Here is a 57671-nt window from a genome sequence, read left to right as displayed (position 1 = left end):
GTAGTCATCGGATGTATTATCATCATTGGCCTGACAGGGTTGTATCTGAGCCGTAACAAGATTATAAGACACTTGGTTGAGCAACGCCTCCAACAGGTAGAACAGGCATATGAATTGCAAATTCAATATGAAGATATACACCTGAACGGTTTTAATGAAATAGTGTTAAATGATTTTTCTATTGTTCCCAAAGGTCAGGATACCCTTCTCCATTTACAATCAGCAAATATTCGGCTCCGGTTTCAGACCATGATTACTAAAAAGATCGAGATAAATGATATAAAGGTAGATGGTCTATATATCCATTTCATCAAAAAGGACTCCACAGCAAATTATGATTGGCTTTTTATGCAAAGACACCCGAAAGTACAACAGTTGAAGCATGCCAAAAAGGAAGATTACGCACAAAAAGCCAACAGGCTTCTAAATCTGATTTTCGGCTTTCTGCCGGCCAATGGTGAATTAAACCGAGTTTGTGTTACAGAGCAAAAGGATAACAATTTCGTCACAATCACTTTCCCCTCACTTCAAATCAATAATAACCATTTCCATTCTGTGATAAAAGTACGTGAAGATACTCTTATCCAGTATTGGATTACTCATGGGGAACTCAACCACCATACACGTACACTACAAATTGAAATGTATCCAAAAGAAGGACAAGCAATTTCACTTCCATCTATTTCCCGACGATTTGATGCAAAGGCTGGCTTTGACACTTTATCTTGCAGCTTAACACAAAGCAATGATAATCGGGTGCTCTCACTCAGTGGCCGGGCAAAAGTCAGCGGGCTGACTATTTATCATAAAGCGCTCTCGCCGGAAATCATCAACTTAAACCAGGGACAGTTATCTTATCAAATCAACATTTCCGGACAAGCCATAGAGTTGGATAGTATGACTACCGTCACATTCAACAAATTAGATTTCCACCCATACGTACGGATAGAAAAACAAGAAGAAAATTGGCATTTCACATCTTCAGTAAACAAAACCTGGTTTCCTGCTGATGATTTATTCAGCTCACTTCCCAAAGGATTATTCAGTAACCTCAAGGGCATCAAAACAAGTGGTAACCTTGCCTATCGCTTTCTCTTGGATATAAATTTCGCTTCATCGGATAGTCTGAAATTTGAGTCAGAACTGAAAGAGAAAGATTTTCGTATATTGGAATATGGAGCTACCAATTTAAGAAAGATGTCCGATGAATTCGAGTATACAGCTTACGAAAATGGTCTGCCGGTACGTACATTTCCTGTCGGCCCCTCTTGGGAACATTTCACCCCATTAAACGAAATATCGCCTCTATTGCAGATGTCAGTTTTACAAAGTGAGGACGGGGCTTTTTACTATCATCGCGGTTTTTTGCCTGATGCGATGCGCGAAGCACTGATACACGATTTAAAAGTAAAACGTTTTGCACGGGGAGGTAGTACAATAAGTATGCAATTGGTCAAGAACGTATTTCTTACCAGAAATAAAAACTTTGCTCGAAAATTGGAAGAAGCCCTTATCGTGTGGTTAATAGAAACACAAAGGCTGACATCCAAAGAACGGATGTATGAGGTTTATTTAAACATAGTTGAATGGGGGCCAATGGTATATGGTATACATGAAGCTGCCGCTTTTTACTTTAGTAAACGTCCGTCACAACTGACGACAGAGGAAAGTATTTTTCTGGCTTCCATTATTCCGAAGCCAAAACATTTTCGCAACTCTTTCACTACAGATATGAAACTAAAAGAGAATCTGGAGGAGTATTACCGACTTATCGCCGGACGATTAGCAAAGAAAGGTTTAATAAGTGAATCTGAAGCTGCGGGAATCCAACCGGACATTCAATTGACGGGTCCCGCCAAAGATATAATAAAAGCCTACTCTTCAGAAAAAGAAGAAGAGGAAAATGAGACGGACGACAGCTATGAATAAACAGCTAAAAACAGTTATGCACTTCCCAAACAAATCATAAAACTCCTCTTTCCCTTATTTATATAGAAAAAGAGGAGTTTTTTAATTATCTATTTCCGGAATTACCAATCGTCCCTTTATAATCCCTGATTGATAAGAACTTCCCAATAATTTATCTTCTTGAACTACTTCCCCGTTCAGAAGAGCTGGAAGAAGAACTTCTGCTACTTGAAGATGAACTGGAGGAAGAAGAACTACGTCCGGACTGTCCACTGGAAACCGAACTACGACGACTATTACTTGGGGAAGTCGTTTCCCGGTTAGCTGAAGAGCTACTTCTGCGGCTACTGTTTCCGGAGTTTGTACTACTGTGGCTTGTACTGCTATTTACCCTGCTACTGCTGCCTGAAGTATTATTATCTCTTCTACTACCTGATGTACTTTCACGATTTGAAGATGAAGAACTACTACTGGGCCGCGTAGTAGGCCGAGAGGTAGAACTTGGCTTCGTTTCAGAATTTCCCGGACGGGTTGACGTCCCCGGAGTAGTACTTGGACGAGTTGTACCGGTACTCGGACGGGTAGTTGTACCGGTGCTCGGACGGGTAGTTGTACCAGTACTTGGACGGGTAGTTGTACCAGTGCTTGGACGGGTAGTTGTACCAGTGCTCGGACGGGTAGTTGTACCGGTGCTCGGACGGGTAGTCGTGCCAGTGCTTGGACGAGCTCCTGGTCTGGAAGAAGGCCTTATACTTGTATTCGGACGAATATTCACCGATCCGAAGTCCGAACGACGATTAGTATGGTACACCCGATCATTTCTCACACTATAGTTTCCTCGATAATAACTATGGTTATAGCGCCCACGATAATAACTTACATTATGAAAATGTGTCCGGTAATGTCCTCCGGAATAACTACGATAATGAGGTGGTTTCGGGAAGTAGAAGTGGTTATGGTTCGTATATGTGATATACACACGGAAGTTCCACCCACCTGTATTAGCATATATCGGACGATAAAAATAATCGAGTCCCAGGAACCTACGATACTGTGAGTCACTCAACACCCAACGCAAATCGTCATTACGCACATCCAGATAATTGTAATAATCATCCAGTGCCCATTCGTATCCGCGTATTACATCGTCCATCAAATAGCGAATGGAATAGATAAAATCAAAATTGATTTCATAGACATCATTATACTGTTGCGTATTCAGGTTTAGTTCATACGCCATCTTATCAGTCAGGAAGCGCGTCTCTTTGCGTACCCTGCTATTACTCATAGCCGCCATACTCATACTGCTCATGGCAGTTATCCCGATGGCAAATAATAGTATAATCAATCGTTTCATAATCGGTATATTATTTTATATTATTACTTTGGTGATATCTTTTTATAAAGTCATTTACTTCTTTCTTATCCGAACTAAATGTCAGTTTGTCCAGTGCCCGGAAGAAGTTTGCTTTATCAGCAATTCTCGGATATATCTTTATAAGGAATGGTTTTCTTTCGCTATCAAACCTGCAAAATTCCAACAAGCGGATACACTGATCGGTAGTAAAATAAGAACTCATTAAAGCATTGTCGAATAAAGCATTGCGGTCGGATTCAAAAGGTTGATTTCTCAATGAATTTATAAACTGTTCAAAGGAATCATCGCTCATTACCGGCTCCCATGGATTAAAATCGTCCGGTCTATGTCCAGGTCGGTCAGGCCTGTGCCCCGGATAATTTTCACCTGCAATAACAATCTCTTTCACGCTCATACTTGAACAATAAACACGTTCATCCAGCAATAAGTTTTCTCTGTTAAACTGTTCTCCGCGACGGGCAGCATACACCTGTACACGGTAACTGCCTCCGTCCAGGTTGGCAACAAAGCAACTAAATGTAGGTTTACATACCTGCTGTCCATCAATAAACACAACCACTTGTTCCCGAGGACTTTCAATAGAAATGCCATTCAGAGAAAAAGCTTTTACTGAAACCACTGCCAGCAGAAAACAAAAACCAAGTATCAATTTACGTATCATATCTTTTCTATTTTATTTTTATCTGTCCGGGTATGGCAATCACTCTCTTTCTCCAAGTAAGATTTCATTTCCGTCACCCTCCCGTCTACAAAATATACCTTAACTACAGACCAACCGGAAAACACGAACACCCGAAACTCCCACTCCTCCCCTTTGTCATTAAAAGTCCTGTAAGAAGGTGAGCCAAGTACATCTGTTACCTGTTCCAGCGTCATCCCTTTACGAATACTCAGTAACTGTTCGTTTGTAAAGCCTGCTTGAGAAGAGATGCAGCTGCCAAGCAATATCATCATCAACAAGATGCCAAAAGTATGTATCTTTTTCATAATCTGTATTGTTTAAGTGAAACTTTTCTCTTGAAAACATATATTTTAATGTATATGTGGTACCGGCACCGGATGTGTGTACACTTCCCGGACAAATGTATTCATGCCTGATACCCTTCCTTCATCAAACGTAATCACGGTTATTTTAGTTTCTCCCCCAATAACAGACAGACTGTGATACTCCCATTCTTCCATTCCTCTGTCAAAACGACGGTAATCCGGTGTGCCGAAAATCTTTGAGATCTCCTGCCTGCTCATTCCTTCCTGTACTTTCATGATCTTGTTCATAGAACCGCAACCAGCACTTATCACCAGAAGCAACAACATCAATAAAACATGTATCTTTTTCATACCCTATACATTTAAGTAATTCAACTTTTGTGTTTTCTTATACCACAAAAATAGGGTGAGAAAACTCCCCACCCTAATGATTATCTATATTCGTGTATAGGGATTCCCCTATCATAGTTAGGATTATACCAACCGGATTCCATCTTCCTCCAAAACGATCAGGCGTTTCTTGTATAAGTCGCCAACAGCTTTTTTGAAAGTCTTCTTACTCACTTCAAAGGTTTCGTAGATATCTTCTGCAGGGCTTTTATCCGTCAACAAAATCCTACCTCCTTTATCCTTTATATATTGGAACAATGCTTGTGAGAAATCATCTACTTTCCCGAACCCCGGTTTCTGAAGTATCAGATCTATTTTCCCATCCTCGCGAACCTGTTTCACATAAGCCTTCAGTTCCATTCCTGTTTTCAAAGGCTGAAATATTTCGCTGTCATAAAGTAAACCACCAAACTTATTCTCAATAATAGCTTTAAACCCAAGATCTGTTTTTTGCCAGATAAGAATATTAACTTCTTCTCCCGGCTGATACTCTGCTTTCTCTTTGGAAAGATAACGATCTACTTTTGCGGAAGCTACAATGCGATAACTTTCATCATCGAGATGAGCATGGATAATATATTTATTACCGACCTGCATTTTCATCTTCTGTTCACTGAAAGGCACAAACAAGTCTTTCATCAATCCCCAATTGAGAAATGCGCCAAACTGATTAATCCATGCCACTTCCAGACAAGCAAACTCCCCCACCTGCACCAATGGAGTCAATGTGGTAGCAATCAGTCTTTCTTCATTATCGAGATAGAGAAATACATTCAATACATCTCCTATTTGACAATTTTCGGGTACATAACGAGTAGGCAGCAAAATTTCACCTTCCTCGCCTCCGTCAAGATACATTCCGAAATCGACCTCTTTTACAACCTCAAGCTGGTTGAATTTTCCTAATTCAATGCGCATAATATTCCAGTAGTTAAAATTTATTGGTTAATAGTTAGAATCTATACAACATATTTTCGTAGTCAGAGTCAGATTAAAGGATTTCAAGCTGTCAGTAACTAAATTCCAACTATTATTTTTCGCAAAGATAGTTTATTTAAACGATATCCCTTTCTTCGATATAACTTTTCATTATCAGCCAGAACTTTTTTCAATGAACATTCTGGCGATTAAGTCGTTATATTTGTAGCGTGAACATAAAAACCGCCTATTCATTTATAAAAAATATAAGATTATGGAATTCTTAACCAACGAGAAATTAACGATTGTAGGAGCTGCCGGAATGATTGGCTCAAATATGGCCCAAACTGCCATGATGATGAAACTTACCCCTAACATCTGCCTGTATGACCCGTATGCACCCGCACTGGAAGGTGTAGCCGAAGAGTTATATCACTGTGGATTTGAAAATGTCAACCTCACCTATACTTCTGACATCAAGGAAGCACTGACGGGAGCAGCTTACGTCGTTTCATCCGGTGGTGCTGCCCGTAAAGCTGGTATGACACGTGAAGATCTTTTAAAGGGAAATGCAGAGATTGCCGCCCAATTTGGTAAAGATATCCGCCAATACTGCCCTAACGTGAAACATGTGGTAGTAGTGTTCAATCCGGCAGATATTACAGGATTGATCACGTTGCTTTATTCCGGTCTGAAACCCTCACAGGTATCTACACTTGCAGCATTGGATAGCACCCGTCTGCAAAACGAATTGGTAAAGTTCTTCAAAATACCTGCTTCCAAGATACAAAATTGTCGTACCTACGGTGGGCATGGCGAACAAATGGCAGTATTTGCATCCACTACTACCGTAGATGGTGATACATTGACCAACTGGATTGGTACTACCCACCTGCCCCAAACAGAATGGGAGGCTATCAAACAACGTGTTATTCAGGGTGGTAAGCACATCATCGACCTGCGAGGACGTTCTTCTTTCCAAAGCCCGGCCTATCTTTCTATTGAAATGATCGCTGCAGCTATGGGAGGACAACCTTTCCGCTGGCCAGCCGGCACGTATGTATCCGACGGAAAATTCAACCATATCATGATGGCAATGGAAACGTCTATCACGAAAGATGGTGTCAGCTATAAAGAAGTACAGGGTACTCCTACCGAACAGCAAGAACTGGAAAACAGTTATAAACATCTGTGCAAACTGCGTGATGAGGTCATTGAAATGGGGATTATCCCGGCAATAAAAGATTGGCACAGCCTGAACCCTAATATCAAGTAGGCTTATTTTCTCAAAAGGATTGAATGTCTCTTTTTTACAATCAGAAGAAAAAGCAAAGAAGTATTTTTGCACGTTCTGCATTTATAAAATATCTTTGCTCACAGTATGGAAACATTCAGCCTCATTAAGCCTTGTGCCGCACTAACTCCGTTTATCAAGTATTACTGGATATTACGGATTGATATCTCCGCACCCGTCACGGAACGAACCATTCCTGTCGGGTGCGTTCATTTAACTTTCCATCGGGGTAAACAACTGTTTTCGTCTACCACCCGGCAACTACAGCCACAGGCTTTCATCTGCGGACAATCTAATACTTACGTCGATGTGGCCTCTACCGGAAATATTGATATGATCACTGTTGTATTTCAGCCTTATACACCGAAACTCTTTTTCCGGTTACCTGTCAGAGAAACATATGGAATGAATGTTTCAATAGAAGATATCGGAGACATCGCATTGGCAGACCTGGCTAAACGAGTCGCAGAGACACCGGATGATACACAATGTATAGAACTAATAGAGTACTTTCTGCTCCAACGCTTCTATTCTTCCGCTGAATATAACATAAAGAGAATAGGGGCTACCATACAAGAAATAAACCAGTGTCCCCAACCTGCCATTCACAGTCTGGCCCAGACAGCCTGCCTCAGCGATAAGCAGTTTAACAGGGTCTTCCATGAATATGTAGGCACTACACCCAAAGAGTTTATCCGTATTGTCCGTTTACAACGGGCTTTGTACACATTGCAAACACAGCCGGACATCAATTTTGCCCAACTGGCCTATGAATGCGGATATTATGACCAATCCCATCTTATTAAAGAATTTAAAGCTTTTTCCGGTTATACGCCGGGAGAGTATCTGGCACTTTGTGCACCTTACTCCGATTACTTCTCTACACTCTAAAAGATAGAATGTCCTTTTTTTCCTATCATACGCCGACTGCCGTTCCTACTTTTGCAGTGTCTTTGCAAAGCAAATTAATTAATCATTAAAAAACAGAAGACTATGAGTAAGTTGATTTCATTTTTTGAGATTCCGGCAAGCGACTTCAACCGGCGGTAAAGTTCTACGAGACAATCTTTGGCATCAAGATGCCGGTAGCAGAGTGTGAAACAGAAAAGATGGCATTCTTTGTTGAAGAAGGTGAAGAACAGAGTGTGGGAGCGATCTCTTATGCAGAAGGATTCAATCCCTCGGAACACGGGGTTCTGATTCACTTCAATTGTGAAAATATAGAGCTTATGACAACAGCAATCACACGTAACGGTGGGAAAATAATCATCCCAAAGACAAAAATCGAAGCCGAAGGACGAGGCTGGTTCGCCGTTTTTGCCGATTGTGAAGGAAATCGCATCGGATTGTATGCCGGAAAATAAGTTTTTTACTATCTTTGCCATATCATCAATTTAAGAAATATCAGTTTGTCTAACTCATGAAATGGCAAATTTGCAGATAGCTACGCTTCGGATGAAATAATAGAGAGTTATTTATTCATTCCGTGGGGATGACTTTTCAGTCATCCTCCTAACGTGTTATTTGCAATTAAATCATGAATTTTACTTATAAACAAATTTGGCTCATCAACTTTCCTGTGATGATGAGCTTACTGATGGAACAACTCATCAATCTTACCGACACTATTTTCCTGGGGCATGTGGGCGAAGTCGAATTGGGTGCCTCGGCACTGGCAGGAATGTATTACATCGCAATCTATATGCTCGGCTTCGGCTTCAGCCTGGGACTGCAAGTGATGATTGCACGAAGGAACGGAGAAGGGAATCTCCAGAAAACAGGGGAAACATTCTGGCAAGGAATGTTCTTTCTGATTACACTGTCGATACTGACATTCACATTCTCCAAACTCTTTTCCCCGGTACTGCTACGGACAGTGATTTCGTCAGACCAGATTTATCTGGCCGTTATCCAATACATAAGTTGGCGGGATTATAGTTTTTTATCCGTATTTCCCATACTGGCATACAGGGCATTTTATGTAGGGATTACAAAAACAAGAGTGTTGACGGTTAACTCCATTCTGTTAGTGACAACGAATACACTGCTCAACTATCTGCTCATCTTCGGCGTAGGTGGATTCCCGCGTCTTGGAATAGCAGGAGCTGCTATAGCCTCATCGGTAGCCGAAGCGGTAGCACTGATCTATCTGGTGACATATACACACTTTAAGGTAGATAAAAAGAAATATGGCTGGAGATGTTCGTTCAATTTCCCGTTACTCAGACAGTTGTTTCAGATTTCAAGCTGGACAATGATCCGGTCATTCTTCTGTATTGCTCCGTGGTTTCTGTTTTTCATAGCCATCGAGCATTTAGGAGAAAGGCAACTCGCAGCAGGAAATGTAGTAAGGAGTGTCTCAGTAATCCTGTTCGTTATTGTCAACTCATTCGCCACAACCGGGATCTCACTGGTCAGCAATCTGATCGGAGCAGGACAAACGGAAAGTGTAATGCCGGTATGCTGGAAAACGGTAAAGCTGAGTTATGCGGTAGGAACTCCGTTTATACTCGTAGCAATACTGATGTCCAATCAGATTTTAGGGATTTATACAAACAGTAAAGAGGTAGTTGAAACAGCCATCCCACCATTCCTGCTGATGTTATCTACCTATTTTCTTGCCACGCCAGCCTATACATATTGCAATGCAATCATTGGAACCGGAAAGACAAAAACAGCCTTTGTTTTCCAAATGATAACAATTACCATTTATCTCGGATATCTGTATGGATTAGCTTCCAGTGAGTTACCATTAGTGATCTACTGGACGGCGGAACAATTGTATGTACTATTACTATTAGGATTGGCCTTGAATTATTTGAAAAAAGGAAGCTGGAAACGATAAGTGTTTCAAAGCAAGTATCCAAGAACATTGCCTCTACATGGCAGAGGCAATGTCTCTATATAATAAAGACATTATCCCATACAATAAAGGCATAGTCTGCGTGCAGGTTATATATCTACTGCATGCAGGTTACGCCTATCCTGAATATACTCTATTACTACTTATTTACCGGCGTAGCCATAGGTGTACTTTTATCTTTACTTTCAGCCACCTCTACCAGATAAACTCCAACACAGATAAAGAGAATTGCAAAAGTCTGAGTCCAGCTAAAACGATCTTGTCCCAGAATCAAAGAAGCAATAGTAGCCACAATCAATATCAAATAACCATAAATGGCAACCACCGTTGTTTTCAGATATTTCAAACCGATAGGCAACAGCATGTAACTGATTGTGGTAGGGAATATTAGTACAAACATCAATACGGCAAACGGTAACCAATGGAAAGGTAACGAAAATACAGGAGCATCGAACCCTGTAATCATTGATACAATAAGACCGGATACTGCCGAACCGCTAAAAGTATACTTCAACATTGTAATAGGACCTACAGCAGAAAGAATGCGCTTACTCATCACCAGATAAATGGCATAAACCACAGAACTGAACAGACACAACATATTACCGACAAAAGCATCCGAAGCAAGATCATCACTCCGTTGTGTAAGGATACAAACCAATGCACCGACAAGAGCAATGGATATGCCCACTATTTTCGAACCGGTTGCCTTCTCGTGATAAAAGAAAATCATAATGAGAAATACCCAGATAGGCTGAAGACTCGTGAAAATGGAACTCGACACAGGAGTCGTTTTACTAAGACCAATCAGATAAAGAAACATAAAGCCATAGAGCCCTAATGCTCCCAATAAGAATAATAACCATTTATCCTTACGGGAGGTCTTTTCTTCGGGTGGAGCAAACCAGCCAATAATCCAGAAAGCGACTGCAGCAAAGGTACAGCGGATCGTAGCTCCGGTAAGCGGACTCATCCACAAAGGAAGTAGATATTTAAGGGCATTCATATTTAACCCACTGAATACTTTTGATATAGCCATGTACAGATTGGCTTCCAGTTTCTTATTCTTCATACTTATTGTTTTAGGTGCTTGTGCTTCCCGCACGGGGAGGCTCGGCAAGCGATGTTAGTTATTATATCGTTTTACGCTAAATGTTGTCTGGCATTACTATCTATCTCTTTCTCCGGTATCGATAAAGCTATATCTCGTAGAGTAACGTAGGAAGCCTCGGTATGTAACGTTGTTTTAGATGTACATGTAAAGCAGTACGACATGTGCATGTGGGACAGTACGACATGTACATCTCATGCAGCTTTACATGTACATGTAAAACAAAACTGTGCACCGGGAAAAGGAACGCTCCTTTCTGAGAAAAACAAAGTACAACACCGGGCAAAGGGGTCGATGCCGTTTAGGGGTACTTCCGCTACCGAAAAGATATGCCCATAATCTTCGTTACGAATCAGTTCACCACAGAGGACACAGAGGGCACAGAGATATTATTTTCTCTGATGAGACGCGGATGAACGCAGATTAAAAAACTGTAGTTCTTTATTTTATCGTTATTTTCCTTTGCGAGAATCTGCGTTCACCTGCGTTTCAATGAAGATTTAAAACTCTGCGTCCTCTGTGTACTCTGTGGTAAAATACCATACGGTTTTAAGCTATTTCAAACCATCATCAAACAGGAATGTATTCCGCTTACGATAGGCCCATATTAGTGCTACAATCGTTATAACAAGATTAAATACAAACGCAAACTGCTGAGATTTAATATGGAATACTGTTGACTGAAAGAAATCTATAATAAACGGACAAAGCAAAATTGCCAGATAATTCATCATCATCACAAAAGCCAGTGCCAGCGTTGCTTTCTTCGGAACAGCAGTATGAGTGGTTTTATCATATATAACAGGTTGTATCACCCCATATCCTAACCCTACAAGAATACATCCCGGAGCTATCACCCACTCTTTGGGCGACAACCAGATAAGTGCCAATCCAACGGCGATGCACAATAAACTGTAAAACTTCGTCTTCTCACGAAAAAGTCCCACTATCTGATTCAAAAAGAAACCCGGAGCCATAATAGCCAGAAAGAACAGCGAAATCATAATACCGGAATTACCACTTGAAAAATGATATTCCTCCATCAGGAAAGGAAGATTAAAAGTAACAATAAGCGCCAGATAAGTAGCAAGCCCATAGAACAGCATCACCTGCAAAAGATATTTCACATTTATACCCCGCTTATATTTTGCTACTTCAGGATCAACCGCCGTATCGGCCTCCTTCTCTTCCGTATTAGTTATTGAAGCAGCCCCTTCCTCACTAATCATACTACGCTTGAGATAAACGGACAGCACCAACGAAGCCAATGGGAGCAGGTATACCACAAATGGCAAATGCCAGTTCACCTCTGCCAGATAACCGGTGACAGCTGTAGCTATCACTAACGTAAAATTCGTAATAGCAGAACTAAATCCGAACTGCTTCACCCGATAAGGACCTGTGAAATATTTAGAAATAAGCCCCGTGCTAAGGGGGATAATCATTCCCGAGCCTACCCCAAGCATGGCACTGATAGCAATAAGTTGCCACATTTCACTGGCAAGCAGATAAAGAATACCACTCAGGGCAAAAATAGCAAGCCCCACTTGCAGCAAACGAATAAAATTAACTCGCTCCGTCAGTTTTCCCGCCAGAATAATAAAAGGAATGATCAGCAGAGAAGGCAAAGATGAAAGCATCTGAACATCAAGCTCCGTGGAATGAGGAAAGATGACAGACAATTTTCCAAGGATAGGGCTAACGGCCAAGCCAGGTAGAGCATTCAGAGCAGATATAGACCAAATGCCGATAAGGGTGATAAGGGGAATGGTGCCCCGTCCTGTTTGTATTCTCATATTCTCTTTAATATTTGGGGTTTAGATTTGACAACAACAACGCATCCCCCCAGAAAGTTCAGTGCTTCCCGTACGGGGAAGTTCGCCAGGCGATGATAGCCTTGAAACGCAGATTGCTACAAAGGAAAACAAAAATAAGAGAAAGAATAACCGGATTTTAATCTGCGATAATTGGCGTTAATCTGTGTTTCATCAGAGATTTAAAACTCCGTGTTCTCAGTGTCCTCTGTGGTGAATTTACCTCATTATTCATTCTTTATACAGTTAGAGCACCGCCTGCCGAAACCTCCCCGTGCGGGAAGCACGAAGCACAATAAACGCAAAATAATGTAAAATGGCTAAACTTTAAAAATCCCATACTGTTGTTGTGGAAAATTCGACGGGGAAACTCCCCATCGCCTAAACCTAACTAAAAACAATCGTAAAATGGAAGATTTAAATTTCAGAAAAGGTGATGCCAAGACAGATGTATTTGGTTCAAACAGAATGTTGCAACCCTCTCCGGTAGAGAAAATCCCCGACGGCCCCACAACTCCTGAGATTGCCTATCAGATGGTGAAAGATGAGACATTTGCACAGACTCAACCCCGGTTGAACCTGGCTACTTTCGTCACCACTTATATGGATGAGTATGCCACTAAGCTGATGAACGAAGCAATCAACATCAACTATATTGATGAAACAGAATATCCGCGTATCGCTGTCATGAACGGAAAATGTATCAACATCATGGCCAACTTGTGGAATACTCCTGAAAAAGAGGACTGGAAAACAGGTGCGTTAGCTATCGGTTCTTCCGAAGCTTGTATGCTTGGTGGTGTTGCCGCATGGTTGCGTTGGCGCAAAAAACGTCAGGCACAAGGTAAACCGGTAGACAAACCAAACTTCGTTATCTCAACCGGATTCCAGGTAGTATGGGAAAAATTCGCCCAACTGTGGCAGATTGAAATGCGTGAAGTACCTTTGACACTGGAAAAAACAACCCTCGATCCGGAAGAAGCACTGAAGATGTGCGACGAGAACACCATTTGTATCGTTCCTATCCAAGGCGTTACATGGACAGGACTGAATGACGACGTAGAAGCTCTTGACAAAGCACTCGATGCTTACAATGCCAAGACCGGATATGACATTCCTATCCACGTAGATGCCGCCAGTGGTGGTTTTATCCTTCCATTCCTGTATCCCGAAGTAAAATGGGACTTCCGTTTGAAATGGGTACTTTCTATCAGTACTTCCGGTCATAAATTCGGTCTGGTTTATCCGGGTCTTGGTTGGGTTTGCTGGAAAGGCAAAGAATATCTCCCCGAAGAAATGTCTTTCAGTGTAAACTACTTAGGTGCAAACATCACACAGGTAGGTTTGAACTTCTCCCGTCCTGCTGCTCAGATTTTAGGACAGTACTATCAATTTATCCGTCTGGGATTCCAGGGATACAAAGAAGTGCAATACAACTCACTGACCATTGCTAAATACCTCCATAGTGAAATAGCCAAGATGATGCCATTCGTGAACTACTCAGAAGATGTAGTGAACCCACTGTTTATCTGGTACATGAAACCGGAATATGCAAAGGATGCTAAGTGGACACTATATGATTTGCAGGACAAGCTGGCTCAGAGTGGCTGGATGGTTCCGGCATACACATTGCCTACTAAGTTAGAGAATTACGTCGTTATGCGTATCGTTGTCCGTCAGGGATTCAGCCGAGACATGGCCGATATGTTATTGGGCGATATCAAAAATGCAATTACCGAACTGGAGAAACTGGAATATCCTACTACTACCCGCATTGCTCAAGACAAGAACCTGCCCGTAGCAACAAAGGTATTCAACCATACCGGTAAACCACAAAGTAAATAAAGACATTTACGATTAGACGATGTAATAATTGACGATTAGACGATTGACAATGTACGATTGAAGAATCTCCGGAAATCACAATGAGAGTAATTTCAATTGTAAATCGTAAATTGTCTAATCGTAAATTATTCAAATCGTCTAATCGTAAATTCTTCAATTGTCTAATCGTAAATCATAAAGCTTTTTATTTTATGAATAAGATTTCTATATCCCAAATAAAAGAAGTGGTACAGCAAGCCTACGAACAGGTGAAAGGAAATACAGACGGGAAGAATGCCGATTATATACCTTATCTGGCTAATATCGACAAAAACCTGTTTGGTATTAGCATCTGCCTGCTGAATGGCCAAAAGATTACCGTCGGTGATTACAATTACCGTTTCGGTATCGAATCAGTATCCAAAGTTCACACTGCCATTCTGATTCTTCGTCAATATGGAGCTCAGAAAGTGTTGGACATGATTGGTGCTGATGCAACCGGACTACCATTCAACTCTATCATCGCCATCCTTCTGGAAAACGATCATCCTTCTACTCCATTGGTAAACGCCGGAGCAATCTCCGCCTGCTCCATGGTGCAACCGGTAGGTGATGCTACTCAGAAGTGGAATGCAATTGTGGAGAATATAACAGACCTTTGTGGTTCGGCTCCTCAATTAATTGACGAGTTATACAAGTCCGAATCTGCAACGAACTTCAACAACCGCTCTATTGCATGGTTATTGAAGAATTACAATCGCATCTATGATGATCCCGAAATGTCACTCGACCTGTATACACGCCAGTGTTCACTGGGAGTTACAGCAGAAATGCTGTCTGTTGCTGCCGGTACGGTGGCCAACAGCGGTGTGAATCCTGTGACTAAAAAACAAGTACTCGATGCCAGTCTGGCTCCGAAAATTACCTCTATGATTGCTTCCGTAGGTTTCTACGAACATACGGGCGACTGGATGTATACTTCCGGTATTCCAGCAAAGACCGGTGTAGGCGGTGGCGTCATGGGTGTATTCCCAGGCGTAATGGGTATTTCCGCATTTGCTCCTCCTCTTGATGGTTCGGGCAACTCCGTAAAGGCACAATTAGCTATCAAATATATAATGAATAAGCTGGGGTTGAATGTGTTCAACGGCGAGCAAGTTACTGTAGTTGAATAAAAGTTCTGTCCTTTTTTTGTAGGGGTTACTGCCTGTATAGGTAGTAGCCCCTTTTCTTTGAAGGAAATAATCTTCAAGATTCAGCTGTATTATCAGATCCAACGGATTGTGGTGCGGTTACTACTTTTCCATTATCTTCCATCTGCTGATAATACTCTTCTTTCTCCTTATTCTTTTTCTGGATGAGACTTGTGACGTATACAGTGAATATAGGAAACATCATCATACCCAATGCCGCCAGTAATACGGAGAGTACCCGTCCGGTAGCCGTTACCGCTATAATGTTGGACCCAACTGTAGTTACATCCATAAATGCCCACCAGAGCGCATCACCATAACCCGTTACCAGTGGGTTTACTTTATGCTCCATCACAAAAAAAGCCAGGCTGGCAAAATAAACCGTAGCCAGCAACATCGTCAGATAGGAGACAAAAAGGCTGGATGCTTTATTGTAAGTCAGCCATCCCACAACAATCGCCATTGCATATCCGCCACGTACCAAAGGAATAAAACGAAGCATATAAGTAATTTCAGGTGAGAAGGTCCACCCCATATAAGCTATAATATTCTGATAAGGAATAGCTACCAGCAAGAAGAGGAAATGGGTACTAAAATAGCGCAATTTATCTTTGGCAAGAAAGAGTTCGAGAATGAAATCGAACAGAAACAAGATACATATCCACAACTGCACCTTCATATACAGTGATTGGGTATAAAAAGGGATACCTTTGAACGTATCCACAGAGATACTGATGACTAGAAAAAGAGATAATAATAGTATAATGACATGCAAAATGCCATATATTCCCCTTCTTCGCAACGCAAAATCGGAAAGTGCTGTCTTCATATAAATGCTATTTTTTTAGGTGATTATACATCTTTATTATACAAGTATAGGAAACAACACAAGTACAAGCTTTGTTTACTGGCCCGTGTATGTTAATTAACCAAGTTTGACAGTCTCCTCCGAAAACATCTCTCCCTGAATGTTGTTATAAAACAGACTTAAAAATATTTTTCACTTATAAAACCTTAACTTATGGCAAATATTAAACAAGTAGCAAAACTGGGGGTATTCACCCTGGCTATTATGAATGTAACGGCAGTCGTCTCCCTGCGTGGACTTCCTGCTGAGGCCGTATATGGTATGAGCTCGGCCTTTTACTATCTTTTCGCAGCCATCGTTTTTTTAATCCCGACTTCACTCGTTGCAGCCGAACTGGCTGCCATGTTTCAGGATAAACAAGGTGGTGTATTCCGCTGGGTAGGCGAGGCCTACGGCAAAAAATTCGGTTTCCTGGCCATTTGGGTACAATGGATTGAAAGTACAATCTGGTATCCTACCGTTTTGACATTCGGTGCCGTTTCCATCGCTTTCATCGGAATGAACGATACCCACGACATGTCACTGGCAAGCAACAAATACTACACACTGGCCGTTGTGCTTATCATCTACTGGCTTGCTACCTTCATCTCCCTCAAAGGTATGGGATGGGTAGGTAAAGTTGCCAAAGTCGGCGGTATGGTTGGAACCATCATCCCGGCAGCCCTATTGATTATTCTGGGCATTGTTTATCTGGCAACCGGAGGAGTATCCAACCTCGATTTCCATAGTAGTTTCTTCCCCGACTTTACTAAATTTGATAACGTAGTGCTCGCAGCAAGTATCTTCCTCTTTTATGCCGGTATGGAAATGGGCGGTATCCACGTAAAAGATGTAGAAAACCCCTCTAAGAATTATCCGAAAGCCGTATTTATCGGTGCATTGATTACAGTACTGATTTTCGTGTTAGGAACTTTTGCACTGGGTGTTATCATACCGGCCAAAGATATCAGCCTGACACAAAGCTTACTGGTAGGTTTCGATAATTACTTCAGATATATCCATGCTTCCTGGTTGTCACCGATCATCGCTATTGCATTGGCATTCGGTGTACTTGCAGGTGTACTGACCTGGGTTGCAGGTCCGTCAAAAGGTATCTTTGCCGTAGGTAAGGCCGGCTATATGCCTCCTTTCTTCCAGAAAACCAATAAGATGGGTGTACAGAAAAACATCCTGTTCGTACAAGGTATCGCTGTTACAGTACTGAGCCTTCTCTTCGTTGTTATGCCTTCTGTACAAAGTTTCTATCAGATTCTGTCTCAGTTGACAGTTATACTTTATCTGGTCATGTATCTGCTTATGTTCTCTGGCGCTATCTATCTGCGTTACAATATGAAGAAAGCCAACCGTCCGTTCCGTATCGGTAAAAAAGGAAATGGCCTGATGTGGTTTGTGGGTGGCCTCGGTTTCTGTGGTTCATTGCTCGCATTTATATTGAGCTTTATCCCACCCAGCCAGATTTCTACAGGTAGCAATACCGTATGGTTCACCGTTCTTATTGTAGGTGCAATCGTCGTAGTTATAGCTCCGTTCATTATCTACGCTTCAAAGAAACCGTCATGGGTTGACCCGAATACCAGCTTCGAACCTTTCCACTGGGAAGAACAGGCTAAACCGGAAGTAGCAACAGCTACGGCAACAACAACCGCCGCCACTGCAACTACCGCAACAGCTAAACCTGCTCCGGCATCCGGTACAGCAACACCGACTTCCGGCACTGCTGCAAATGACGAAAGTACTCCTAAAACTTAAAAGGATATTTGTATAATGAATGAGGGATATACCGGGAATTATTTCCGGTATATCCCTCATTCATTTATCTATAAACAGGAAAGCTGTCTTCTGTTACCGGGATACGATACGAAGAACTTAGCCTACCTAGTGCCTGTATCCTCTGAAAGTAGGAAAAGAAGCAAATGTTATCAGATTCAAGATTCTGAAGTCAATGGCAAAACAAACCAGAAAGTAGATCCTTCACCCTGCTGTGACCGGACTCCTATTTTACCACCTAATTTCTCTACTACAGTTTGTGAAAGCGTCAATCCCAATCCGGTTCCCGGGACCTCCCGATCCAGCTTGGTAAAACGGCTGAATATCTTACTCTGTTCTTCAGAAGAAATTCCAATTCCGGAATCCCGTACGTAGCAATACAGTTCTTTTCCATCTCTCACCCGACAACCAAAACAAATCTCTCCCTTTTGGGTAAACTTCATTGCATTCGTCAACAGATTCATAAATACCTGCATAATACGCTGCCGCTCTGAATATATGGTCAGTTCTGCCAGATCAGCCTCACACACCAACATAACTTCGGGCTTCTCTACCAGCCGGATATTAAATAAAGCATATAATTCTCTTAACAGATCATTAGCATTAAATTCCGAATAATGAAAATCAAAACTCCCGGCTTCAATCTGCGAAAGATCAAGAATATCGGAAATCAACTGCAACAAACGGTCACTATTCTGATTAATGATATCAGTATACATATTCTTTTCTTCCTCACTTGATGCTGTAGCCAGTAAACTGGAAAAGCCTACAATAGCATTCATCGGCGTACGGATCTCATGGCTCATATTGGCAATAAATGCGTTCTTTAACTTATCACATGAGCGCGAATTTTCCTGTTCGAGCTGCAACAACCGTTGTGTATTCCTGAGTTCACTGATATCATAAACAGTCAATAACATCAGTTCTTCATCATTTGTATTCAAATAATTTCCTGATACATGTACGTCACATGGAGTAATCTGCTTATTATTCTGACTCACTATCTGCATAGATGCCTCAAAGCGATCAAAATTCTCCCTTTTATAAAAAGCTCTGCCAATAGCAACCCGCACTCCACAAACCTTACAACATGCATGGATACCACATTCCCCCGATTCTACTGCATTCTTACAGTGAAGCAAATCTCCCACCCGCTTTATACTTTTATCTTCTTCGATACCATTCAGCGAGTAATAGTTTGTCTTCTGTACAACAAAATCCTTACCTATCAGTAAAAGATAAGCGTTCACATTCCGGAAAATCAAATCTTCTTTCTGCCGTTCTCTACTGTTTTCTCTCTCTCTCCGACAGGCTTTTTTCTGTCCTTGCTGATATTTGACTGTAATAAAGATACCATAAACTAAAAAAAATCCGGCAGTAATATAAGGTATTAGCATGTTATGTTTGCAATGTCTGTTTATTATAATCTTGTCTTATTTGAGCGTAAAAATATAAAATATCTCAATCCTTTTTTATTTTGCAGGATATTTATTTGCAGTACCCTAAAACAAAATAGTCAGAAATGTAAAAAACCTGCATTTTTTTCTTGAAGTTATTGCAGTATTAAAAAATATACCTATCTTTGCACCCGCAAACAAGAAAGGTGCCATAGCTCAGTTGGTAGAGCAAAGGACTGAAAATCCTTGTGTCCCCGGTTCGATTCCTGGTGGCACCACTTTTAGTAAGCAGCGGAATGTAGCGCAGTTGGTAGCGCACTACGTTCGGGACGTAGGGGTCGGGCGTTCGAGTCGCCTCATTCCGACTAATTAGTAGATAAGCCACTCTTTATGAGTGGCTTATCTGTTTTTAGGAAAAATTATCAGAAGTACATTGGGATGGTTATCAAAAGCAGTTAGCTTCGCTTCACAAAACAAAACATCCGAACATGCATATGTGCATATCCGGATGTCCGTACTAAACTAACAATCAACTTTAAAATGCTTTGCGATAGAGTGCTTCAATATCTTCTACAGAAGTAGGACGTGGATTCCCCCCCGTACATACATCATTAAAAGCCGCTACGGCTAAAGCCGGGATATCTTCTTCTTTCACATTGATTTCATGCAATTTCTGAGGAATATTAATACTAAGAGAAAGGGCTTTTACAGCTTCAATAGCAGCTTTTACGCCCTCCGCTTCGGTCATACCTTCCGTATCTACCCCCATCGCTTCTGCAATCCGGATATATTTTGATGCTGCCGGAGATTCTGCGTTATATTCCATTACATAAGGTAAAAGCAAAGCGTTGGCTACACCATGCGGAGTGTCATAAAAAGCACCTAACGGATGAGCCATAGAATGAACAATGCCCAGACCTACATTAGAAAATCCCATACCGGCAATATATTGTGCCTGCGACATAGCCTCACGGGCGGCAGTATCTTTTCCGTTATCTACGGCAGCTTTCAGATTCTGAGCAATCATTTCAATAGCTTTCAGCTCAAACATATCACTCATTGCCCAAGCCCCCGGAGTAATATAACTTTCAATAGCATGAGTCAATGCATCCATTCCGGTAGCAGCTGTCAACCCCTTCGGCATAGAGTACATCAATTCCGGGTCAACAATGGCAACAGCGGGAATGTCATTAGGATCAACACATACCATCTTCTTTTTGGCTTCTTCATCGATAATCACATAATTAATGGTTACCTCAGCAGCCGTTCCGGCAGTGGTAGGCAATGCAAAGGTAGGCACAGCCTTGTGTTTTGTGTCGGCAACACCTTCCAGAGATTTTACATCGGCAAACTCCGGATTATTCACCACAATACCAATACCTTTAGCAGTATCAATAGAAGAGCCACCACCCAGAGCTACAATAAAGTCGGCTCCGGAAGCTTTATAAGCCTTCACACCATTCTGCACATTAGCAATAGTCGGGTTTGCTTTAACGTCACTGTAGAGTTCATAAGGAATGTTGTTAGCTTCAAACACTTTGATAACCTCAGCAGCCACACCAAATTTAATAAGATCTTTGTCTGTGACAAAGAAAGCTTTTCTGAATCCACGACGGGCAGCCTCTACAGCGATCACACTGCGGCAGCCGGCTCCGAAATAGGATGTTTCATTTAATACAATACGGTTCATAATTTCATTTTATTTTTGTAAGGTGATTCCCATTATTCCGATGACAACATCGTTTGACAACGTCTCCAGCGTCAGGCTCTTTAACTCTTTATGCGGATCGAGCAACATATCAAGTAGTACTCCGGCACCTCCGTCGATAGGCCGGCCGTAAACCCCTGTAATATTCAAGTCCTTTTCAAGATTATTACTAACCAGTCCCGATTTGAAATGCAAACGATACGGACGAGGCGTTTGAAGACAAAAAGCAATCCCGTCTACATAGAAGTCCTGTTCGATAGGACACCAGTTGTCCGGATTTATAAGCTCCAACACTTCTGAAGTGCCATCTGCATAATGTACACGAATAACACCATTGGCAATGTGGCACTGCATATGATTGGTACTTCCTGCCAACAGCAGATAAGCATGGGATGCTTTTCCGGTGAGCGGTATAGTCAGACTATCAGGATAATTGTCCCATAAAGAGGTAAAAGCGATATTCTTTCCTTCGGCAGGAGTACGAAAAGGAACCCCCAAACTGGTAGATAACAATCCGTCACGAACCTGCGCCCGCATACCTGAGTCATCAATATCAGCAGTCAGTGTAGGGTGGCACCACTCACCTATCCCCTGTTTGGGGAGCTGTAAGGTAGTATAAGGAGAACGCGGAGAAAGATATTCATTCCGATATATATCTGTAACCGATGCATTGAATACCATCTCCATGTTAACCGGTTCACAAACCCCAGTCTTCACCCGGGTAAATGAAGGTACAACCGATACATCCTCTTGCTTTATATTCACATCAACAGGTTGCCACCATTGCATTTGCCCTTGTTGTACATGTACAAAGAATGTATGATGTCCTGACCGGCCAGATACTTTTCCTTTCAATACACTCTTATCAATAGAAGACGTTGTAAATACTCCCTGCGGATCATACAGTTTATCAAAAACAACTCCTTTCAAAGCAGGTAAAGCCAAGTCCTGGTCGGGAAGCAGTTCTGACCTACCTTCGAAAATAGAACAAAGGGTATCTCCTCCCCAAACAATCTCAATGACTGCATTCCGAACAGTTGCAGGAGTCGTCACAGCTATCACCGGATGTCCGGAAGCTGCTTCTATAAATTCCCATTTAACAGATAGTCCGTTTACCTTTACGGATTCTATATTCTCCCAAGGGGCATTCACCTGTAAAGTTACCGCCAACGGAGTTGCAAAATGTTGCTCAATCTTATAAATATCCTTCGTCCCCTTACGCCGGAAGCTGTAAGCAATATCCGGAGTAGAGAGAGCTGCCTTCTCCCAATCCATAGGAAAACCGGGACGGATCAAAATCCGCCCATTCATTGCATCAGGCAAGATGCCAAACAAGCCTTGAATCAGCAAGCGGGAAGCAACTCCAATCGGATCACCGAAATCGCGGTAACACTCTCCACGTGCAGCATCATAAAAGCTGATCTGTCCGAAATTGCCGGGACTATCTCCCAAATACATACCATCAAGTACGGAACTCTTCATCAGTTTATATCCCGCTTCGGCACGGCCCGCCTGAAAATAAGCCAATGCAGTATGCATTACCTCAGCAAAAGCCACATTGTTAATGCTCCATGAATAAGGCAACCAATTTGTGGTCGAAACCGTTGCATACCCTTCGTCGTTCAATCCTTCGCCACAAACCGGTATATGAGGGATTTCCGTATCTACATAACGTGTCGCCTGGTAAGCCTGAAAAGGATCTGCCACCTCACTGTCGAGTGCATGATAGATGGTCCATACCCCCGCAGACTGATGCAAACGGCGATGTCCCATGAAATCCTGATATTCGGCCCAATGACCTTTATCAGATAACCAGAGGCGATCATTGAGGGCTTTCAGTATTTTCTCTGCTTCGGCACGGTAAGGTGCAGGATTCTCTCCTATCTTCTCTGCGATAAGGGCAGCCAGTTTATTAGCCCTGTAATTGTAGGCTGATGAATGAGTGACAGCACCACTATTATAGTACAGCGCATCGCTGGCCCAAATACAGGCATATGCATCATAAAGCCCGTCATTATCGGGATCGTAATTCAGTTTTTCCCACGCCAGATGACGAACAAGTACCGGCCACATCTGGCGGGCGTATGCAACATCTCCTGTCCAGTTAAAGTGCCAGAGGAGTTCATCAATATAGCAAAGATTCATGTCATAGTGATGCATCTGATCGTTCTTGCGGGGATTGCGACAAATATATCCATTACTATATTGAGGAGTTCCCCAACGCTTTTCAGACCGTGCCAGATTCAGTACAGAATCCTGAGCCGGATGAGGGATCGTATTCGGGACTTCAGTTACCTGACTGGCAGCATACGCATCGAAGTGCGTCCGGGCACGATCATGCCAGCCAAGCACGTCTCCGGTATAAGCAGCACGCCAGCCACTAAGTGGCATACGCCATCCCACGGCACCGTGCAGCCATACTTCACCATCCCAGATACCATCGGCAGCTACGGCAAGCGCTCCTCCCAATGTATTAAGATAGGCATCTGGTGTTTCCACATGAATACGGGAAGCCAGTGTAGCACGTGCCTGTTCGGCGGCATCATACAAGCGATGGCCCTCTTTCTTATCCAGTAGTTGCAGAGAAAAGTCTTCAAATAATAAATAACTCGTACCATTCTTCAAACGGATATCATGACATTGCATCTGTTGAGGATCGGCAGGTGCCTCAAAGCTATCCGCCGGATCGGCTCCCATGTCCCCATTACGGTTCAACCGCCGTGCTTTTATCTCAGAAATAATGGCAGTAAGCACAGCACCGGAAGAAAACCCGGAAGGTTCTATCTTCCAGATAGCTCCATCAGCCTCCGGCAGAGCCAGTGCAGAAATGCGAAGTTCTCCTTTCCCCCACTTCGGGTCTGTAAGATGATACGTCCGGCGTCCAGGAGTGTAACGTGCCTCACAATAAGCCACAGAATCCAGCATCACCGAGTAATCAGCAGGTATAGAAAGTCTGAAACGGATGTTTTTACTATTTCGCTTATCATAGGTAGCAAACACAGGACGGTCACTTGTTTCCAAGCGAAAAGCAGAAGAGCTACCATAAAGTGCGCGGGTATAACGATTCTTACCGTTCACACAAACAAAATCGTCCCCTTCGGGACGATACTGCAGGCTACGGGCAGCCCCACGCTTATGATCATTATAAGAAGTTGATTCAATAAAGTCGCCTATTCGTTTCACCGCCCCCTGTGCCATAACACAACCAGACGACAAACCGAAAAAGGCTAACAGTATAAAAGATAAGTATCGAAGCATGAAAGTAGTGATTAGTGAGTAGTGATGAGTGATAAGTGAGTAGCGATTGGTGAGTAGTGATAAGTGGTTAGTAGGCTGCGCTGTCATCCCGCACGGCACTAATCACTTATCACTACTCACTAATCACTATTTCTACGGCATTGGCTTCAGCCCTTCCCAACGTACATTCCACGTTCCGTCCTTCGGGAAGCCCGGATTCTCTGTCTGGCAACCATCCCAACCAGCACACATCATGGCCACTGCGGTTAACAAACCACCATTTCCCGGCAGGTAAACCCGCAAACGGCCATCCTGATAATTGTGTCCATTCACCAAGTACGTATTGGTACGTTTATCCATCAGTAAAGCACCCACTGCTTTTTCCGGTTCACCCAGGCGAGCAGCATTCATAGCCGTCATAGGATAGTCCCATCCCCAGGTCTTGCCCCAGTTCCAGTTGTCCCATATCCAGTGCAGAGTATTTTTCATATAGTCGTCGCGAATCAGCTTATTCATCGGCAAAATACCCACAGCACCCAGTACCGCCATGTGGTCGGAAGTAAAACGAATATCTTTGTAAGTATCAGTTGCTGTTTCGGCAGCCAAATACAACTTATCTTCATTATAGGCTAATGGAGAAAGTTTATCAATCATTTCATCCCACTCCAGATTACGTTTTTCGCCGGCACGTTCACGCCATTTCTGCGCTGTCTCCATAGCAAAATGCCAATATGATAACTCAAAAGGAGGATTTACTGTTTCGGCAGCCCGAAGTGTTTCTTGTGCCGGAATGGCTCCTTTCAATACAAAACGGCCTTCCAATTCATCATATGTAGCAAAGGAATACATAAACTGGGCAGTCTCCTGTACGAGTCGGTTGTATTTCTTTATCACTTCATCCGACGGATTATTACGATACAATAATTCGGCCAGATAAATAAAGTGCGGTTGTTGCCAAATCAGGAAACTACCCACTTTAGACGGTGCTTCTGTCCCACTCGGATCGGTCATCTTCATCCAGCGTACTCCATCGAAACCTTGTCTGCGAGCTATTTCACGGGCAACAGGTTCTACTGTTTCATACCAACCCAATGTACGATCAAGCAATTCTGCACGGTTCCACAATGCAAACTGAGCCTGATGCCACCAGATCATTTCGAGATGAAACTTACCAAACCAGGAGTTGTAAGTCAGTCCGGTCTCTTGTGGAGGAGTTGTTCCGGCACATTGGATAGCAAGAAGATATTGACTCAATACCACACGGCGTTCCAATTCCTTGGCACGGGTATCCGTACAAGCAGAAAAGTCAACTGCCGCACCATTTTTCCAGAAAGCAGTCCAATATTCAGCAGCCTTCTGTTCGGTTTGTACTGCAGTTGCAGTCTCTGTAGAGGCTCCTTCCGGTGTGAAGGCACAAGTAAAAGCCAATGTATCTTCTTCGGGAGTAAGCACAAAGTAATTTTTATCCTTTTCGCCAAAGAGAGCTTTACCTTCCCAGCGAATCGTAACATAATAAGTGGTAGCATCCAACGTGCGCTTCAGTACAACCTGTTGCCCGTCCTGGCTAACAATAATGGTAGAATGTCTCTCATTGGCATCCCACTTACAGGCATCATCACAATGTCCGCCTGTCGGATACGGAAAACGGAAGTTCACAGCCGGATGTGCAGCAGAACGAACAATGGCTGCCAGCATATCTGCTTCGGGATGACAAGCCGTTTGTACTTCAACGGGAGTCCCATTTAACTTAAAGTTACTATTGATAGTTCCTTTCCAAAGATCAAGTGTCTGTTTCACATCTGTAATCTGCGAAAGTGAGGAAGAGTCGCGTCCAAAATCAAAACCTACCATCCCTAAATGAAGACGATGTGGATTCACACGAAACCAGTTGGCTGCTTCTTTCTGACGTCCTGCTTCATTGAACTGTACGGAATAAGGTTCCATGCGGCCACGGTCAAAATCATAATCTTTCAGTGTTTCTTCATGTTTATAACCTTCCGGGTTGGTAAACTCATGCCAACCCCATTGGCTTTGTGTACCTAAAGGCACGCCTTTTGTATAGAGTTCCGGATATGTTTGCAAGCCGGTAGCATCTACAGTATATGCAAATTCACCGTTTCCAACTGATAGGGAAGCAAGAGAATCAAAAGCTGTTACCTGGGGAGAATTGCGATTAACAAGTGCCTCACGGTCAATGGGCGTTTGCTTCTTCGAACCGCAGCTTACCAATGTCAATGCAAGCAAAGAATAAAACAGTTTTTTCATGGTATTTAATATAGTTGATAAAAATTCAGGATGTTGATGAGTACAAAGATAGAGGTTTCTATAGGATTTTTCTCTGCACAGATTGGCAGAAAGACTAAGAGATTTGCTTTACTGATCATCCAAAGACACCTATAAAGAATCTATCGGAGAAAAAAATCCTCTGCCACCGAAATAGTTTGGCGACAGAGGATCTGATTTATTGTGAATTTAAATCACAAAAGAAAGAATTGATTATTTATATCCGGGATGTTGTGTCAGATTCGGATTGTCAACCAGTGGGTGACCGGCAGACTTAGCTGCAAAAGGCAACAATTCTGAACAGTTTTCCTTATAGCCATAGTAAAGACCGTCACTACCATCAGCAGCTTCAATCCAGTCGGGATATTTACCACCGTTTTCTGCGGAGCCTGTCGGATTCATATAAATGATCTTACCGATTTGCAGTGCATTGAAACCTTTGCCAAAGCCTACAGCTTTACGGGCATTACCATTGAATGTACTGGTATAGGCTTCGAACATATTAACCGGGTACCATTTATCGCCTGCATTAACAGCAATACCGTGTGCACGAACTATTTCAGCCAGTTTAGTCTGGAAAGCATCATATTCAGCTTTATTTGTAGGTACAGCTTTTGCTACTGCAATTTCGTTGTCATCGGTCAAGTCAATATAATCAATTGCCAGGAAAGTATCACCATAAGTCTGTGCATCTTTATGGAACTTATACAAACGATATACCGATACATCAGCATATTTGTTCTTACGATCTGAAAGGTCTTTCATCGCTTGCTTTGTTGCTGCCAATTCTTTGGCGATGCGCCCCATACGGATCAAATCTGTACGAAGTGAAAGTTCTCCGCCAAATTCCCATTTACGTTCCTGAGCCAAAGCATCCTCGAATTCCTGCGGATCAGTAGGTATCGGTAACGACCCTACACCAGCACGATCGCGAATCTCTTTTAAAGCATCTTTGGCAGGCTGAGTCGGAGCACCATTCAGATAGTTCTGAGTTTCAGCATACATCAGCAATACATCAGAGTAACGTATGATAGGAATATTTACATTACGCTTGTTTGCATCAGATTCCGGTGCCACACACCAGGGGATACGGAATTTACCCGACATGATGCAAGAGTAAGTAGTACCTACATCCACCCAGGTATCATTGCTGGCACCGCCTTCCAGAAAATAAATACTGTAAGAAGTACAGGTCACATCCCGGCGGGCATCGCCTTCTTCAAAAGACAAATAGTAAGTAGGCAAAATGAATTGCATCGCTTTACGCGAACCATACGTACCACCTCTGGTACCCGGATGTGCATACAAACCAAACTTTGAATTTGTCGTTGCTCCATACTGTGCCAGACTAAAAAGAATTTCCTTATTCAAACTGGTAAATTTACGCTGACAGTAATTATACCATAAATTCTGAAAACCACTCATTCCGCCTTCTGCCTGAACCAGTGAGTTCTGTCCATGCTCTATGATATCGCTACAAGCTTTGTCGGCTATCTGATAAAGTTCACGTACACGAGCTTCATCACTGCGACGGGAAACTTTCAATGTAGCCGGATCATTCGTTTCAAGATTCCAACGCAATGAATAACCTCCGGCATAAAGAGCCACACGTGCCAACAGTGCCAAAGTGCTCTGTTTGGTTAAACGTTCGGTAGTAGCAAAACCACTTTCTTCGAACCAGGGCATATAATTTGCAGCAGTCTGCAAGTCTGATACGATACGATCATAAATGACATCACGAGACGTACGTTTAGGATAGAAAGTCGACTCAGCATCCGGATCCATATCTTCCAGAGGTTCCCAGTTTGCGGGAACATCACCATAGATACTAATCAGGTTAAGATAGGCAAAAGCACGCAGTGCAAGCGCTTCACCCAACAAGGAGTTACGCTTGGTAGTCTCCGGCATCAGGTTCAGATTCTTGATGGCAATATTAGTTGCCTCAATAGCACTGTACTCTTCATTGTAAAGTGTAGTTACGGTATAAGGAGAAGTTGAATCATAAAACCAGTTACAAATATTGTATTTTCCGTTGTTGGTAGTACCGTCCTCACTGGAGTGAGTTACAGTTTCACCTGCCATCAACTGATAAACCAGCTCGGTAGGAATAATCCCCCGATAACAGCCTGTGACGAATAATTCGGCAGCTTCCTCATTTTTAAATACAGTTTCAGAATCGGCTGATGTATAAGAAGGCATTTCGAGCCAGTCCGCACAAGACGTCATTCCCATGGAAAGCGCCACTACAGACAAAATGACTAATTTCTTTTTTGTATTGAATAATCTCTTTTTCATAATGCTTAAGTTTAGAATGTTAAGTTAAGACCAATGACGTAACTTCTTGAACGCGGATAAGTAGAACTGTCATATCCCGGTGTACAAACAACCTGGTCATTGCCAGCAGAAACCTCAGGGTCATAACCGGAGTAACCGGTAATCGTTGCCAGATTATTGCCTGTGAAATAAAGACGTGCATTAGAAATCATAAACTTCTTCAGCCATACTTTGGGCAATGTATAGCCCAGTGTCACTTGTGCAATACGCAGGTAAGAACCATCTTCCACATAGTATGAAGAAGGATAAGTGATATAACCGGAATTTGTTTTACTCAGATTCCATGTGGCAGAAGCCTCATTCGGATTCAGTTCTTTGTAACGCTCCAAAGTAGTAGCCTGTTTACCGGTCTGCGGATCGATCATGCGATAGTAGTGATCGCCGAATTCAGTAGGTACATTCTGGAAAGCAGCATAAGGACTCATACTGTGTTTGGTGGCATTGTAAACATCATTACCAATAGAGAATTTCATGAAAACGCTCAAGTCAAATCCACGATAACTAAAGGTATTATTGAATCCTCCGATACAGTCAGGAGTACCATTACCAATCTTAGTTTCTTTTTTAGTGAACTGAGGGTTGCCGTCTTTATCCACATCATTCGCAGCAAACTTGATATCCCCCGGTTGCGGTGTTCCCTTTTCAGGTCTGACAACGCCATCTTTCAATGCCAATTTACCATCTGTACCCTGAACAAAATCATCCGTTGTATACACACCTTCATAAATATAGCCGTACATATCGCCTAAACTTTCACCTACTTTTGCATAATAGTTCACCATACCCGAACGGTTACTGCCGACAGAGAAAGTCTTGCTCTCGATCCCATTTTCCAAAGAAAGAACCTTTGAGCGGTTGAAAGCCAGATTCAAATCACTGGTCCAGCGGAAGTCTTTGGTCTGTATATTCACCGTATTGATTGAAACTTCCCAACCGCGATTGCGTATCTTACCAATGTTTTGGAATTGATTCTTATAACCGGTTGAAGAAGGAATTACACTCTTCAATAACAGGTCGTCTACTTGGTTGTTATACCATTCAGCAGTAATATTCAAGCGACTATTAAAGAGAGACAAGTCCAAACCAATGTTAGTAGAACGTACAGTCTCCCACTTCAGTTTCTTATTTCCTAAAGTTTCATCTACAATATAAACAGGAGAGCCTACCGTATTATTCATCGGATAATCAGACTCTTTGAAAGAAGTGACATACATGTAGTCGCTAATGTTACAGTTACCCGTTGTACCGTAACCTACACGCAACTTAAAGCTATTGACAACATCTGCCACTTTATTATCTTTCCAAAAGCCTTCTTCCGAAATACGCCATGCACCGGATACCGAAGGGAAAATACCCCATTTGTTACCTTTTGCAAATCTGGAAGAACCGTCACCACGAATCGTACCTGTCAACAAATAACGCTCATCAAAGGAGTAATTTACACGTGCGAAAGCAGAAACAATCCCATTACGCGAGTGACTTACCGATTTTGATTTTACGGTAGCATTATCAATCTTATCCAACCCAAAGATATTAGGATAAGGGAACTTGGTAAGTTCCATTTTATTTCCTTCAGATTCGGAATAAGTGACTTCATGTCCCAACAATACATTTACCTTATGTTTTTTGGCAAATGTCTGATTATAATTCAGCGTATTGGTGATTTGCCATTTATAAGATTCTTCGTTTTCAATGCTACCATTCATACCTGTATTCTGATCCATCAGATAGGAAGTAGAGTTTTCATCAGCAAAAGAAGTAGACTTGGAATTTGTCCAGGTGTAACTACCGGCTGTACGCCAGGTAAAGTATTTCAGAATATCAATTTCAAGACCTGCATTGACCGTATAAATACGAGAACGTTTGTTAGAAGTGGAAGCCTCGTTTTGTACAAGCGGATTGGCTGTATCGAAGCTGGAATCCAAGGCAGAAAAGTCCGGATAAGTCTGCGTATGTAGCAATTCATCCTGAGTAAAGAGCGTACCACCAATAATGGGTTGGAGCAATACATTCTTCATACCCGAGTAAGCACCGCCACCATCAACTGAATTGTTAGAAAACATCGTGTTCACATCCACACGTACACCTTTATAAAGTTCAGAATTGACTTTAGCACGAAAAGCGCTTTTCTTCATACCGTGATTGGCCAGCAAACCATCCTGTCCGTTAAAGTTGTAACTCAACATTACTTGAGTCTTCTCCGTACCGGCAGTCACATTTACATTATGAGACTGAGTCAAGGCAGAGCCACCAAAAACCTCATCCTGCCAGTCGAGAGTAGAAGCTCCGGCATAGCGATCGGCAATACGACCATAAGCACCGGTGTAGAAATCAGGAGCATCCACACCTAAGCTATTATCGAAAACATTACTGTAGTTAGCCAATCCACCCTGAAGTGCTGCCAACTCATACTGATATTTTGTAAACTGCTCAGCATTAGACATCATGTCCAGTTTCTTGGAAAGTTTGTCAAACGAGAAATAAGTATTATAAGTCACCTGTGTTTTGCCTTTCTTCCCCGATTTTGTGGTAATCAGAATAATACCGTTTGAACCCCGTGCACCATAGATAGCCGTAGAAGAAGCATCTTTCAGGATATCGATATTCTCAATATCATTAATATCAATGTTTGTTAGTGCATCTTCCATCTCAAAACCATCTACAATATAGAGAGGTTTAGTACTTTGCGTAATAGAGGTACCACCACGCACCGTTACTTCCACTTTTGCACCCGGTGCACCACCGGCAGTCACAATATTCACACCGGCTGCTTTACCTTGCAAGGCTTGTGCTGCAGTCATTGCAGGTACAGCTGCCAAATCTCCTGCTGAAACAGAAGAGGTAGCTCCCGTAAGATCTCTACGTTTTACTTTCGCATAACCGATAGCCACTACTTCGTCCAGCATCACACTGGATTCTTTTAATGTAATGTCAAAATGAGTTTTACTACCGATTAATACAGTCTGATTGTCATAGCCTACAAATGAAACAACCAACTCCTTGGCAGAAGCAGGTACCGAGAGTTTAAAATTACCATCAATATCGGTAATCGTACCGACAGAATTGTTGCCTTTCACAGTCACAGAAGCACCAATCACCACGTCCATCGCATCGCGAACCGTACCGGTAATTGTCTTGTTCTGAGCAAAAATGCTTAGAGGGTAGCTTATTAACAGAAGCATCAATAAGCAGAAGTTTTTGCGTAAGATTCTCATAGATTATTAATATATAATTTGATAATAAATAAATTCAAGTTTAACAAAGCATGCTCCGTTATCGAACACAGGTTTTGTGTCTGCAAATATAAGGGGTCTCATAATCTACAGATATGCAACTTTTGACAGAAACACTCTCATTTTTGATTTTCTTTAAGAAAAGATGCGCTTTTTAAGCTATAAAACAGCAGAAAAAGAGACAGTTAATAATCATTCTGATTTTCAACTGTCCTTTTTGATTTAATCGATTTCCTCTTCTGAAATATCCGTTTCGCGTCCAAAAGAGCGATATTCTAATGGAGTAAAACCTGTACGTTTTTTGAATAGTGAGAAGAAATGCTCAGTAGATTTATAGTCGAGCATAAAAGAAATTTCTTTAACTGATTGGGAGGTTCCCACCAGCAGTTGTTTTGCTTTGCGTAATTTCAATTCCTGGAAGTATTTTGCCGGGGCATAGCCCGTATAGTCTTTAAACACCTTACGGAACCATGAATAGCTAATATTCAGTTTCATAGCCAGTTCTTCCGGATCAATATCCTTAAAGACATTTTCATTCATAATAATTTTAGCTTGTTCAATCTTCTGGTCTACATCCCCTACCTCAAAAATCTTATTCTTCGAAATAGAAAGGATCATCCCAAGCATATGCATTACAATACCCGAAAGATACTGTTGAGCTGAAATCTTATCCTGCTCTGCAATCTCCAATGCACGGGAGAAGAGCGAAACCAACTCTTCATTTAATCCAACTTCAAGAACTTGATTGTCTTTAGATAGAAACCCCTCCCCAAACAAGTTATTAACTACCGGGCCTTCAAAACCAATATAATATTCATTCCAGCCGGTTTGCTGATAAGGGTGATACGTATGCCATTGTCCCGGGAAAAGCACCATCAAACGTCCTTTACAAACCTGCTTTTCGGGGGTTGTTTCCGAAGTAAATAAGCCTCGTCCTTTTGTTATATATACTATTTGATATTCGCGCAGAATACGACCTTTGCTGGTATTAAAAAAATAACCGGAAGGATGATTTTTCAATGGATAAGGGGAGTCCGGCAAAATAGACTGAAAGCCAACAGTATTGACCCACAAACCAAACTTGCGATCCATATCATTTACTATCAGATACTTGAATTCAACTCCTAAATCGTTATAATTCTTAGTCATACGTACCCTATCATAATATATAAATAGTAAGAAACAACAGACAAAGATAAAAATAATCTTCTAAAAACACTACTATTTAATTCAGAAATGAAAAAAATTGAATCCATTGATGTGAGCTGGTTACAAAACGATCAATAAAATATAGCTTTATTATCTATTTTTCATTAACACAATTAACACTATTCTTTAACTATAGATTTTACACATGCAAAAGTGTACACTTTTGTATACATAAAGTACGTACTTTTATCATACAAAAGTGTACATTTAACACATACTTAAGTACGTACTTTTATAACATAAAGAATACACTTTATTAATCTACTGTTTTTCAATAATATAAACAGAAATAAATCTAATTTTAAAAGAAGAAAAGGCGTGGTGAGCGTATACAATGTATGAGAGATAATGCTTATTTCGATAACTAATATAAATCTGATATAAAGTATCGGATCTGATTTTCATTGTAATTAGTACGTTCTAAACTATTCTCAAAGTATTATACCCATTGGTACCTTATACCAATGGGTACAACTTTCAATACTACATAAAGTCAAAAAACAATCTGATACTTAGTCCTTCATCTCCTTTTTTAATACGTACAATTCCCGGCTGGCTGTGTGGGCCATGCTGTGATATCGGTTTAAATGAACGGATAGCGGGAATATCTAATAAGAAAGAGATGTCTCCGGAAGGAAAATCGGGCATCGTATTAATCCCATCCTGCCTACCGAAAGGCTCTTGTGGAGTAAACATGCGAAGAAAGAGTCCATCGGTAGAAGAATAAACAGTAAAAGGAGCAATGCTACTCTGCACTGTAGCCCAATAAAAATTAGCGTGATACCCTTTAAACTCAGGATAAACCAGATTCTCAAAACTCTCTCCGGTTATCGTATTGTTATACGCTTTTTGCCAAACAGCATAATTGGTTCCTTTCACCCGGTTCTTCCATACGCGATAGGGACCACGTCCAAACCAGCGCATCCCCGTACAGGCTGTCTCAGGATAAGAAAAGGTCAGACCAAGATTTAATACAGCCTCATCCATAAAAGCATCATCAAATCCACCCCCGCCTGAAGCGCGATTGAGCAATACAGCATCCATAGATAACAGACCGGAAGCCGAGAGGCGCCACTGTATAGAGTCAACGCCACCCCGGTAATAAGCACAGAACACCGCATCGTTTCCCTCCAAACGAGTGGAATAACGAACCAATTCCATTTTCATGCCTACCGGAAGAGGACCATTGGTTAATGGAACTTCGATATGTGTGTTTTCTTTTACCACCTTGGCAATAGTGGCATTACTCTTCCGAAAAGAAACAGCAATCCCATTACTACTTAATGTCACCAGCGAATCACACTGACTTAAAGAAGCCATATTCTTATTAGTAGTTAGGAAGGAGGGCATTTCACGCTTCAAATACTCATCGGCATAACGCACAGGCCATGTCCAGTTACAAAGACTCTTACCATCCGGCCCGAAAGCTTCCAATTCCAACACATCTGCCTCCCAAAAGCAAGAAGGCAACTGCATGTGTGCATATCCGGTTTCACCGGGGGCGAGAGATGGCAAACGAACTTCTCCGCTATCAATGCAACAGACATCAACCTCCTTTTGCAAGGGTGAAGGATAACGATGAAGACGGTAATTCATCCGGCAATCACGGAGATTAGTATATAAATAGGTATTGGTGATAGCAAATTCTCCGCGAAAAGAAGGAGTGATATAAAATTGCCGGAACTGAATGGGAGCCCAGACTTCGCGTACTGTATACACACTTCCTTCCCGCTCACGATAAGGGCCAACAATCCCATCGGGAGCATTGAACCGATCAGAATCCAATCGTCCGCCCTGATCTGTCCGACGGACAGCTTCATCGGAAAATGCCCACATAAAGCCACCGGCAAAAAGAGGATGAGAAGTATAGTTAGCCCAAAAATCTTCCAGTCCGGCTCCATGTCCCTGATCGTACTGACCATGCATAAATTCGGTAGGCATAAAGACATTATAGCCATTAGTAAAACGGGCTACGCCGGTGAGATACGCCGGATAGTGATGTGTATCCAGTCCGCTAAAATCGGCCCAGGGATGAATTACATGCCGTTGCTGAGGATCATAATCCGAGAAATGTTTATCAAGAGCAGAATTCCAGCCTCCTTCGTTCCCATTACTCCAAAGCACAATAGAAGGATGATTTACGTCACGGATAATCATCTCCTGTTGTAAACGTTTGCCTACATTTTCATCATAAGCATTTTGCCAGCCAGCCAATTCATCAATAACAAAAAGTCCCAACGAATCACAAGCATCCAGGAAATGTGTATCAGGCGGATAGTGAGAACGGACAGCATTCATATTCATCTCTTTCAATAACAAAGCATCCTGCACGCTAATCTCTTTATTCGTAGTGCGTCCACCATCCGGGTGGAAAGAGTGACGGTTGATACCTTTCATTACAATCTTCACACCATTGACATAAATTCCGTCCCGGGGACGAAACTCTACCGTACGAAACCCGATGCGTTCCTGATGTTGATGTAATAGTTGCCCGCTCCGATTGAGCAGTTTTAATTTAAGAAGATAAAGATTCGGAGATTCAGGGGTCCAGGGAAGAATATTCTCCCATTGAGTATCCAACCGATAAAGAGTAGCACTATCTGTCAGTTGGAAAGAATGTTCTTTGAGCAATTCGCCACTCTTTAAATTCTCAACAGTTGCTAATAAACAATAACCGGATTTTGCTCCTGACAAATAGACATCCGCCAACAAATGTCCATCACACAAAGCATTCACTGCAACCCGATCGATATGTTCCTTTGGTTTTATTTCAAGCCATACCGGACGATAGATACCGCCAAACAGCCACCAGTCAGCTTTACGTTCGGCAGCATTTACCGATTTATTGGCAGAATGCTTACTGACGCGTACTTCCAACCGGTTCTTACCTCCAAAATTCAGAAGCCTGGTTATATCATAGGAGAAACGATAAAAACCTCCTTGATGAACCGGTCCTGCTACACAATCGTTCACCAGAACTTCAGTATCAGTCATTACCCCATCAAAAACGATTTGCACTGTCTGTCCGGTGTATTCCTTCGGTACTTTAAAAGAGTGTCGGTAAATTCCGGTTTCCATACTCGGATTCTTTACCCCTTTTTCCTTGTACCACCGTCCATAGGTATAAGTACCAAACCCCTGTAATTCCCATTGTGAGGGTACTTCGATCTTACTCCACCGACGGCTATTATTCCCATCGGAACAATAGAAATCCCACGTCACGGTGTGATTCAATCCCGTACCGGAAAGATAGCGGCGATGTGTAGATGTAGACTGGGCAAAGACCGCCTGAAAGAGAAAAATAAACCAGAAAGCTAATATATACTTCATCTCAAATAGGAAAATTAACAGTGTAAATCAGTTTATTACAGAAAGCACAGAATTTCAATTGTTTTAAACTCTGTATAGAACAATTGAAATTCTGTGTTTTTGTATAGCACAAAGATAAGACAGAAAAGGCGGAAACAACGGGGATTTTATTTATTTATTAATCAAAAGGAGAGAATCTTATCCGTTGTCATCCGTCCTCTATCTGCCTCATCCGTGTACCATAGAAAACAAATCAAATGTTATTACTTTAACAGTTTCTTCACAAACTTCGTTGTTCCTGCTTCCACTACAATAAGATAAGTACCTTTGGGCAAACTGTCCAATCCGCTGATGTACAGTACTGCTCCTCCGTCTACCACATAGGCAGTGCGGTGAACAAGTGTACCCGCAGAAGAGTACATCGAAACTGTAGTACATCCGGATATCTCTGCCGGGAATTCAACCGTTATTTCATCCTTGAAATAAAGCGGATAAATGTTCAGATCAGAGTGGAATGCCGTTTCTCCCGAGATGCCGGTTGGCTTATTAAGCTCATAACGTTCCTTTGCTTTGGCGGCACTCATGGCTCCTCCATAGACGTGAAGCTCATCAATTGCCCCGGTAAAGGGAGTATTGAAGTTCACATTACAGTTACCGATAACAAACAACTCCGACTCTGAAATATCACCGGTTTTGTCAGTCACCTCACCTTGGAAAACTCCATTAATATACATTTTCAATGTTTTGGTTTCACCATCACGGACACAGACTATGTGGTTCCACTCACCATTGAAATATTGAGTAGCAGGAATGTCGAGATTGGATTTCGTAACATCATCGTCAATACCAAAGGTAAGATTTCCATTCTTGTACTGTAATCCGACCCATTTCCCAGTAGCACCGGTCGAAGCATTCTTCGCATGGCTACCTTTGTGGAACAGATACCAGTCTACACCATTGTCTCCGTTGGAACGGAACCACAGTTCAATACTAAAATCCCCGGTGCCCAGTTGTAATTGATCGTAAGAGGGTTGTTCCATTCTACGGGTTGCAGGAGTTGCGGGCAGCTCCAATGCCTGTTGGCGGACCCCACTTATCCATGTGGGAACAAAACCTACTGCCTCTGCTTTTCCATACACCGAATTGACAGCAGATGTACCGGTTGTTTCATCAAATGAGAAATAGGCTAATTCATTCAATATCACCGGAGCTTTCACTTTAATCGTTCCGGAGAGAGTAGCTACGGTAAGTCCGCCAACACTCTCTATGGTATACGCATACGTGCCTGTTGCCTGGGGAGTTCCTTCAATCGTGAAAAGACATTCTTCCTTGTCCACGACAACGGTAAGCCCTTCCGGCAGTCCTGCTATTTTTACATCTTCCGCATTCTTCCATGAATATGAAATCGGTGAAATCGCTTCACCCAGGTCTATCGACTGGTTCAGATAACCGATGCCCTTCTTCGCGAATGAAGCATTTTCCGTATCCTGATCTCCCAGGTAGTAACCCAGATGAGGAGGTTGGTTATAAGCCACATTTTGCCAGGCTATTCCCATGCGATAAACAGGGTCGTGCATCAAAGTGGTTATCTTATATTCAGTAGGAATAATAGTGGTAAAGACCAACAGATCGGAGCAAGTCTTTGAATCCCATAGGATAATTTCTTCACGCCAATCCCCCAATATGTCAGCACTCAAATTGGGAGTGGCTTTGGTAGAGTTGCAGGAAGCGGCATTGCTGTAATCGGACAAAGTAATCATACGGTTCGCTTTCGTGCCGTTCCATTTATCAATCTTAACTCCATCCAACAGTTCGTCCTGCAAATCACCGTCCCAATACACCCTGAAGTTAACGGAAGGGCGGTTCTTACTGGCTATGATATTCCCTTTGCAATCGTATACATTACCATTGGCAGTCGACCACATTTCAAACCCACGGTGAGCAGGATCTATATCCGCAGCAATCCCACGCCCGACGTCCGTTCCGGTTTTCTCGCCAAATATAATCTCGCCTGTTGCGGCAGAGTGCACCTCATACCCATAAGCAGCCGTTTTTTCTTCATGAGGTGAAAAGACTTCCAACCCATCCAAATCGGGATCCAAATCGGACAAGTGAATAGCATCTCCATGTCCTAAACCGGTACGATACAACGTTTTCCCATCCTGATCGATGACACACGCTCCGTAAACGATCTCGTCACATCCGTCTCCATCTACATCTGCTACCGACAGATTGTGGTTTCCCTGTCCATAAGCTCCCGAACCGGATACTTTAGAATCATGAGCCCATCTCATTGTCAGTTTTGTTCCGTCAAAATCATAAGCGGCCAGTGCTGTACGTGCATAATATCCACGGCACATCACTAAACTTGGTTTTACTCCGTCAAGGTATGCCACACATGCCAGATAACGTTCCGAACGGTTACCATATCCATCCCCCCAATCATTAATGTTTCCACGAAGAGGACTGTAAGCAATGGTCGAAATCTCCGCTCCTGTCTGTCCGTTAAAAACAGTCAGATACTCAGGGCCATCCACCACAATTCCTGCTTTACTACCGGAAGAGCGGTAGTCGGCATTGGGATCATCGCTCCCCATTATTACAGATTTTCCCTGCCCATCAATAGTTCCCGGCGCCGTTTTACAGGCAACTTCGGCTTTACCGTCACCATCAAAGTCATACACCATGAATTGAGTGTAATGGGCTCCGGCACGTATATTCTTACCAAGATCAATCCTCCACATGAAAGTTCCGTCCAACTTATAGCAATCCAAATAAACATTGCCTGTGTATCCATAGAAAGAATTATCGCGTGAGTTGGTCGGATCCCATTTCACTATAATCTCATATTCCCCGTCTCCGTCAACATCACCCACGCTACAATCATTCGGAGTGTAAGTATATTCCTGCCCATCCGGATAAGTTTCACGCGTTTTATCTTTATCCGTTTGAACAACGTCATAAGGTAAAGTCACTCCACCTCCCGGACGTTTTAGAGGAATTCTTTTATATTGTTCCGCCCAGACGGACACTTCTTTTGTGATTTCGGTCTCTGTACCATCCAGTACCCCTTTAAGCATATAGCGAGAAGCTACAGTACCGTCTTTATCTACATAATTGGTTGTAGTTACCACAGGAATAGTCGTGATTTTGACTCCATCCCGATAGATGTCAAAGCCCAATTTTCTGGCATCAGTAACTAAACTACGCCAGGACAGAAACACTCCGTCGGAAGATTTTACGGCAACTACTCCTCTATCCAATTTTTCCTGAGCCTGCCCCCACAGAGGTATCATGATACCTCTAAGAAGCAAAAAACATAATACTATACTTATTTTTTTCATTTGATTACTTATTCAGCTTCAAATCATATCTAATAAACCAGTTCTCATCAGAAGTCTCTAAGTTACTACCCACAGAAGTAGCTGTGACATATTTTTCAGCAACTTTATCTGCCCATATCTTACGCGCCTTATCTCCCCAGCGCCTTGCCGAACGCAACATCGTATAGTAAGTACGTGCTTCACCGGCAGACTCTAACCTCGACTCTTCAACCAGCAATGAATCTACCATCCAATGGGCATACTCCGGCTCAACGATCACCTCGTTGGTTTCTTCGTCTTCACCTAAAATCCATTCACCCAAAGCCGGAGCCGCAATACGTCCACGAACTCCCTGACAGTTCAACTGGCTCTCTTTACCGACACATTGATACAGGCAAACAGGATAGTCAGAGAACGGGGGTGAAAATGTATTAGTAGCTTTATTATAGAGCGAACCGAAATTCTGTCGGGCAGAAGACTGACCATTAAGGAACTGTAATGCTTCACGATAGCGTCCCAATCCGGCACAGGCCTCGGCCAGCCACAGATGGATATCAGCAGCTTTGTAATAACATAAAGGCACATCATTACGATAAATATAATCACTGGTAGTATGAGCTCCTAAGAATTTATAAAAAATCAGTCCTTCCGTACTTTCTTTATAGGATTTATTAATTCCTCTATTTTTCTGATCATTAGCACCACTTATTTCCCACCGGGTTACAGCTGTCACAGCCGGACGCAAATAATATTTATTTGGATAAGTATTAGAAAAGTACTCAATCACCCGATTCGTTTGTTTTTTACTATAATCATAGAAAGCCACAGAAATATGATCCTGACGATTATAGGTTGTTGTTGAGAACAATTGACTCCAGGAACCCTCGTACTTCGACTTATTCAATGTAAAACTAGCCTCTTGTTCTCCACCGGTACGAATAATACTAACACAGTTATCCCATACTTTCTGATAATAAACAGCATTTTCGTCTGCTGAGTTTTCCTTCTTTGTTTTATACAAATAAAGCTCAGCTAACAAACACTCGGGAGTAGGGCAAATACGGTTCCACTCCAAAGACTCGGGAGAATCACCCTGTCCCGGATACAACACGGTAGACCAACGTATATCTCCTTTCCCATTAATACCATTCATTCCATTTTCAACCAAACTGATACACTTATCTATCAACTGATCGAATTTAAGTACGGGATATTGTGACAAGTCCTGATAAGTAGCCAAAGGATCATCTAAATAGACGGCTTCACCATATATTTTAGCAAGCATCAGATAAGCCCATGCTTTATATCGTAACGCACCACCAATAATACCTTTATAATCACTGTCAGATAACACAGTAGGATATTGTTCTCTGTATTCAAATACATGTTTAAGATAATCATTACTATTCATGATAAGAGCGTAAAATCCTTTGGGATCAGCCAATTCATTATCAGTAAACGGAGTTTGTAAATCTTTGTAATTATAAACATCCCACATATCTATTGAAGCATTGGTAGTAGGTTCCAGCAGGTCTCCCCTCAATCCTTCCAAAAACATGGCTTGGTCTACTACATCTTGTACACAAGCAGCCAGCCCCATGTAGCCTGTATATAGCTCATAAGAAGTTCCTATATAGTCTTTTTCCAGCAATGCATCATCAGTATTCGGAGTGAAAAAATCATCACACCCCGTCAACAAAGGAAACAATAATGCCAAGAAATATATTCTTTTTTTCATAACTTACCTTTATATAATTTTAGAATTGAACCTTAAAACCGAATTTTACTGTACGCGGATTTGCTACCTTTCCATAATCAAAACCACGCATCGAACTATCATAAGAATACATCGTTTCCGGATCTAATCCCAGATAGTCGGTAGCTGTAAACAGATTCTCAGCAGCAACAAACACAGTAGTGCCAGCAAACAATTTAAATTTATAACTTACCATCAGTCCTTTTAATTTTAAATAAGAAGCATCTTCAATCCAACGATCAGAAAAACGATTATTCTCCATCGGATCACCATAAACAGCACGAGGCATATCGGTGATCTGCCCTTCGGCCATCCAACGACGGTTAACAGAAGTCAACTGATTAGAAAAGTCGGACATAGACTCCATAGAACGCCTTACAGCATTGTACATTTTATTACCCTTACTATAGCCGAACGTGAGTGACAGTTGTATCCCCTTATATTCCACAGAAGTAAAGAAACTACCATAAAAATCGGGAAGTGCGCTTCCTAAATTAACACGATCATCCTTATCTATTTTTCCATCATTATTCTGATCTACAAAGTGCATATCGCCCGCAGCGAAAGGTACACCAATCGCATTAGTCAATGCCTTTCCGTCCTTTCCTGCTGCTTCTGCCGCAGCATCAGTAGCAAATACACCAGCTGTCTGATACCCATAAAAAGAGTACAAAGGTTGACCAACCTTGGAAACCACAGCTGAGCCGTCACTCATAGAAAGAACAATCTCACTTTCCCCTCCCAATGATTTCACTTCATTTTTACAAGTAGAAAGTGTTCCGCCTATATACCATTTAAAATCACGATTCTGTATCAATCCTATTTGTGCCCCAATTTCAAAACCTTGATTCACAACTTCTCCCATATTACGATACATATAATTCGAACCATATACAGACGAAATCTCTACCGGCATAATCAAATCCGAACTTTTACTATTGAAGTAGTCTACAGTCAACATCACGCGATTATTGAACATGGCAAGATCCAAACCGACATTGAATGTATTGGTTAACTCCGGAGTGATTTTCGTATTGGGGACTCCCGCACGTACCAACCCTGATAATCCTTTGAATACACGGTTTAAATAATAATACTCTCCGATAGTAGAAGCAAAACGGCTATTTCCGGTCATGACATATTCAGCACGTACATTCAGATTATCCAGTTGTGGCATATTTTTTAATAATGAATTACTCACACTCCATGCTACATTTACAGCCGGATAAACCTGTATACGAGAAGCGTCGGCACCTACAGATGATGAACCGTCAGCTGAGAGATTAACACCTGCAAACAACTGATGATTATAATTATACTTAGCAGAAACATGATAATTCATCCAGTTCCATTTATTTATATAACCATAATATGAACGTCCGATGGTCTGCACATTATTCAATGTTTTATAATAGTCATTTGCAGTATTCCATCCCGAACCGGCATTATAATCAATACTATTCATTGCAATTTGGGCACCTGCCGCTGCAGAAACTGTATGTATACTTGCCAGTACTTTCTGATAGCCCAGTTCAAGGGCATAATAAGTATTTAGAGTCGTTCCTTCCGCCGAACGTATCGTATTCTCTGCCAAGCGGTTTTCTAACGGCATAATAGTAGTAATACTTACACCCGGAACGAAAGCATCTTCTTGTGTCAGATTATAATTTAAACCAAAATTGGCTTTCAAGTTCCAATTATCATTTATGGTATATAATAAACCGGCATTCATCAATACATCATAAGCGTGCTGTTTCATCTCCACATCATTGACAACAGAAAGCGGATTACTTACACTATTGTTCTCTATCAGATTACCATCAGCATCACGAATGGAAGCAAAATCCGGCAACAGGTTATTCTTACTGTCTTTATTATAAGGAGAGAATAAAGGACCCTTGCGCAAAGCTGTTAATATCGGATTCGTTTCTGATATCATTCCCTGTTCTGCCACTCGGTTGTTTGTATATCCGAATGAAATCGTCGAAAATAATTTCACATTTTTACTAAGATTCACATCGGCATTCATACGAGCATAGTATTTGGTCGAGTTTGTCTCCTCTACCACTCCTTGCTTATTTTTCACGCCGATAGAGAAATCATATTTAGCGATTGCATCACCACCTTTGATTTTTAACACATTATCTGTGACAAAAGCATTCCGATAAATCAAATCTTGCCAGTCAGTATTATTATTATAGAGATAATTGTAATAATAACCCGGATCTTCTTTTAAAAAAGGAAAAGCCGCCAATGCATCAGACATATCTTCATATTTTGTCAAAGCTATATTCCCCATCAGACTCTTGTAATCGTTTACTCCTAAAACCGGTAGTGTAGCATTATTCCATGAAAGTCCGTATTGCCCTATAAATTCGACTTTTGTATCAAGATCCGCAGCTTTATCTGTTTCGATCATAATAACCCCATTTGATCCCAATGAGCCATATAAAGCGGCATCTGCCCCTTTCAGAACCGTAATATTCTCAATATCCTGTACATTCACTACACTGAAAATATTCTTAGAGTATCCACTAATAACCCCAGATTCGTTCATATCGGGCATGTAAGGTATACCATTTATTACAATCAATGGAGAAGAGTTGGCTACCATCGTATTAGCACCCCGTAACTTGAAATAGTCTCCTTCACTATTCTGCCCCCCTTTTGAAATAAGTTCTATTCCGGGAATGTTACGAAATCCTTGTTCTACATCTGTTATAGCTAAGTTAAGTTCACTTTTACTAACCGACGTAAGATTGGTTTGTTTCACATTTTGTTTTACCAAGCCCACAGAGGGTAGTGTAACTTTATCGGCGTATCCTTTCATATCGTCCGGTATCAATACAATACGTAGCTCTGCACGTCCTGCTATAGGTTCTTCTTTCGTATAAAAGCCCGGACACCATACGGATATAGTAGCTTTAGCAGACACATTATTAACAATAAATCGTCCGATACTATCACAAGTAACCGTCTCATCCATACCCGATAACGTAATCACCGCATCGGATAAAGGCTGATTACCATAGGAACTGACCACTGTACCCGAGATTTTCATTCCACCTTTTTGTGCTTTCAAATTCATAAAGCAAAAGGTAGAAAGAAATATTATCAATATTATTTTATAGTTATTCATTATTCTAATGCTATAGGATTAATAATTATTTGCCGAAGGCTTCAAAGCCCAATGGTAAATGCGCAATTTCTTACTGTCTCCTTTGTAGAATTCCACACGGATACGGAAGGAGCTCATACCTTCACCTTCTATTTTTACAGTGCCAACCGGACCACCAAGTCCATCCCATTTCACAACTTTATCTCCATACAAGTCAGCTGTTGTCTCATTTACACGGTCAAAATTCCATGGAGTAGATGAAACGATAGAGAGATTAGAACCTATCAATTTCATATTAGCATCTGGTGAAGGGCTTTTCCCATCGGTATTACCATCAAAATAAACATTGACATACGGGTGCCCACTACTATGAAATCCCATATATAGGTCATACTCACCACAAGGAACTTGCATCACTCTCGCTTTATAAGGATCGTTCTCTTTTTCTCTATATCGTTCCAGTGGAGGAAACTCAGCCCAGAAAGGAGAAGCATCTTCGTCACCATTTAAATCCAAGATATAATAGTTTGACAGAATTTCAGGTTTGGGAGTCGCAGAATCTTCAAAAATAGCAATCTTAGTCGTATTCATAAAACTATAATACATTTTCTGTTCCTCTTCCGTAAGATATTCATAATAATGCACTAACGACTTGATGCGTGTCAGAATATAGTTAGTTGGTATCTTTACATTCGTCATTTTATACATAATACCATTACTCAACTCTTCCATACTACTTTCATCTATTTTTTGAACAGTAGTACGCCAAATCCTATTAAAAGAAGATTTTATATCTATGGTACTAAAATTTTTCAATTCTCCGGTATAGAATGCAGCTTCTTTAATCCACGTCATAGCCGTAGCCGAGTCCAGTGCTGTCAATGTTTTTCCCATAGCCGTATATTGTATCTTCAATTTATCGAAGCAGTCTTTCATCACATTGTTATCCGGTAAGAAAAGAGTAAACTGTTTAAATTCCGAGTTGAACTCCGCTTTCTCAAACAGCGGATTGTACACATAGAAGACAGAGTCATACACAGTATTACCAGTTATATCTACCCCAGTAGGAATAGAGTTTACTTTATCAAAACGCATTTCATTATTCTTCATGACAGAATCACGAAATATAGAATACTCATCCGGAAGATTCTTTATGTAATCGAACATATTAATTTTTGATTTCATTAATTCGTCAATCACATGAACAACTCCATTCTTCAAACGATAGGAGCGTTGTACTTTAGACTTATTAACGTAGGTATCTTCCCCCTGTTTGGTTATTTGAAGGTACACCCCATTCAGTGTAGGAATACGCAAACCATTTTTCAAATCACTCTGCAGAAAAGGCAAATAATTAATATGATACTCCATTCTTAGAGTGTCCTTAGAGTCAATTCCCGAAGCAGTCATTGCAGCGTTATCTACTACCCAAAAAGTAAGTTGTTGTTGCTCCTTGGTTAGCTCTTTGTCAAGACCACATGCTTTAAGTTGATTGTAAAATTCACTATATTCAGAATTACCGTCAAAAAACTCCCTCAAAGTTTCATCCAAAATTTCTTCTGATAATTTATTACTCCCATGATAATATTCATCCCATTTATCCGAACAAGAAATAAAAATCAGGGTAAGCAATGCACATATAGATAAGATATACTTATTCATAATTCCTCCTTTTAATTAATTGGTTCAAATATCAAACAATCCAAATAAGAGTAATAATCATCACCCGCCATAAAACGTACTGTATGAGGTACCGATTCAGTAAACTCCACCTCTCCTACGGTTGTGGTAATCATCTCACTTTTGGAGGTACTATTTCCCCAGGTAGTAACCTGTGCTCCCACATATTCGCCGTCAACGATAACCGACCATCGTCCTTCTTTAGTTTTGAGAGCCTGATTGTAATGTACCAGAGATATTTTATATTTACCAGCAATGATCATCGGACATTCCATCTGTATCCAACCATATTTTCCAAGATTCAGAAACATACAATCGTGATTGGAGGCTTTATACATTGCTTCATTTTTATTAGCCAGATGATAAGTATAGTTACTACCATATCCACCAGAAAGTTTATAACAGTTCAATGTATCATATGCCAGACTACGAGTATATGTTTCAGATTGATTTTCTAATTGATACTTCTCACATACACCTGCCAGCTCCGGATAATCGGTCAAATCCCAAGTGACTTTAGTTGCTTTCGGTTCTGTAATTTCCATCATCCCATCTACCACATGAATGACTCCATTCTTACAATTCAGATTTTTTCGAGTGACACTGATACCCTTCTTTGTTTCTTCATTATAGTTCAGAAAAAACATCTCATTTACCAATCTCATACTGATAAGAGTATTAGATGCCATCATGGAAACATTTTTCGATGTATTATTATCTATATCAGTATTCATATCGGCAAATGAATAAGCAGAATTTGCAATATGATAACCTACATATCGATTTACCTTATTGGCTGGATCAGTATAATTAGTATTTGTTTCACCCAAATAAGCAGCCAACGATGCCACACTATTTATACCGGCTTCCGTAAACACATCATCCGGTACAGCAAAAAGAGTGTAACGGTACTTTACACCATTCATATAAATACTACTCAATAGCTTGTCATAACCTGTTTTATCGAGTAAATCAAGCATTAAAGCATAATTTTCATCCAGATTATCAACAATAGTACCCGTCACAGGTGTTAAAACACTTTCCAAAAGATGAATCACTGCATTGGTAGCTGTAATATTCAACTCCTTGATACGTGCTTCACCATTAATATAGAATGCCTGAAACCCTCCTTCACGCATTTCCAGACTTAAATAATCTCCACTTGCTGTAGAATCCGGAAACATACCATCAGGAAAATCCGAAGTTGTATATTGTTTAGAAGCTATCGTATGATAACGAACCAGATTAGAAGCTTCCTCCATATCCAGCTCCCGTACCGAACTTTTTCCTTTTGCCTGAAGATATTTGTGCATCGCTTCATTATCAGGTACAAAGCAAGTATAATCCATATTCAGATTCACTGTATTAAACAGTCCGGTATACTTCAATAAATCTACCCATGAGGAATATACATCCTCGTTGGCTTCCATAAAACTGGCAGCGGGCATTTTATCTGTATCTTTGAACACCTGATCGGCATACGGGTCGGAACAAGCCCCCCACATAAGAGTAAATGCCGCCGCTAATAGAATTACTACGCGTTTCATATTGTCCTTCTTTTTTTTAATTACTGATACTTTCATAATATTCACTTTGTACTAACAATGGGTTTTTCTGTAACTCAGACTCTGAGAACGGCATATACCATGACCCTTCGTTGGACAACGTAGCTCGTCCCAATGATTGCGACGTGGCAGCCACAGCTTTCAGAGCTTGTTCTATGAATAAGTTTTTATACCGTACATCTGATAACTGTTGGCTTCTTAAACCGATACGTAACATATCAAACCAGTTTTTACCTTCAGCAAAGAACTCTTTCTGCCGCTCTACCAATAAATATTCCAACATGGTTAACCTGTCTTCACTTAATGTCATTTTTTCCAAACCGGCACGTTGACGAGTTTTATCTATAAGTTCGCCCGCCATTTCATAATTATCCTGCATAATCAGTGCTTCTGCTTTCATTAAATAGACATCAGCTAAACGATAAACCAAATAATTCTGATCATTTTCTGAGGCAACACGCGCCGTAGCATTATCTACCCCAAGATACTTCCAAATATAACCAGCCTCATTATATGAATAATTCAATCCACGAGATTCATTCTCGTTTTGTTCAAAAAGATTAGTCATATAATCGGATACTTTGTAATATCCGTCAGTACCTGCTTTAAACCAAGTCAGGAAACTATTCGTTTGGCTCTTCGGGTTACTATATTGTATTTCAAAAATTCCTTCATTACTATTTCCCGGATAATAATTCAAAAAGCCATTACCAATCAGTCCTACACGTCCGGAATTAATTACTGAGTTACAATGTTTTATGCTATTTTCATAGTCACCTAACCAAAGATACATATCAGCAAGCAGAGCATGAATCCCCCAGCGTGTGGCACGCCCTTTCGTATTGATAGGATTATCATTATCTACTTCAGGAAAAAACTCCTTTGCATTAGGCAAATATTCTTCCAAATCAGCCATACATGATTTTAAAATAGTAACGCCATCCTCCTTTGGCATTATATAAGGAGCACTATCATCTACATACGGCTCCGTAACAAAAGGGGCATCTTTAAATGTACGAACGATGTAAAAATAAGCAAGTGTCCGCTGAAAGAAAGCCTCTGCCATAAACGAACGACACATATTCATATCGAAAGACGGGTCTTTATCTACTACATCCGGTGCATATTTAATAACCGCATTAGCCATAGCAATAGCTGCATAAGGTTTACTCCAATCGGCCAATCCATTTGTAGGCAAAATATCGAAAGCACGTAACTTCACCGCTGCTTTCTGTAAATCCGAACCAGAAGTAGACCAAAAAGAGAGCCCATTCCCCCTACCTTCTCCCCAAAGCAGGAAGGTTTCTACCGAGCTTCTCAAATTAATATACCCGGAAGCAAGAACCGCTTCCACTTCTTCTTTGGTTTCCCAATATTCAAAGCTACTCTGATTATTTTCCGGTAATACAGTCAGATAATCTTCACACGATATTTGGGATAACGTGGTTAGAAGTAGCAAAATATAATAACTTATCTTTTTCATTTCCTTCTTTTGTGAATTAGAATCTCAAATTCAAACCAAATGCAAAACGCATAGCCTTCGGAGTATTATTACTATCAATAGCTACCTGTGCTGCAGAACCATCTTCCGGGTTCTTCAGGTTTATTTCCGGATCCTGTCCGGTATATTTCGTCCAGACAAAAAGGTCATAACCTGTTGCATAAATCTCAAGCTTATTGATACCTAATGGTCTCATCCATTTTTCAGGGAACTGATATTTTAAAGTAATGGTCTTCAACCGAAGAAAAGAAGCATCCTCCACAAAGCGATCGGATCCTAAATAATTGTATCCTTTATCATACAATGCCCGTGGAATATCAGTATCGTCTCCTTCACTACGCCAACGGCGTAATACAGCTACACTCTGGTTGTTTTTACCATACATATTTTCCATATTAATGCGTGACTCATTAATAACCTTTTGGCCTGCACGCCCATGAAATGCTGCTACTAAACTCAACTTTTTATAACGGAGCGTAAAATTCAAGCCACCAGTCAACGTAGGATTACTATTGCCCAGATAAACGATATCGTTCTCATCAATTACCCCATCACCGTTCACATCTTCGTATTTAGCGTCACCCGGATATACTTTTTGATCACCATTTTTTACAACTACCGGTGCCCCATTTATATCCATGATCTGCTGCCCACTTTTATCTACCGCATAAGTCTGTTCTACATTTTGGTACACACCTTTATAACGATATCCATAGAATGAACCTAAAGGATCGCCCATTAACACGCGATATGCATATTTTTTATTACCGAAAGTGTAAGTTTCATCACTTTGATTTTCTGGAAGTTCCAAAACTTTATTCTTATTTTGTGAGATATTGAATCCGAAATTAAATCCCCAGTCTGTTGTACGAACAGCAGCTACATCAATATTAAATTCCCAACCTCTATTCTCCATTTTACCAGAGTTATACCAGGCCACAGTAGACAGACCTGTTGAGCTGGGTACTTTAATTTTCTTTTGCAACATATCATCTGTCACCTTCGTATATAACTCTACAGCAAAAGTTATTCTATCTGAGAAAAGCCCTACATCTACTCCAATATTATTTGAAGTAATTGTTTCATATTTTAAATGTGTCAAATCCGGACTCTCTGGCTTCACGGCGCTCATATCTCCATAACCAGGTGTGACAGCCGAAAATTTGCCGATATAAGGTGATGTTCCGGTAGGAGCATTACCCGATTGTCCCCAGCTATAACGTAGTTTTATTAATGAGATAAATCCTAATCTTTGGATAAACTCCTCATCACCTAAATGCCACGCGACACCAAATGTGGGAAATCCCCCCCAACGTCCACTGGCATCCATTGCCGAACTTGCTTCCCAACGGTATCCCGCATTAAACATATATTTCTCCTTAAAGATATACTGTCCGTTAAGAGTTAAGCCCATATCTCTATTAATCGTTTTTCCAGAACCTCCTTTAGCTGTAGTAGAACCTGCAATAGGAGAAGTTATACCAGAAGAAGCTGTATTTGCCGATCGGCTACTATATGTACTCGTTGTCTGATCCGATGTCTGAAAAATACCACTAAGCAACAATTTATGATCATCATTAATAGACTGATTATAAACCAGACGATTTTCCGTAGTCAAATAAAGAAGGTCTTTACCGATGTCATAATTCAATGCAGATGATTCATGCTCATAAGCAACCCCTGTTACGCTTTGCGGAAGGAAACGATTTATTTTTGTGAACTGTCCGTTAAAACCAACTGTACCAAAATAGTCTAAACTTTTAAAAGGCTTAGCATGAAGAACGAAAGTCATACGGCTATTTGTAGCAATCGTTCTGTTCTGTGCCTCATTCGCCATTGCTACGGGGTTGTATACCTTATCATTTGAAAAGGTCATACCAAACGATTCATATGGAGTAAAATACTCACCCGTACGTTGTCCGTCTGCTCCGATCACATAAGGACTCATATTAGGCATCTTAGTTAAAGCGTGTCCACGAATCGAAGCTTTCTTCAATTCATCTGTATCATCTACGTAATTGGCATCCGTCACTCCACGTGTGAAACTGTATTGCAATGCAATATCAAGTTTATCTGAAAAACGATAATCTGTATTAAACGACGCATTAAAACGTTCATAACCTGTACCTATTGTAGTACCCTCCTGATTCAGATACCCAAGTGATAAACGATAATTCGCTTTGTCACCCCCACCCGACACAGAAAAAGAATTATCAGAAATAAAACCAGTCTGGGTAATTTCATCCAGCCAGTTCGTGTTTTGATTATACTCATCAAAATACTGCCAATCCGGATCAAACCCAATTTCTTTCGTATTATAAAGCAGCTTAAGGTACTCCTGAGATTTGGCTGCGCTCGACCCCAAATCAGACACAGTATTATAAACAGCATCCTGAATCATAGATATATACTGGTTAGCATTCAGCATAGGGATTCCGGAGCGTTCCTTACTGAATTCATACTTTGTATTAAAATTAAACTGCAAACGTCCTTTACTACCTCTCTTTGTCTTTATGATCAAAACGCCATTTGCACCTTTTGATCCCCAAACAGCTGTAGCCGCCGCATCTTTTAAAACTTCAATAGATTCAATATCAGCCGGAGAGATATTCAACAAAGACCCATAATCATCAGAATTTGCAGAAGCAAAACTAAAATCATCTGAAATATCAACAGGTAAAGGTACACCATCTACAACGAACAAAGGTTCATTGGAAGCATTTAAAGAAGCTGTACCACGAATACGAATTGAACTTCCGGAACCAGGGTCAGCACCCGTAAGAATATCCACATTAGCCATGGCACCCTGTAGAGCTTCTGTTACAGAAGTTACCGGTGCGGTTTCCAAACCACCAAGAGTAAGTTTCTGAGTAGCAGAAATCATTTCTCTGGCAGATTGTCCCATAGAATTTCGTTCTATCTTTTTAGCAGTAACCTCCACTGTCTCTAACGCCATGCCTTCTTCATCTAACGTGATATTAATCACTTTCTGGCCCGTATATTTTATGGTTTGTGTTTTATAACCAATAAAAGAGAATACAATAGACAGATCTTTTTGATCAGGTATCGACAAACGGTAATTACCATTTACATCGGCAATGCTACCACCTAAAGAACGATTAGATGCATTTGCAACATATACGTTAGCTCCCACCAAGGGTTCATTAAAAACTTTATCCATCACCGTACCTGTCAACACATGTTGTGCCATAACCATCTGCGCACATGCTAACAATAATAGTAGGATTATATTGCGATTTCTTTTCATCTTTCTTTATTCTATATTAATTCAATAAATCCAATACGCCGTCTATTACATAAGCTGCACCATCAGCATAGATATAAGGAAAATAAGAAGTCACATTTACTTCATTTCCTTTGCTGTCTCTTAGTTTCATCGAGCCATCCGCTTTATTAATAAGCGTAATTGTTATATTTTCTTTCTTACCATTCACTGTTTTAGTGCCAAATGTAGTTAAGACTTTCTCTGTATTTTTACCTGTAGTTGCAAACGGATAATCAACCAAGCCACTGGCTGACATATCGACAAAAAGACTTTTTACAAACATATCTCTCTCCTCCTGAGAAGCCTGTCGATCAAATTTAGGATCACTCCCTATAAGATCTGCCAAAACAGATGCCTGCGTTGATACAAATACAATAAAACGATTGCCTTGCAGGAAATTAAAAGCCGGTTCCGTATCATCTACTGAGGCCATGCCCAAATATATACCGAAACCCGAATAATCATTTGTGCCTTTAATCTGTTTTACACGATCTTTAAAATTACTCTGGTCAGCTATTAACGAGGTAGTTCCTTTATCACCTTTCAATGCATACGCATTTCCCATGTTATAACTCTTGATTAGCTCTATTTCCGCTACAGAAACCTCATTATCAAATCTTTCTGAATTCCAGGTAGCCGAAGAATATATTTTATTCCCCTTACGATAGAGATATTCATAATCATTATAAGTTGAATATATCATTTCTGTTTCTCCCTTTTGAGCCATAATACCATCCGCAATATGTGCACCGGCAATAGCTTTCGCCTGAGAAGTTGTAGCATTGCTCATTGTCCCATCGGTACTGTTAGCTACTTGTACCTGCTCATCAGTAATGATATACGGATTTCCTTTCAAATACTGAATGTAATCACCATTATATTCACTACTCAATAACATTTCATCGGTCGGGAAAAACACATCAAAGTCTTTATCCAGTGATTTACTAAATATATCAAAAAGAGACCCTTTCTGACATAGTAATGCAAACACGTTGTAGTCTTTATTGCAAAGCGCCGGTGCAATAGGTGTTTCAAATACTTCGGGAGTTATCACATTATCTTTCATTCCTCCTAAAATACCATTTGAACATACTTTCACATCAGTAGGCATTGTTAATTGGTGATCATCCCAGATGTCATTATTGACAATATAACGTCCCAAAGCATAAGCTCCAATCATACCACCACCATATCTGATAGCATGCTCATTCATAAAATGATAGAGCGGTACAAAATTCACTTCCTCTAATGAACTAAATGAAGCAGACCAATATTTCTGAAAGAATTGATTAATAGATTTATTATCAGGAGCAAGTACTGCATATGAAACACTTGTCAAATAATTCATTTGAGCATAATCCGGTGTAGATAAATTGTAAAAGTTCGTCCATTCACATGCAATAGGTGGTAATATGTTGTGTGAATGTACAAATAGAGAATCCCCATTACCATAATCTCTTGTTGCATCTTCATCATACTGATAAACCACAAAACGATCGTACATCTTGGCAAACTGTGTATAATCTGAATTTTCTTTATTCATCTCTGCATAAATCGTTTCCAGAGGTTCAATCACTTGATTTACTGCATACAAGTAACCATTATCCGTCACCACTTCATCCCCGATAACAGATGCATTAGCCACATTAAAGCTTCCGATTCCACCAGTATAAACCGATCCCGGAAACATTGTTTCATAATCTTCTTTCTGGGATGCACTAATACTGCTCAAAGAATATTCCGAGATGATCGGAATAAAACGTTCCTTATGCATTATTTTACGTACAACGTCATTGTTTGCACGATCCACTACCGTAGAAATAGCATCACGGCTCTTTGTCCTGAATTTAAAGTAATAACCAGGCTTCTGTATTTCATTATCTACACCATTCGGATTATAAAACAGAAAATCACGTTTGCTATAAGAATAATACACCAGATGATATCCTACTAACTTATTCAGTTCCACTTCCGGAATATCATCTATTGAGCTATAGTTGTGTTTTGACAGATAGGCAGTAAAAGCCTCATCAGTAGGTGCCATAACAGTCACAATACCTTTCCCTTTTACAAGATCAGCATAACTACTTCGCTCTACAGCTCTCATGAAAGTAGAGAATGTCCCCTTATCTTTCATTACTTCATAAGCATTCCCTTTCAACCAGTCAGGAATTTCATAGTACTTATCCATTTCCGACTGACATGCCGCCAGCGAACAAAAGAAAAGACCTATCAGAAAGTATTTCTTCATCTTATTCTCTAATTATATTATTTCACAATTTTACCAACCAATATCCTCCGGTCAATTTTCAACGTATAAACATAGTATCCTTTAGGCAGAAAACCGACATTAGCCACATGTGCTATACCTCCTTGAAGTGTTACTTGTGCCTGATAAACGGTTTGCCCGGCAGTATTCATCACAGACACCTGTACTGTCAAATCTTCGGTACCCATTACAGGTATGTAGAAATCATCCGCAAAAGGCATCGGATAGGCGTATCCTGTCTTTGAGGTAGTTATATCCTCAATATGAGTACTTGTACCTTGTTTATAATGATCACTTACCTCTTCAGCTGTTAACGCTTCATTATAGATAGTTAATTCATCCATTAATCCTTGAAAGCCATTTTCATAAGCTGTGTTACAATTGCCTATTGCCATCCTCTCAATAGTGCCAATATCTCCAGTTTTATCAGCACCGGAAGCTACTAATACACCATTAGCATACATTTTTAATTGCTTTTCTTCCACATCGCGTACACAAACTAAATGTACCCATTCATTATTAAAATATTTAGTTGCCGCTCCGGTCACATTGATATCTGTCTTCGTTACATCATCGTCAACAGCCCAAGTCAAACGATCATTCTTACTATTCTTCTGATACTGAATACCAAACCATTTACCAGTAGCTCCCTCATAACTATTAGTAGCGTGACTTCCCTTATGGAGCAAATACCAATCGACAGATCCACCTGCAGATTTAAACCACAATTCAATGGAAAATGACTCATTACCCAAAGTCAATGCATCATAATGTTCCTGTACAAAAGCAGCATTCGCTTTATCAAACTGCGCAGCATTATTTTGGATACCTTTCACCCATAGTGGAGTGAAATCTTTGGCAGTAGCATTTTCACCATACATATTTTCAAGTATAGTACCTTCTATTTCATTGAAAGAATAATAAGCAACTTTACCACGCTCAGGTTTTGTTCCGGTTGTAAAACTCCACACATCTCCTTTACAATCCCCTAACAGATTTTTTGCATCTACGCGCCAATAATAAGTAGTGGCAGCCTCTACGTTAACCGTTACTACATTTGCAGTAGATGCTGTCAACACAACATCCATATTCTCTACAGATTTTCCTAAATATACTGTATACGAAAGAGCTCCTGCCCAAGCACCTGTTTTGTTCTCCCATGAAAGGCGAACAGATGTATAATCGGTAATAGTAGTTTCGTTTCCCGGTATCGGATTAACAGAAGCAATTGGAGGTGCAGGAATACCACGTGTAGCAAATTCCTGGGTGGAAGTATATAATGATTCCTTCTCCCCGTTTACTGTTTTTAGGCGAATGTAATAATTGGTATTAGGAGCTAAGGACTCCAATTTATGAGTAGTTGTGCCGGGGTCTAAAGAAATTGAAGTAAAATCTTTATTATCGATGGAATACTCAAGAATTACTGAAGTAGACTCTGGTGCATTGTTCACCCACTTAAATGAAAGATAGTCTGTGCTCAAAGAAGTCAATTGCAAATTAGTAGGATATTTAACATATGGCATTGGTGTTGTAATACTATTAACATAATTCTCAATATTCAAATATCCATTTTCAGCCATTAACAAAGCATCATTCGGGTTATTTTTATCCAATCCATTGGCATCTTCCCAAACATCGGGCATACCATCATTATCGGTATCCAACATTTTTTCACCATCAAAAATATTTCCAACCCCATTGGGAAGCCCCAACTCTGATTCTCCACTAAGTAAAGCACCTTTAGTTCCTAATGATAGAAGTTCGTCAATCATATAATTATCAGCTTCATCACGTACTGGTAAAGATGCTCCTACCCTATTAATAATCCAATCATAAGCCTCAGCCGCTGTTGTTTCTCCTTCGATAACAGGATGTTTTTCTGGTATCGTTGTAACTACTACTTTCTCACCATCGACTAATTTTCTTCTATCATAGTCCGAATAATCAAATTCATCAAGCGATTTTACAAAAGTAACATTCTCACTTTCCGGATTGGACGCATCACGGCGATAATCTTCTTCGGTGGCCTCATATCCATTAAGTATCCCATCCTTATTGTAATCAATCATATTACCTTTTTGGTAAACCTGGAAAGCTGTTTTTGCACGCGTAAAAGCCTTAGTACCTTCAACCGGACCTTTAATAAAG

Annotated in this window: 32 protein-coding genes, 2 tRNA genes and 1 pseudogene (2 of these 35 cut by a window edge); 10 read left to right on the top strand and 25 right to left on the bottom strand. The window is 40.9% G+C overall.

Features of this window, described 5'->3' with window-relative positions; translation table 11 throughout:
* Nucleotides 1–1929, top strand: partial view of a biosynthetic peptidoglycan transglycosylase gene (locus QX565_RS10805; RefSeq protein WP_289292759.1) — the 3' portion only. The gene continues 36 nt to the left of window position 1, outside the view; the window shows 1929 of its 1965 coding nt (coding positions 37–1965); its start codon lies beyond the left edge, outside the window; the stop codon is at nt 1927–1929.
* Nucleotides 1930–2080: 151 nt separating this feature from the next.
* Here QX565_RS10805 and QX565_RS10800 read toward each other — a convergent pair whose 3' ends face one another.
* The 5 genes from QX565_RS10800 to QX565_RS10780 all read right to left on the bottom strand — a co-directional run bounded on the left by QX565_RS10800 (nt 2081) and on the right by QX565_RS10780 (nt 5581).
* On the bottom strand, nt 2081–3265 hold the full coding sequence (locus QX565_RS10800) for a hypothetical protein (protein WP_289292758.1): 1185 nt from the start codon (nt 3263–3265) through the stop codon (nt 2081–2083).
* Between the two features lie 10 nt (nt 3266–3275).
* The gene (locus QX565_RS10795; protein WP_289292757.1) at nt 3276–3947 is read right to left on the bottom strand and encodes a proline and serine-rich protein 1 family protein; all 672 of its coding nucleotides are present in this window, start codon (nt 3945–3947) and stop codon (nt 3276–3278) included.
* Nucleotides 3944–4273 carry an outer membrane protein assembly factor BamE domain-containing protein gene (gene bamE / locus QX565_RS10790; RefSeq protein ID WP_221650297.1) on the bottom strand — a complete coding sequence of 110 codons (330 nt, stop codon included), beginning with the start codon at nt 4271–4273 and terminating at the stop codon, nt 3944–3946. The genes QX565_RS10795 and bamE (QX565_RS10790) overlap by 4 nt, the downstream gene beginning before the upstream one ends.
* Nucleotides 4274–4318: 45 nt before the next feature.
* Nucleotides 4319–4624, bottom strand: coding sequence for an outer membrane protein assembly factor BamE domain-containing protein (gene bamE, locus QX565_RS10785; RefSeq protein WP_221650296.1), 306 nt, complete (start codon nt 4622–4624; stop codon nt 4319–4321).
* Nucleotides 4625–4747: 123 nt separating this feature from the next.
* A complete protein-coding gene (locus tag QX565_RS10780; protein WP_221650295.1) occupies nt 4748–5581 on the bottom strand; it encodes a CvfB family protein in 834 nt (277 codons plus the stop codon).
* A gap of 274 nt (nt 5582–5855) precedes the next feature.
* Between QX565_RS10780 and QX565_RS10775 the strand changes: the two genes are divergently transcribed.
* From QX565_RS10775 to QX565_RS10760, 4 genes and pseudogenes are all read left to right on the top strand, one after another.
* Nucleotides 5856–6857 carry a malate dehydrogenase gene (locus QX565_RS10775; protein ID WP_221650294.1) on the top strand — a complete coding sequence of 334 codons (1002 nt, stop codon included), beginning with the start codon at nt 5856–5858 and terminating at the stop codon, nt 6855–6857.
* A gap of 105 nt (nt 6858–6962) precedes the next feature.
* Nucleotides 6963–7766, top strand: coding sequence for an AraC family transcriptional regulator (locus tag QX565_RS10770; protein WP_289292756.1), 804 nt, complete (start codon nt 6963–6965; stop codon nt 7764–7766).
* A gap of 102 nt (nt 7767–7868) precedes the next feature.
* A pseudogene (locus QX565_RS10765) lies at nt 7869–8239 on the top strand (VOC family protein).
* Nucleotides 8240–8412: 173 nt separating this feature from the next.
* Entirely contained in the window at nt 8413–9720 is a 1308-nt protein-coding gene (locus tag QX565_RS10760; protein WP_289292755.1) for an MATE family efflux transporter, read from the top strand.
* 157 nt (nt 9721–9877) lie between these two features.
* Here QX565_RS10760 and QX565_RS10755 read toward each other — a convergent pair whose 3' ends face one another.
* A complete protein-coding gene (locus QX565_RS10755) occupies nt 9878–10810 on the bottom strand; it encodes a DMT family transporter (RefSeq protein ID WP_221650291.1) in 933 nt (310 codons plus the stop codon).
* Nucleotides 10811–11403: 593 nt separating this feature from the next.
* Complete coding sequence (locus QX565_RS10750; protein ID WP_289292754.1) at nt 11404–12645, bottom strand: MFS transporter; 1242 nt, start codon at nt 12643–12645, stop codon at nt 11404–11406.
* Between the two features lie 426 nt (nt 12646–13071).
* Between QX565_RS10750 and gad the strand changes: the two genes are divergently transcribed.
* Together gad and glsA are read left to right on the top strand one after the other, a co-directional pair.
* Entirely contained in the window at nt 13072–14508 is a 1437-nt protein-coding gene (gad, locus tag QX565_RS10745; RefSeq protein WP_221650289.1) for a glutamate decarboxylase, read from the top strand.
* Between the two features lie 191 nt (nt 14509–14699).
* A complete protein-coding gene (gene glsA / locus QX565_RS10740) occupies nt 14700–15662 on the top strand; it encodes a glutaminase A (RefSeq protein ID WP_221650288.1) in 963 nt (320 codons plus the stop codon).
* A gap of 73 nt (nt 15663–15735) precedes the next feature.
* Here glsA and QX565_RS10735 read toward each other — a convergent pair whose 3' ends face one another.
* Complete coding sequence (locus QX565_RS10735; protein WP_221650287.1) at nt 15736–16509, bottom strand: potassium channel family protein; 774 nt, start codon at nt 16507–16509, stop codon at nt 15736–15738.
* A gap of 192 nt (nt 16510–16701) precedes the next feature.
* Between QX565_RS10735 and gadC the strand changes: the two genes are divergently transcribed.
* A complete protein-coding gene (gene gadC, locus QX565_RS10730; RefSeq protein ID WP_221650286.1) occupies nt 16702–18297 on the top strand; it encodes a glutamine/gamma-aminobutyrate antiporter GadC in 1596 nt (531 codons plus the stop codon).
* Nucleotides 18298–18473: 176 nt separating this feature from the next.
* On the opposite strand, the gene QX565_RS10725 is transcribed toward gadC, so the two are convergent.
* Complete coding sequence (locus QX565_RS10725) at nt 18474–19712, bottom strand: sensor histidine kinase (RefSeq protein ID WP_289292753.1); 1239 nt, start codon at nt 19710–19712, stop codon at nt 18474–18476.
* 205 nt (nt 19713–19917) lie between these two features.
* On the opposite strand from QX565_RS10725, the gene QX565_RS10720 reads away from it, so the two are divergent.
* Together QX565_RS10720 and QX565_RS10715 are read left to right on the top strand one after the other, a co-directional pair.
* A tRNA-Phe gene (locus QX565_RS10720) sits at nt 19918–19990 on the top strand.
* A gap of 14 nt (nt 19991–20004) precedes the next feature.
* Nucleotides 20005–20077: transfer RNA gene (locus QX565_RS10715), tRNA-Pro, on the top strand.
* A 170-nt stretch (nt 20078–20247) separates the two neighbouring features.
* Here QX565_RS10715 and fucO read toward each other — a convergent pair.
* The 16 genes from fucO to QX565_RS10635 form a co-directional block, all read right to left on the bottom strand.
* A complete protein-coding gene (gene fucO, locus QX565_RS10710; protein WP_279209421.1) occupies nt 20248–21402 on the bottom strand; it encodes a lactaldehyde reductase in 1155 nt (384 codons plus the stop codon).
* A gap of 9 nt (nt 21403–21411) precedes the next feature.
* Entirely contained in the window at nt 21412–24678 is a 3267-nt protein-coding gene (locus QX565_RS10705; protein ID WP_502874521.1) for a DUF4450 domain-containing protein, read from the bottom strand.
* A 132-nt stretch (nt 24679–24810) separates the two neighbouring features.
* Nucleotides 24811–26922, bottom strand: a complete 2112-nt coding sequence (locus QX565_RS10700) for a hypothetical protein (RefSeq protein ID WP_289292752.1) — start codon at nt 26920–26922, stop codon at nt 24811–24813.
* A gap of 231 nt (nt 26923–27153) precedes the next feature.
* Nucleotides 27154–29235 (bottom strand): RagB/SusD family nutrient uptake outer membrane protein, encoded by a 2082-nt coding sequence (locus tag QX565_RS10695; RefSeq protein ID WP_289292751.1) that lies wholly within the window; start codon nt 29233–29235, stop codon nt 27154–27156.
* Between the two features lie 11 nt (nt 29236–29246).
* Nucleotides 29247–32489 (bottom strand): SusC/RagA family TonB-linked outer membrane protein, encoded by a 3243-nt coding sequence (locus QX565_RS10690; protein WP_289292750.1) that lies wholly within the window; start codon nt 32487–32489, stop codon nt 29247–29249.
* 240 nt (nt 32490–32729) lie between these two features.
* Nucleotides 32730–33656 carry an AraC family transcriptional regulator gene (locus QX565_RS10685; protein ID WP_221650279.1) on the bottom strand — a complete coding sequence of 309 codons (927 nt, stop codon included), beginning with the start codon at nt 33654–33656 and terminating at the stop codon, nt 32730–32732.
* Between the two features lie 543 nt (nt 33657–34199).
* Entirely contained in the window at nt 34200–37046 is a 2847-nt protein-coding gene (locus QX565_RS10680; protein WP_289292749.1) for an exo-beta-1,4-galactosidase, read from the bottom strand.
* A 242-nt stretch (nt 37047–37288) separates the two neighbouring features.
* Nucleotides 37289–40369, bottom strand: a complete 3081-nt coding sequence (locus QX565_RS10675) for a rhamnogalacturonan lyase family protein (RefSeq protein ID WP_289292748.1) — start codon at nt 40367–40369, stop codon at nt 37289–37291.
* Nucleotides 40370–40373: 4 nt separating this feature from the next.
* A complete protein-coding gene (locus tag QX565_RS10670) occupies nt 40374–42086 on the bottom strand; it encodes a hypothetical protein (protein WP_221651158.1) in 1713 nt (570 codons plus the stop codon).
* A 19-nt stretch (nt 42087–42105) separates the two neighbouring features.
* Nucleotides 42106–45192: a SusC/RagA family TonB-linked outer membrane protein gene (locus tag QX565_RS10665; RefSeq protein ID WP_289292747.1), complete on the bottom strand. Its 3087-nt coding sequence runs from the start codon at nt 45190–45192 to the stop codon at nt 42106–42108.
* A 69-nt stretch (nt 45193–45261) separates the two neighbouring features.
* The gene (locus QX565_RS10660; RefSeq protein WP_289292746.1) at nt 45262–46884 is read right to left on the bottom strand and encodes a fasciclin domain-containing protein; all 1623 of its coding nucleotides are present in this window, start codon (nt 46882–46884) and stop codon (nt 45262–45264) included.
* Nucleotides 46885–46895: 11 nt separating this feature from the next.
* A complete protein-coding gene (locus QX565_RS10655) occupies nt 46896–48449 on the bottom strand; it encodes a fasciclin domain-containing protein (RefSeq protein WP_289292745.1) in 1554 nt (517 codons plus the stop codon).
* Nucleotides 48450–48465: 16 nt separating this feature from the next.
* Nucleotides 48466–49950, bottom strand: a complete 1485-nt coding sequence (locus QX565_RS10650) for a RagB/SusD family nutrient uptake outer membrane protein (protein ID WP_221651162.1) — start codon at nt 49948–49950, stop codon at nt 48466–48468.
* A 16-nt stretch (nt 49951–49966) separates the two neighbouring features.
* Complete coding sequence (locus QX565_RS10645; protein WP_289292744.1) at nt 49967–53236, bottom strand: SusC/RagA family TonB-linked outer membrane protein; 3270 nt, start codon at nt 53234–53236, stop codon at nt 49967–49969.
* Nucleotides 53237–53252: 16 nt separating this feature from the next.
* Nucleotides 53253–55505: a fasciclin domain-containing protein gene (locus QX565_RS10640; protein ID WP_289292743.1), complete on the bottom strand. Its 2253-nt coding sequence runs from the start codon at nt 55503–55505 to the stop codon at nt 53253–53255.
* A 17-nt stretch (nt 55506–55522) separates the two neighbouring features.
* Nucleotides 55523–57671, bottom strand: partial view of a LamG-like jellyroll fold domain-containing protein gene (locus QX565_RS10635; RefSeq protein ID WP_289292742.1) — the 3' portion only. The gene runs 767 nt beyond the window's last position; 2149 of the gene's 2916 nt are visible here — the last part of the coding sequence; its start codon lies beyond the right edge, outside the window; it ends in the stop codon at nt 55523–55525.

The organism is Bacteroides sp. 41_26, assembly GCF_949740115.1.
In the GTDB taxonomy this organism is placed as follows: domain Bacteria; phylum Bacteroidota; class Bacteroidia; order Bacteroidales; family Bacteroidaceae; genus Bacteroides; species Bacteroides nordii.
This window is presented reverse-complemented; position numbering and strand designations above follow the sequence as displayed.

What these genes read in the sequence shown, in the direction of transcription:
- QX565_RS10675 (WP_289292748.1), bottom strand. Translation starts at nt 40,369, where the DNA reads ATGAAAAAAATAAGTATAGTATTATGTTTTTTGCTTCTTAGAGGTATC.
- QX565_RS10690 (WP_289292750.1), bottom strand. Translation starts at nt 32,489, where the DNA reads ATGAGAATCTTACGCAAAAACTTCTGCTTATTGATGCTTCTGTTAATA.
- QX565_RS10660 (WP_289292746.1), bottom strand. Translation starts at nt 46,884, where the DNA reads ATGAATAAGTATATCTTATCTATATGTGCATTGCTTACCCTGATTTTT.
- gadC (WP_221650286.1), top strand. Translation starts at nt 16,702, where the DNA reads ATGGCAAATATTAAACAAGTAGCAAAACTGGGGGTATTCACCCTGGCT.
- QX565_RS10770 (WP_289292756.1), top strand. Translation starts at nt 6,963, where the DNA reads ATGGAAACATTCAGCCTCATTAAGCCTTGTGCCGCACTAACTCCGTTT.
- QX565_RS10655 (WP_289292745.1), bottom strand. Translation starts at nt 48,449, where the DNA reads ATGAAACGCGTAGTAATTCTATTAGCGGCGGCATTTACTCTTATGTGG.
- gad (WP_221650289.1), top strand. Translation starts at nt 13,072, where the DNA reads ATGGAAGATTTAAATTTCAGAAAAGGTGATGCCAAGACAGATGTATTT.
- QX565_RS10650 (WP_221651162.1), bottom strand. Translation starts at nt 49,950, where the DNA reads ATGAAAAAGATAAGTTATTATATTTTGCTACTTCTAACCACGTTATCC.
- bamE (WP_221650297.1), bottom strand. Translation starts at nt 4,273, where the DNA reads ATGAAAAAGATACATACTTTTGGCATCTTGTTGATGATGATATTGCTT.
- QX565_RS10760 (WP_289292755.1), top strand. Translation starts at nt 8,413, where the DNA reads ATGAATTTTACTTATAAACAAATTTGGCTCATCAACTTTCCTGTGATG.
- QX565_RS10775 (WP_221650294.1), top strand. Translation starts at nt 5,856, where the DNA reads ATGGAATTCTTAACCAACGAGAAATTAACGATTGTAGGAGCTGCCGGA.
- QX565_RS10640 (WP_289292743.1), bottom strand. Translation starts at nt 55,505, where the DNA reads ATGAAGAAATACTTTCTGATAGGTCTTTTCTTTTGTTCGCTGGCGGCA.
- QX565_RS10680 (WP_289292749.1), bottom strand. Translation starts at nt 37,046, where the DNA reads ATGAAGTATATATTAGCTTTCTGGTTTATTTTTCTCTTTCAGGCGGTC.
- QX565_RS10665 (WP_289292747.1), bottom strand. Translation starts at nt 45,192, where the DNA reads ATGAATTTGAAAGCACAAAAAGGTGGAATGAAAATCTCGGGTACAGTG.
- QX565_RS10795 (WP_289292757.1), bottom strand. Translation starts at nt 3,947, where the DNA reads ATGATACGTAAATTGATACTTGGTTTTTGTTTTCTGCTGGCAGTGGTT.
- QX565_RS10645 (WP_289292744.1), bottom strand. Translation starts at nt 53,236, where the DNA reads ATGAAAAGAAATCGCAATATAATCCTACTATTATTGTTAGCATGTGCG.
- QX565_RS10685 (WP_221650279.1), bottom strand. Translation starts at nt 33,656, where the DNA reads ATGACTAAGAATTATAACGATTTAGGAGTTGAATTCAAGTATCTGATA.
- bamE (WP_221650296.1), bottom strand. Translation starts at nt 4,624, where the DNA reads ATGAAAAAGATACATGTTTTATTGATGTTGTTGCTTCTGGTGATAAGT.
- QX565_RS10670 (WP_221651158.1), bottom strand. Translation starts at nt 42,086, where the DNA reads ATGAAAAAAAGAATATATTTCTTGGCATTATTGTTTCCTTTGTTGACG.
- QX565_RS10800 (WP_289292758.1), bottom strand. Translation starts at nt 3,265, where the DNA reads ATGAAACGATTGATTATACTATTATTTGCCATCGGGATAACTGCCATG.
- QX565_RS10735 (WP_221650287.1), bottom strand. Translation starts at nt 16,509, where the DNA reads ATGAAGACAGCACTTTCCGATTTTGCGTTGCGAAGAAGGGGAATATAT.
- QX565_RS10695 (WP_289292751.1), bottom strand. Translation starts at nt 29,235, where the DNA reads ATGAAAAAGAGATTATTCAATACAAAAAAGAAATTAGTCATTTTGTCT.
- QX565_RS10755 (WP_221650291.1), bottom strand. Translation starts at nt 10,810, where the DNA reads ATGAAGAATAAGAAACTGGAAGCCAATCTGTACATGGCTATATCAAAA.
- QX565_RS10780 (WP_221650295.1), bottom strand. Translation starts at nt 5,581, where the DNA reads ATGCGCATTGAATTAGGAAAATTCAACCAGCTTGAGGTTGTAAAAGAG.
- QX565_RS10725 (WP_289292753.1), bottom strand. Translation starts at nt 19,712, where the DNA reads ATGCTAATACCTTATATTACTGCCGGATTTTTTTTAGTTTATGGTATC.
- fucO (WP_279209421.1), bottom strand. Translation starts at nt 21,402, where the DNA reads ATGAACCGTATTGTATTAAATGAAACATCCTATTTCGGAGCCGGCTGC.
- QX565_RS10705 (WP_502874521.1), bottom strand. Translation starts at nt 24,678, where the DNA reads ATGCTTCGATACTTATCTTTTATACTGTTAGCCTTTTTCGGTTTGTCG.
- QX565_RS10700 (WP_289292752.1), bottom strand. Translation starts at nt 26,922, where the DNA reads ATGAAAAAACTGTTTTATTCTTTGCTTGCATTGACATTGGTAAGCTGC.
- QX565_RS10750 (WP_289292754.1), bottom strand. Translation starts at nt 12,645, where the DNA reads ATGAGAATACAAACAGGACGGGGCACCATTCCCCTTATCACCCTTATC.
- glsA (WP_221650288.1), top strand. Translation starts at nt 14,700, where the DNA reads ATGAATAAGATTTCTATATCCCAAATAAAAGAAGTGGTACAGCAAGCC.